Annotated in this window: 36 protein-coding genes and 1 tRNA gene (1 of these 37 cut by a window edge); 14 read left to right on the top strand and 23 right to left on the bottom strand. The window is 61.5% G+C overall.

From position 1 onward, the window contains the following. Together nrfB and nrfA are read right to left on the bottom strand one after the other, a co-directional pair. Window positions 1–269: the start of a cytochrome c nitrite reductase pentaheme subunit gene (gene nrfB / locus KW824_RS11880; protein WP_218409891.1), read on the bottom strand. The gene continues 385 nt to the left of window position 1, outside the view; only the first 269 of its 654 coding nucleotides appear in the window; its start codon is at window positions 267–269; its stop codon lies off the left edge, out of view. Between the two features lie 37 nt (window positions 270–306). Further along, window positions 307–1,749 carry an ammonia-forming nitrite reductase cytochrome c552 subunit gene (nrfA, locus tag KW824_RS11875; protein WP_218409890.1) on the bottom strand — a complete coding sequence of 481 codons (1,443 nt, stop codon included), beginning with the start codon at window positions 1,747–1,749 and terminating at the stop codon, window positions 307–309. Between the two features lie 739 nt (window positions 1,750–2,488). On the opposite strand from nrfA, the gene KW824_RS11870 reads away from it, so the two are divergent. Then, on the top strand, window positions 2,489–13,168 hold the full coding sequence (locus tag KW824_RS11870) for a retention module-containing protein (RefSeq protein ID WP_218409889.1): 10,680 nt from the start codon (window positions 2,489–2,491) through the stop codon (window positions 13,166–13,168). A 122-nt stretch (window positions 13,169–13,290) separates the two neighbouring features. On the opposite strand, the gene glpC is transcribed toward KW824_RS11870, so the two are convergent. The 4 genes from glpC to KW824_RS11850 form a co-directional block, all read right to left on the bottom strand. After that, the gene (gene glpC / locus KW824_RS11865; protein ID WP_218409888.1) at window positions 13,291–14,493 is read right to left on the bottom strand and encodes an anaerobic glycerol-3-phosphate dehydrogenase subunit GlpC; all 1,203 of its coding nucleotides are present in this window, start codon (window positions 14,491–14,493) and stop codon (window positions 13,291–13,293) included. 103 nt (window positions 14,494–14,596) lie between these two features. After that, window positions 14,597–15,874, bottom strand: a complete 1,278-nt coding sequence (glpB, locus tag KW824_RS11860) for a glycerol-3-phosphate dehydrogenase subunit GlpB (RefSeq protein WP_218409887.1) — start codon at window positions 15,872–15,874, stop codon at window positions 14,597–14,599. Further along, on the bottom strand, window positions 15,864–17,546 hold the full coding sequence (gene glpA / locus KW824_RS11855; RefSeq protein WP_218409886.1) for an anaerobic glycerol-3-phosphate dehydrogenase subunit A: 1,683 nt from the start codon (window positions 17,544–17,546) through the stop codon (window positions 15,864–15,866). Before glpA ends, glpB begins: the two co-directional genes overlap by 11 nt. A gap of 193 nt (window positions 17,547–17,739) precedes the next feature. Continuing rightward, on the bottom strand, window positions 17,740–18,195 hold the full coding sequence (locus KW824_RS11850) for a YchJ family protein (RefSeq protein WP_218409885.1): 456 nt from the start codon (window positions 18,193–18,195) through the stop codon (window positions 17,740–17,742). A gap of 129 nt (window positions 18,196–18,324) precedes the next feature. Here KW824_RS11850 and KW824_RS11845 point away from each other — a divergent pair, with 129 nt between their 5' ends. From KW824_RS11845 to KW824_RS11830, 4 genes are all read left to right on the top strand, one after another. Further along, window positions 18,325–19,992: a methyl-accepting chemotaxis protein gene (locus tag KW824_RS11845; RefSeq protein ID WP_218409884.1), complete on the top strand. Its 1,668-nt coding sequence runs from the start codon at window positions 18,325–18,327 to the stop codon at window positions 19,990–19,992. Window positions 19,993–20,096: 104 nt separating this feature from the next. Beyond that, window positions 20,097–21,308, top strand: coding sequence for an ROK family protein (locus KW824_RS11840; protein WP_218409883.1), 1,212 nt, complete (start codon window positions 20,097–20,099; stop codon window positions 21,306–21,308). After that, window positions 21,305–22,888, top strand: a complete 1,584-nt coding sequence (locus tag KW824_RS11835) for a sensor histidine kinase (protein WP_218409882.1) — start codon at window positions 21,305–21,307, stop codon at window positions 22,886–22,888. The genes KW824_RS11840 and KW824_RS11835 overlap by 4 nt, the downstream gene beginning before the upstream one ends. Beyond that, window positions 22,889–23,554, top strand: coding sequence for a response regulator (locus KW824_RS11830; protein ID WP_218409881.1), 666 nt, complete (start codon window positions 22,889–22,891; stop codon window positions 23,552–23,554). Window positions 23,555–23,614: 60 nt separating this feature from the next. Here KW824_RS11830 and KW824_RS11825 read toward each other — a convergent pair whose 3' ends face one another. The 6 genes from KW824_RS11825 to KW824_RS11800 all read right to left on the bottom strand — a co-directional run bounded on the left by KW824_RS11825 (window position 23,615) and on the right by KW824_RS11800 (window position 31,103). Continuing rightward, entirely contained in the window at window positions 23,615–25,147 is a 1,533-nt protein-coding gene (locus tag KW824_RS11825) for a tripartite tricarboxylate transporter permease (RefSeq protein ID WP_043129833.1), read from the bottom strand. A gap of 9 nt (window positions 25,148–25,156) precedes the next feature. Next, window positions 25,157–25,618, bottom strand: a complete 462-nt coding sequence (locus tag KW824_RS11820; protein ID WP_182788733.1) for a tripartite tricarboxylate transporter TctB family protein — start codon at window positions 25,616–25,618, stop codon at window positions 25,157–25,159. Between the two features lie 42 nt (window positions 25,619–25,660). Further along, window positions 25,661–26,626 carry a tripartite tricarboxylate transporter substrate binding protein gene (locus KW824_RS11815; protein WP_182788734.1) on the bottom strand — a complete coding sequence of 322 codons (966 nt, stop codon included), beginning with the start codon at window positions 26,624–26,626 and terminating at the stop codon, window positions 25,661–25,663. A 222-nt stretch (window positions 26,627–26,848) separates the two neighbouring features. Further along, window positions 26,849–28,366 (bottom strand): lytic transglycosylase F, encoded by a 1,518-nt coding sequence (locus KW824_RS11810; protein WP_218409880.1) that lies wholly within the window; start codon window positions 28,364–28,366, stop codon window positions 26,849–26,851. A gap of 203 nt (window positions 28,367–28,569) precedes the next feature. Further along, complete coding sequence (locus KW824_RS11805; RefSeq protein WP_218409879.1) at window positions 28,570–30,255, bottom strand: aspartate:alanine antiporter; 1,686 nt, start codon at window positions 30,253–30,255, stop codon at window positions 28,570–28,572. 772 nt (window positions 30,256–31,027) lie between these two features. Next, a tRNA-Asn gene (locus KW824_RS11800) sits at window positions 31,028–31,103 on the bottom strand. 132 nt (window positions 31,104–31,235) lie between these two features. Between KW824_RS11800 and uvrB the strand changes: the two genes are divergently transcribed. The 4 genes from uvrB to KW824_RS21115 all read left to right on the top strand — a co-directional run bounded on the left by uvrB (window position 31,236) and on the right by KW824_RS21115 (window position 34,735). Next, window positions 31,236–33,248, top strand: coding sequence for an excinuclease ABC subunit UvrB (gene uvrB, locus KW824_RS11795; protein ID WP_171273767.1), 2,013 nt, complete (start codon window positions 31,236–31,238; stop codon window positions 33,246–33,248). Further along, window positions 33,245–33,502, top strand: coding sequence for a YkvA family protein (locus KW824_RS11790; RefSeq protein ID WP_218409878.1), 258 nt, complete (start codon window positions 33,245–33,247; stop codon window positions 33,500–33,502). Before uvrB ends, KW824_RS11790 begins: the two co-directional genes overlap by 4 nt. 80 nt (window positions 33,503–33,582) lie before the next feature. Further along, a complete protein-coding gene (locus KW824_RS11785) occupies window positions 33,583–34,233 on the top strand; it encodes a DedA family protein (RefSeq protein ID WP_005327863.1) in 651 nt (216 codons plus the stop codon). Window positions 34,234–34,543: 310 nt separating this feature from the next. Further along, window positions 34,544–34,735 (top strand): hypothetical protein, encoded by a 192-nt coding sequence (locus tag KW824_RS21115; protein ID WP_305730018.1) that lies wholly within the window; start codon window positions 34,544–34,546, stop codon window positions 34,733–34,735. A gap of 6 nt (window positions 34,736–34,741) precedes the next feature. On the opposite strand, the gene dsbB is transcribed toward KW824_RS21115, so the two are convergent. Both dsbB and nhaB read right to left on the bottom strand, forming a co-directional pair. Continuing rightward, the gene (gene dsbB, locus KW824_RS11775; RefSeq protein ID WP_182788738.1) at window positions 34,742–35,263 is read right to left on the bottom strand and encodes a disulfide bond formation protein DsbB; all 522 of its coding nucleotides are present in this window, start codon (window positions 35,261–35,263) and stop codon (window positions 34,742–34,744) included. Between the two features lie 86 nt (window positions 35,264–35,349). After that, a complete protein-coding gene (gene nhaB, locus KW824_RS11770; RefSeq protein WP_041205664.1) occupies window positions 35,350–36,927 on the bottom strand; it encodes a Na(+)/H(+) antiporter NhaB in 1,578 nt (525 codons plus the stop codon). Window positions 36,928–37,260: 333 nt separating this feature from the next. Between nhaB and fadR the strand changes: the two genes are divergently transcribed. Continuing rightward, the gene (fadR, locus tag KW824_RS11765) at window positions 37,261–37,974 is read left to right on the top strand and encodes a fatty acid metabolism transcriptional regulator FadR (protein ID WP_041205666.1); all 714 of its coding nucleotides are present in this window, start codon (window positions 37,261–37,263) and stop codon (window positions 37,972–37,974) included. 60 nt (window positions 37,975–38,034) lie between these two features. Here the strand turns inward: fadR and KW824_RS11760 are convergent, their stop codons facing one another. The 4 genes from KW824_RS11760 to KW824_RS11745 form a co-directional block, all read right to left on the bottom strand. Then, window positions 38,035–39,555 (bottom strand): SpoVR family protein, encoded by a 1,521-nt coding sequence (locus KW824_RS11760; RefSeq protein WP_042649894.1) that lies wholly within the window; start codon window positions 39,553–39,555, stop codon window positions 38,035–38,037. Between the two features lie 10 nt (window positions 39,556–39,565). After that, the gene (locus KW824_RS11755) at window positions 39,566–40,837 is read right to left on the bottom strand and encodes a YeaH/YhbH family protein (RefSeq protein ID WP_218409877.1); all 1,272 of its coding nucleotides are present in this window, start codon (window positions 40,835–40,837) and stop codon (window positions 39,566–39,568) included. A gap of 24 nt (window positions 40,838–40,861) precedes the next feature. Further along, entirely contained in the window at window positions 40,862–42,784 is a 1,923-nt protein-coding gene (locus tag KW824_RS11750) for a PrkA family serine protein kinase (RefSeq protein ID WP_042649892.1), read from the bottom strand. 561 nt (window positions 42,785–43,345) lie between these two features. After that, a complete protein-coding gene (locus tag KW824_RS11745; RefSeq protein WP_218409876.1) occupies window positions 43,346–45,268 on the bottom strand; it encodes an ATP-dependent DNA helicase RecQ in 1,923 nt (640 codons plus the stop codon). A gap of 336 nt (window positions 45,269–45,604) precedes the next feature. Between KW824_RS11745 and sstT the strand changes: the two genes are divergently transcribed. Further along, window positions 45,605–46,855, top strand: a complete 1,251-nt coding sequence (gene sstT / locus KW824_RS11740) for a serine/threonine transporter SstT (RefSeq protein ID WP_041205671.1) — start codon at window positions 45,605–45,607, stop codon at window positions 46,853–46,855. 758 nt (window positions 46,856–47,613) lie between these two features. Here sstT and KW824_RS11735 read toward each other — a convergent pair. From KW824_RS11735 to pabB, 3 genes are all read right to left on the bottom strand, one after another. Next, window positions 47,614–48,912 (bottom strand): HAAAP family serine/threonine permease, encoded by a 1,299-nt coding sequence (locus KW824_RS11735; RefSeq protein ID WP_218409875.1) that lies wholly within the window; start codon window positions 48,910–48,912, stop codon window positions 47,614–47,616. 197 nt (window positions 48,913–49,109) lie between these two features. Further along, window positions 49,110–49,694 (bottom strand): CoA pyrophosphatase, encoded by a 585-nt coding sequence (locus KW824_RS11730; protein ID WP_218410000.1) that lies wholly within the window; start codon window positions 49,692–49,694, stop codon window positions 49,110–49,112. 55 nt (window positions 49,695–49,749) lie between these two features. After that, complete coding sequence (pabB, locus tag KW824_RS11725; protein ID WP_218409874.1) at window positions 49,750–51,126, bottom strand: aminodeoxychorismate synthase component I; 1,377 nt, start codon at window positions 51,124–51,126, stop codon at window positions 49,750–49,752. A gap of 209 nt (window positions 51,127–51,335) precedes the next feature. Here pabB and KW824_RS11720 point away from each other — a divergent pair, with 209 nt between their 5' ends. Further along, window positions 51,336–52,859: a fumarate hydratase gene (locus tag KW824_RS11720; protein WP_218409873.1), complete on the top strand. Its 1,524-nt coding sequence runs from the start codon at window positions 51,336–51,338 to the stop codon at window positions 52,857–52,859. Window positions 52,860–53,019: 160 nt separating this feature from the next. On the opposite strand, the gene KW824_RS11715 is transcribed toward KW824_RS11720, so the two are convergent. After that, window positions 53,020–53,499, bottom strand: a complete 480-nt coding sequence (locus KW824_RS11715) for a cell division inhibitor (protein ID WP_218409872.1) — start codon at window positions 53,497–53,499, stop codon at window positions 53,020–53,022. Between the two features lie 233 nt (window positions 53,500–53,732). Between KW824_RS11715 and KW824_RS11710 the strand changes: the two genes are divergently transcribed. After that, entirely contained in the window at window positions 53,733–53,930 is a 198-nt protein-coding gene (locus KW824_RS11710) for a DUF4250 domain-containing protein (protein ID WP_005323525.1), read from the top strand. Window positions 53,931–54,326: 396 nt separating this feature from the next. Continuing rightward, window positions 54,327–56,801: a glycogen/starch/alpha-glucan phosphorylase gene (locus KW824_RS11705; RefSeq protein ID WP_043129852.1), complete on the top strand. Its 2,475-nt coding sequence runs from the start codon at window positions 54,327–54,329 to the stop codon at window positions 56,799–56,801. A 64-nt stretch (window positions 56,802–56,865) separates the two neighbouring features. On the opposite strand, the gene KW824_RS11700 is transcribed toward KW824_RS11705, so the two are convergent. Next, window positions 56,866–57,420 (bottom strand): cytochrome b/b6 domain-containing protein, encoded by a 555-nt coding sequence (locus KW824_RS11700; protein WP_218409871.1) that lies wholly within the window; start codon window positions 57,418–57,420, stop codon window positions 56,866–56,868. Window positions 57,421–57,671: the final 251 nt, after the last annotated feature.

Below are 57,671 nucleotides of genomic sequence, written 5' to 3'. Positions count from 1 at the left end.
TGGCAATTGGTGCAGGTGACCGGCGCCAGGTTGTTGGGGTTGGTCGCCTGGCCGTGCTTGCCGTGCATCCCCTCGGTCTGCTCCTTGTGACAGTCGGTGCAGGCCTTGTCGGGGCTGCGCAAAAATTCCACCTCGTGTGTGGCAGAGACAGGTGTGGCGGGGAGGGCCGCAGGGGCATTCGCCGCATCGGCGGCCTGGCCCTGCAGGCTGGTCAGCAGCATGGCTGCCATCAGCATCAGTCGTAAGAAATCCATCGTTAAATCACCCATAGGAAGCCTCCATCCGATTGCGGGCCCGCAAATCTCGTCATTGTGCGAGCCGTCCGGCCGCTTTGGCCTCGGCATCCCAGGCGGGGACTGTGGACTTGAGGAACTGTGCCTTGTCGGCATTCATCTGTTTCATGTCCATGCCAAGGGCGGCCTGGGCCTTCTCCTTGCTGGAGATGTCAGGAATGGCGATCTCGTGGCTGATCCCCTTGGCGGCCAAGAGGCGTGCCAGCTTGGTACGGGCATCGGCGGCCTTGTCCAGGGCGGTGCCCAGCATGCGCAGCGCCACTTCCGGGGCGTGCATCTGTACCCCGTGGGAGGCGATGGAGAAGTCCCAGCGCCATTGAGCGTGACGGATGTCCTGCTGAATGTCCTTCATCTCGGCTTCGGTGGCACCGGCATCCCAGGCGGCCTTGGCTTCAAAGTGGGCGTGCACCAGCTGCTTCTCGACTTTGAGCTTGATCTCGGTCACCGCATCCTTGCGCTGCTGGACTATGCCTTGCAGCATCTCCTTGCTCTGGGTGTGGCAGTTGCGGCAGGTCTGATCGAAGCGATCGAAGGGGTTGCCCACCTTGTGATCGGTGTAGACCTTGCCCTGCTCGTTCTGCACCTTGGGCATATGGCAGTCGACGCAGGCGACGTTGTTCTGGCCGTGAATGCCGGCGCGCCAGGTCTCGTATTCGGGGTGCTGGGCTTTGAGCATGGGGGTCTTGGAGAGGGCATGGGTCCAGTCGGCAAAGCCTATTTCATCGTAATACTGTTCCATCTGCTCAACAGTCGTGCCCTTGTCCCAGGGGAATTTCACCGCCTTGGTGGGACCGCTGAAGTAGTACTCCACGTGGCACTGGCCGCACACCTGGGACTGCTGATCGAAGCGCCCCTGCTCCTTGAAGGGCTTGTCAATGGCGGTCATGGCGCGGTCGGCATAGGGACGGGAGAGGTGCAGGGCCGGTTTTCCCTCCTTGAACTCTTTCGAGGCGGTGTCGTGGCAGTCGGCGCAGCCGATGGTGTTGACGATCTCGGGGCCGCCCTTGGCCCACATCCCCTTGAAGTAGCCATCCTCACCCTTTTCGTCGATGACGCGGGCCACGTCCGGGCCTTTGCAGCTCCAGCAGGCCATGGGCAGCGGACCGTCTTCGGCGGTCTTGGGGGCGCCGGTACGCAGGGTTTCCCGCACATCGGTCAGGGCATAGAAGTGGCCGCGCGGCTTGTTGTAATCCTTGGAGAAGGGGTAGCCGGCCCAGAGCACCACCATCTGCGGATCGTCCGCCAGGGCGTCGGTACGCTCGCGGCTCTCGCTGGTGCCTTTCCAGCTGGTGAACTGATCGGCGTGATCCTTGGCGAACAGCTCGCTGCGTGCCTCGATCTTGCCTTCGGGGGCTGTCTCGTCTGCCTGCGCCAGCATGCTGGCGCCCAGCAGGGCAGTCAGCAGCAGGGCGGCCAGACCCGGCCGAAATGGCTTGTTGTGTGAACCCACGGTCATCACTCCCAGATAAATTGTCCATGCCGAGCCTGACCGTTCCATCTTGGTGCGTGGACATCTGTGCCCATGGTCGATGGGCATGGCAGGCTGATTAATTGTTATGACTGCATATAAAATGATTTTTATGCACTTGCTCGTGGAGATAATACCAAATGGGTAAAATGGATAATCATTTATCCCCCCGGGAGTTGCGCTAGATCAATTGGCATGGACGGCTAATGCAAAAAGTGAGATCCAGGTTGAATTATTGAGCCCAATCTAGCGGTTATCCCCATCCTTATCCTTTGATGACGCACTGCGACGAGCCAGCATCTCGGGGCGGAAGAGGCGTGTCTGGGTGAGGGCGAGTAGGGGGTCAGCCCCTATGGTGCGGAGAGGCTTCAAGTAGAAGTGAATATATATTCTTTTTTCGTGATGGGGATGGGGGTCTGACGTTCGCCTGGTGAAATAGTGGTAAACCCTGAACGGATGGATGCCTGTCAGAAGCTGTCGTATGAACGGGGAGAAGAAGAGCCATGTTTGTCATCTGAGGCGTGAAAAAAGCGTTATATCTTGGTTCCCTCCGTGGTTTGCAGCGTTTAATTGAATTAAATAGGATGTTTTGCGGCATTTACTTTCGATATTTTCGAAAATGGCGAAGGGTTGCATGGGCGGGGTGGCGGTAAAATGTCCGCCTGTCACGGTGGTTTTCCTTACGCTTCATCTCTGGGAAAGCCTGTGTTTACCCGTTGGAGGATATATGGCCGAGCTGCGAATCGAGAAACCGACTCTTGTTACTCAGGTGGAGGGCGCCGTGTTTGTGATGGATGCCGACGGCACCTTGCGCCGTGCCACCCCTGGCATGCAACTGGAGCCGGGGATGCGCCTGCTCACCGAATCCGACGGGCGATTCGAGCTGGCTGAACCTGCCGGTGAGGCCCCCGATGCCAGCCAACCCGAACAGGGGGGAGTGGGTCCTGCCGGGGCCATGAATCCCGAGCTGGCCACTCTGCAGGAGGCCATCCGTCAGGGTGCCGACCCGACCGAGTTGTTTGAGGAGACCGCGGCCGGTGACGCGGCCGCCGGTACTGCGGGTGGTGTGGTCGGCTCCAGCGCCGGCGGCTTCGTGGTGGTGGATCGCATCAATGATGCGACCCTGGCGAAGGCTGGCTTTGATACCGATCATCAGGGAGCCCTGCCAGGGGAAGAGCTGCTCTATTCGGAAGATCAGGATTTGCTGGCGGCCATCACCATCACCGAGCCCCAGACCGCCGACAACATCATCAACGGCGACGAGGCGACCGGCGTCATCATTCGCGGCGTCGTCGAGGACGTCGAGGTAGGCCAGACGGTGACCGTCACCCTGATTGATCAGGAGGGCAACCGCCTCACCACCACCACAGTGGTGCTGCCGGGCTTCGTCTGGGAGGCCAACTTCGGCGACGTCACCGGCAAGTTGGTGGATGGCCCGCTCAGTATCCAGGCCGATACCCAGGACGCGGCCGGCAACCGGGCCAGCGACACCGGCCAGACCCTGCTCGACACCATCACCACCATTACCCTCGATCTCAGCGACGAGAGCGACACCGGCGCCAGTCAGGTGGACGATCTCACCCGCGACACCAGGCCGCTGCTGCAGGGCAAGGGGGAGCCCGGCGCCACCGTCACCCTGAGCCTGGAGGGCAAGGCGCTGGCCGTGCTCACCGTGGATGGCAACGGCAACTGGCAATACCCCATCCCCGATACCCTGACCGACGGCGCCCATGATTTTCGGGTCGACTCGGTCGACATCGCCGGCAACCGGGCCAGCGACACCCTGACCGTCACCGTCGACACCCGGGCCGCCATCGATATCGATGATCTCGACACCGGCAGCATCCTGGGTCGTGACAACGTGACCCTGAGCGGCAGCACCAGCGAGGTGGAGGCGGGCCAGCGCGTCACCATCACCCTCATCGACCAGAGTGGCCAGACCCTCCATAGCGGCAGCGCCCTGGTGGGCAGCGACGGTCGCTGGCAACTCAGCGGCCTGGATCTCTCCGGCATCGAAGGCCCCTACGAGGTGCGCGCCGAGGTGACGGATCTCGCGGGCAACCGGGTGATCGACGGGGCTCCCCTCATCGGGCAGAGCGACGTGCTGACCCTGTCCGAGGCCGACTTGGCCAAGGGACCCGTCACTGCCAGCGGCTCTCTCCATACCGGCGCCGGCATGGACGGCAACCTGCAGGTGAGCTTCGGCGCCGATCAGAGCGCCATTGAGCAGATGAACCTCAGCAGTCAGGGTTCGCCTCTGAACTATCAGGTCAGCGGTCAGACCCTCAGTGCCAGCGCGGGGGGTATCACCGTCTTCACTTTGACCCTGGCCAATGACGGCAGCTATCGCATCGTCTGGCACCAGAGCCTGGATCACGGCCAGGATAGTCTGAGCCTGCCCTTTGCCCTGGAGTACCGCGACAGCGACGGGGATCTGGTACACGCCAACCTCAGCGTCGAGCTGGTGGACAGCACACCGCCGGACTTCACCATCGCCCCCGTCACCCTCACCGAGGATGGCTTTGACAACACAGATGCCGTGGTGGGGCAGAGCCCGTTCCTGATCGGGCACCAGTCCGATCCCCTGCTGGCGGACTCCGTCGTCTTCGCCGACCAGGCCGCGACCCTCACCCGTCTCAATGGCAGCGGCCTTGGCAGCGACGGCCATGTGCTCAGCTTCGAATTCAGCGGTGACCGTCTGCTCACCGGCTATTACCTCGATGGCAACGGCAACAGGGTCGAGGTATTGAAGGCCGAGCTGACGGCCAGTCAACATGGCAGCGACATCAAGGGCACCGTGACCGTATCTCTCAATGGGCCCCTCGACCATCAGGGCAGCGACCGGCTCTCCCTCGGCCTCTCCATCTCCGCCAGAGAGATAGACGGCGACGAGACCCGTGCCGACCTTCAGATCGCCATCAAGGATGGCGTGGATCCCAGCTTCGGCATCGACAGCGGTGTCACCTTGCAGGAAGGAGGTTCAAGCCAGTCCCTGGACGGCCAGCTGCCGGTCAATGTGGGCAGCGACCGCCTGGTGTCCCTCAACTTCGAGGCTAATCAGCCCGGCCTCAGCACCCTCACCAGCGGCGGCCAGCCGACCCACTACCAGGTCAGCGGCAACCAGATCACCCTGCTGGACGCGGGTAACAAACCCATCCTGACCGTCACCCTGGATCTGGACGGAAAGTACCATGTCCAGCTCGACGGCGTGCTGGATCAACCGGTGGGCACCAACAGCGTCAACCTGGGGCTGCAGGTGCAGGGCACCGATTTCGACGGTGACAAGAGCAAGCTCGGCACCCTCAATATCGCCATCACCGACGGCGCCTTGCCGCAGGTCGATCCCGTCTCCCTCACCCTGACGGAAGACAGCGACTGGAGTACGGCCCAGACCCTCAGCGGCGATCTCAATATCACCGCAGGCGCCGACCCCCTGGTCAACATCGCATTCGATGCCAGCCAGCCGGGCCTGCAGGGCCTCACCAGCGGTGGCGCACCCGTGATCATCAGCGTCAGCGGCAACAGCATCAGCGGCAGCGTCAACGGTCAGAACGTCTTCACGCTGGCGCTGGATCAAGCCGGCCACTACGTCTTCACCCTGAACCAGCCGCTGGATCAGGGCAGCGCAGACAGTCGGCTTTTGGCGGGCTTTACCCTGACCGATTCCGATGGAGACAAAGTCTCCTCCACCCTGAGCGTCGCCATCGGCGATGGCGCCAATCCGGTGATCAGCGCCGTGACCGGCACCAGCCTGACCGAGGGCGATCAAGGCGCAGGAACCGTGGTGGGCAATATGAGCTTCACCGTGAACCACGGGGCTGATGCCCTGGCCCCCGACAGCCTCAAGTTCGATATCGCAGCCATCCAGCAGAGCCTGGATGGCAAATACAGCAGCCACGGCAGCAAGGTCACCTTCACCCTGGATGCCAACGGGGATCTGGTGGGGACTAGCGCGGACGGCCGCGAGGTGCTGCGGGCCGAGCTGAGCCTGGTGGACAACAACGGCAACTGGAGTCTGGCAACCAAGGTCACCTTGATCGGCGAGCTGGATCACCAGGGGAGCGAGTCCCTCAATCTGCCGCTCGATGTGACGCTGACCGACAAGGACGGGGACAGGGTCTCCACCCAGCTGCCGCTGACCATCAAAGACGGCAATGCGCCCGTCTTCGTGGCGGGCAGCGGGGTGAGCCTGGATGAGGGCAACCTCGATGGCAGCAACCCCCTGACCGGCACCGGCCACTTCCAGATCGATGCGGGCTCGGATCGGGTGAGCGAGGTATCGTTTGCCGACATCAGCCAGCAGCCAACCCTGACCGCCCTGGGCCAGCCGGTGAAATACGAGCTGGTCGACGGCGACGCCAGCATCCCGGGCAACCAGATCCTCAAGGGTTACGTCGAGGTCAACGACCAGCGCATCGAGGTGCTGCAGGTGGAAATCACTGGCAAGCTCGACAATGCCGCCAGCAATGGTTTTGACTACAAGGTGACCCTGTTCGAGGGGGTTCACCAGCGCGGTGACAGTGCCACCGAGCTGCCGTTCAAGATCAATGTCGTCGACAGCGACAAGGGCAGCGGCAACAACGACAGCACCACGGGCACCCTCAACGTCAGCCTCGTCGAGGGCGATAACCCGACCCTCAGCCTCACCGGGGTGACGCTCAGTGAAGGTCGCTTCGACGGCGCCGCCACCAACCAGACCGCGGATGATCAGCAGGCCAGCGGCACCCTGACCATCAAGGCGGATTCCGATCCCGTGGTGGATGTGCGGCTGACCCTCTTTGGCCAAGTGGTGGATGGGAGCGGCAACCCCATCACCCACAACGGCGAGACGCTGACCTGGCAGGAGGTGCCGGGCAGCAACGGCCACGGCTTTCAGGCGGTCACGGCGAGCGGCACCCTGGTGCTGAGCATCACCCTGCCGAGCGTGCCGGGCCGTATCGAAGCCCATACCGACGCGACCCTCGACTACCAGGTGAAGGTGCACACCAACCTGGATCACGGGGCGAGCGACAGCCTCACCCTGACCCTGCCGGTCAAGGTGACCGACAGCGATGGCTCGGTGATCACCGGCAGCACCACGGCGGTGATTACCGATGCGGCTGACCCCGTGATCTCGGCCATAGAATCCGTGCGGGTCGAGGAGGCGGATCTGGATGCGAGCGGCAGCCAGCATCCGGGAACCACCCCCACTGAGAACGGGGAGACGGCAGGTGGCCAGGTGACCATAGGCGCCGGCTCGGACAGGGTGGCCTCCCTCGAGCTGGATGTGGCGGCCTTCAATCAGGCGAATCACCTCACCTCGGGTGGCAAAGAGGTGACCCTGGCGGCCCATAGCCCTGGCTGGTATCTGGCGAGTGCGGAGGGTGGCAAGCCGGTGTTCTGGGTCCATCTCGACGTCAATGGCAGCTACAGCGTCCACTTGGTGGGCCAGCTCGATCACGGCGCCCAGGGTAAGGATGAACTGGGTATCGAAATACCGCTGTTCGTGACCGACTCTGACGGGGATCGCAGCCCCAATGTGACGGTGGAAGTGAAGGTGCAGGATGACATGCCCATCGGCACGCATCTGACCCATCACCTGAACGAGACCGGCAGTGCCGTGAGCGGCGATCTGCTGCCCCCCGCCAACGAGGGGGCCGATGGCGCCAGAGTTGCCTCGGTCACCGTGAACGGCCAGCAGCATGCCATCAACGGCAGCCTGACCCTGGATGTGATGAGCCCGGACGGCAAGCAGGTGATGGGATCCCTGACCATCGATCAGGGGGGCAACTACAGCTTCACGCCGAGGCCCGGCTTCGATCACGATGCCGCCTCCCTTAGCCAGGTCATCAGCGCCCAGTTAGTCGACGGTGACGGCGATATCGCCGAGAGCACCCTGACCCTCAATCTGCAAGATGAGGCGGTGAGTTTCACCGTGAAGGCGGTCACCGGGCAGGAAGATCAGGGAGCCCAGGATCCGGGCCATGGCATTGCCATCGACATGCGCCTCGATATCGGCGATTTCGACCGGGGCGAACACGTGGATCAACTGCTGATCCAGGCGCCGGCCAACGCCCACGGTACCTTCTACTACCACGGGGTGGCACTCACCACCACGGCCGATGGCAAGTGGTTCATCGTGCCGCCGGCGGCCATGGTGAGCACGGACAACGTCAACTACCAGACCCAGGGTCTCACCTTCGTGCCGGCGGATGACTGGTCCAGCTGGAGCAACAACAAGCAGCCGCTGCACTTCCAGGTGCAACTGCAGGTCGGGGTGACCGAGGGAACGCCACCGCCCGCCGTGACCGGCGATCTCGCCATCACGGTGCAGGGCATTGCCGACAAGCCGTTGTGGGATGCGGGCAGCACCCATCAGCACTACAGCACGGACGAGGACAGCAACGGCATCGCCCTCAACGTGCAGGCCAACCTGACGGATACCGACGGCTCCGAGACCCTGAGCTACCAGATCAAGTGGGAGTCCGGCCTGGGCAGCCTGACGCTGAATGGCAAGGTGCTCCAGCCGGGCAGCAACGGCCTCTACACGGTGACGGCAGGGGATATCAACAAGATCACCGTGCTCCCCGGCAAGGACTACAGCGGCGACATCAGGCTCACCGTGACGCCGGTGAGCACGGAGAAGAGCCCTGTGGTCAGCGGCCAGAACAAGGCGCTCGGCGACAGCATAGAGCTGGTGATCAACGTCAACCCGCAGGCGGATGACGCCAAGCTCACCGTGCGCGAGATCCAGGGCAAGGAAGATACCCTGCTCGATCTGGGCAGCAAGATAGTCCTTAGCCATCTGGGCGACACCACGGACGGCTCGGAGCAGCTGTTCGTGCGCATCAGCGGCCTGCCCGCCGGGGCCACCCTGCTGCTGGGTGGCGTGGCGGTGACTCTGGATGCCAACGGCTACTACGAGGTGCCCTATGACCGCATCGGTGAGCTCAAGCTCGAGCCGCCTAAGAACAGCAACGTCGACTTCGATCTCACCATCAAGGGCGTCGTGAAGGACAGCGCCACCCTGACCGACGCCAATGGTCAGACCCACACAGTGGTGAATGAGAAGGAGACCGGCTCCCAGAGCCTGCACGTGGACCTGGTCGGGGTGGTGGATGAGCCCCGCTTCGATCTCAATACCAGCGACTGGATCCAGGATGGCAATGGCTACAGCATCACCATCGCCGAGGATGGCCGGGCACCGCTCGACTTCAAGCTCACCTCGGGGGAGTGGACGGATACCCCGCTCGATCACTCGGAAACCCTGAACCTGGTGCTGGAAGGCCTGCCCGAAGGGGCCAGGGTGTTCGATGGCAACGGCAAGGAGCTGACCCTGACCTTTGCCGGTCTCGATGGCAAGGGCAACCCCCTCTATCAGGTCGACGTGTCGAGCCTTGGCAACCTGCAGATCCAGCCACCCCTCAACAGCACCGCCGATCTTCACCTCATCGGCCACGTGGTGGTGACCGAGAATGACGGCGACCACAAGAGTTTCGACGTGCCCCTCACCATCAAGGTGGAGCCGGCCATCGACGCCACCGACTACGCCAAGACCAGCCATGGCCTGGAGGATCAGTTCACCGTGCTGGACTGGCAGCCTGACCTGACCGACGGCGCCGAGCAGGTGACGCACCTCGGCCTTTCCGGCATAGCGCCGGGTTACGAGATCTGGATCCGGGTCGGGGGAGTGGATACCCAGCTGACGGTCACCGGCGGCGCCGTGGATCTGACCCCGAGCCAGCTCGACAACCTGTTAAACGGCGGCCAGCTGCTGGTGAAGGGCCTGGAAGACAGCGATCGGGACACCACTCTCCAGAGCCATGTGACCGTAACCCAGCATGACATGGATTCGGGCGCCGTTGCCGAGAAGGTGATCGACGGCACCCTGCACCTGGATATCCAGGCCGTGGTGGAGCCCGATGGCAACCTGGTGCAGCAGGGGGGAGGTCTGATCAGCCCGGATGGGCACGACATCCCGCTGGACGGCGTCTTTGTGTTCCAGGATCTGGACCCCAGCAGCGTCGAGACCATCGACTACCTAGTCATCAGCGATCTGCCCCCCGGCTTCGTGGTGGTGGGCGGGATCCACGATGGCCAGGGCAACTGGACCGTTCCCCACGATGCCCTCGGCAGCTATGCCCTGCGCTCCCCGGACGGCTTCACCGGCACCGTCATCTTCAAGGTCAGCGCCAGGGTGATCGACCTTGGCGACAACAACGAGGGGGATGTGAGCGCGCCGGCCTATCGAGAGATGACCGCGAGTGCCGATTTCCAGGGGGCAACCCACTCGGGCCAGGTGGCCGCCGATGTCGATTTTGACAACAGCGCCCCCATCACCGGGGTGGAGGATCAGGGCGTCAACTTCGGCAGCCAGTTCAAGGACATGGTGACCCTGGGCACGGCGGATATCGGGGACGACGAGCTCAGCATTGTCATCACCGGCTTGCCCCCCGGCGTCAACGTGCAGGGGCTCACCTATGACTTCGTCAACGGCGAGTACCTGATCAAGCTGCCGGGCGGCCTCAATGATCTCGACAAACTGACCCTGACCCTGCCTGACGACTATGCCGGCGACGGCCTGGGCTTCAAGGTGCGCCTGGTCAATACCGACACCGTGAGTGGTGACACCAAGCAGGTGGAGAAGGATATCAGCCTCTCCATCACCCCCGAGGTGGACATCAACGGCGGGGCGGACGGCCAGCCCGAGCTGCAACTGAACGTGAAGGATGTGAACGGCGACGGCCAGCCGGACAATCTGGAAGACACCGAAATCCACCTCGATCTCTCGGTCAAGCTCGCGGACATCAGCCCCTCGGTGGCCAATGGCGGTCTCGAGACCGTGGAGCGGGTGGTCGTGACCGTGGATCCCCAATATGGTCACTTCCTCGACAAGAACGGCCAGCCTGTCTTCACCCTCACGGTAAACGACCCGGCGGCGCTCAAGGATCTGGTGTTCGTACCCAAGGAGCACTTCAGCGGCAAGGTGCCGCTGGCGGTGACGGTGGATATTCTCGACGCCGCCACCACGGGCACGGATCGGGGGAGCTGGAGCGGTCAGGTGGGCTTCGAGGTGCTGCCGGTCAACGACCCGGCCCAGCTCACGGTGCAGAACGTGAGCGGCGACGAGGATGGCAGCATCAGCCTTGGCGGGCTGGGGGCCAGCCTCATCGACACCGACGGCTCCGAGCAGATAGTGGGGCTGCAGATCCGGGGGGTACCGGACGGCTTCACCCTGTCCGCCCCTGCGGTCAACAACGGCGGTGGGGTGTGGCAGGTGCCGGTGGGCACCGATTTCACCAGGCTGGCCCTGATCCCGCCTGCCGATTTCAGCGGCACCGTGGATCTGACCCTGAGCGCGTTTACCCTGGACAAGGGACTGACCCTGCCCCTTGAAACCAGTGCGGGCTTCACCGTGACCGTCAATCCGGTGGGAGATGTCATCATCGCCGACATAGAAAGCAAGGTGAGCGGCGCCGAGGGCGATGTGATCACCCTGAACCTGGGGCTGGAGACGCGGGATACCCAGGCCACCGGCGGCAGTGCCGGCAACGTGCATGAAAATGGCCCCGAGCAGGTGCGCGTCACCCTGGAAGGGGTACCGGACGGGGCAGAAATCCGCCTGCCGAACGGGGTCAGCGGCACTGTGGTGGACTTGGGCGGCGGCCGCTGGCAAGTGACCACGGACGGTGGCAGGCTCGATGCGGTGGAGCTGGTGACCAACGACGCCAATGGCGCCCTGGAGATCAAGGTGACGGCCCAGAGTCTGGATCATGGTGCCCTTGGCCCCGAGGTGGGTGGCAGCATCCAGGTGGATGTGAGCCCGGTCAACGATGCCCCCGTCAACGTGCTGCCAGGGGAGCCCCAGGTGGCCCAGGAGGATCAACCCTTCGTCATTCACGGTCTGCAGGTGAGCGATGTGGATGCAGGCAGCAGCACCATGGAGGTGACCCTGTCCGTACTGCACGGCACCCTGAACCTGCCGGTCGGCAGCGGGGTGACAGTGACCGGCAATGGCACCGGCTCCCTGGTGTTGAGCGGCTCCCAGGATGCCATCAATGCGCTGCTCTCTGGCGGGGTGACCTATCAGGGCGAGCAGGACTTCAACGGTCAGGATGCCCTGACCATGGTGACCAACGACAGGGGCAACACCGGCAGTGGCGGCGCCCTGAGTGACACCGATGTGCTGTCCATCGAGGTGCAACCGGTCAACGACGCCCCGATCAACCAGGTGCCGGACGCCATGGCGATGAAGGAAGATGGTTCGCTGTCCCTCTCCGGGATCAGTGTCAAGGACGTGGATGCGGGCAGTGCGCCCATGTCCATGGTGTTGCGGGTCGAGCATGGCGTACTGACCCTGCTCGGGGCAGCGGGCGCCGTCTCGGTGCAGGGGGCGGGCAGCAACGAGATGACCCTAGTAGGGTCGCTCGATGATCTCAACAGCCTGCTCAACGGCAATCTGCACTACGAGCCGGCCAAGGACTTCTGGGGAGAGGACAACCTCACCATCACCACCTCGGATCGGGGCAATACCGGGGCGGGCGGTGCGCTCACCGATACCACCCAGGTCGGCATCACTGTCACCGCCGAGGCGGACGCTCCCCAGCTCGGTCTGGGCACCCACGACATCCACGCCCTGCAAGGGGCCTGGGTGCCGCTCAACCTGAGCGCCAGCGTGGTCAATCCGGCACCGGGCGAGCTGTCGGTGCGGATCCAGAATCTGGGCGGTGCTCAGGTGGTGGACGAGCACGGCCAGAGCGTGGGTCATGCCGACAACAACGGCGACTGGCTGCTGCCCATGGAACACTCGGTCCCACTCTATGTGAAAGATCTGGCGGCCGGGGATCACAGCCTGATCCTGACCGCCGAGTCGAGTGCGGGTGGCAGCACCCTGAGCTCGGCCGAGGAGACCCTCACCATCCACAGCCAGAGCGGCCACGACTTGGTTGGCTCGGATCGGGGAGACTGGCTGTTCGGCTCCACTGGCAGTGATCGGATCCTGGGTGGTCTGGGAGATGACGTGATCCAGGGCGGCCAGGGCAATGACATCCTGAGCGGCGGCGCCGGCAGCGATCGCTTCGTTTGGGGCTGCGGCGATGAGGGAACCGCGACGCAGCCTGCCATCGACACCGTCACCGACTTCCACCCGGAGGAGGGGGACAGGATAGATCTGGCGGACTTGCTCAAGGGGGTGACCGACAACAGCGTGGATGGCTTGCTGGGCCACCTCTCTGCGTCTGTGACCACGGGCCGCGCGGGCCTGAGCGATATCAACCTGTCGGTCTCCCCGGCGGGGGATGGTCAGGTGACTCAGCAGATCACCCTGAAAGGCGTGGATCTGAACGGCTGGAACCTGAGCGGCTCCTCTTCTCACGACATCCTGCAATCCATGCTGGATCAGCACAGCCTGATCATCCAGCACCCTTGATGGGACAGATGGCGGGACAAGCTGAATGAAAAGAGCCGGCAATTGCCGGCTCTTCCTTTATCTGGTTTTTGCCCATCGACCCCTTTGCCGAGCGGGCCATCCGGTCTGGCATTGCAAGGGGATCAGGCCAGGGCCTGGGCCAGCAGATGGATCGGGTGTTCACAGGGGAACGGCGTACTCATCTCGATCTGCCACTTGCAGGTTTCGCAGTCGGTGATGACCAGATCGGGCTTGAGCCGGTTTATCTGATCAAAGAGCCCCTCGCCGATGGCCTGGCTGGTCTGGTAGTTCTCCGACTTGAAGCCATAGGTGCCGGCGATGCCGCAGCACTGGGAGTCCAGCACCGTCACCTTGACGCCGGGAATGGCGCGCAGCAGCTCGAGGGTATAGATGACGCCCCCCATCTTCTCCATGTGGCAGGGGGTGTGGTAGGCGATGTGCAGATTGAGCGGTTTCATCGCCGGCTTGTTGCCCTGGTAAAACTCGTTCCACAGGAAGCGGGTCACCAGCGAGATGCGATCGCGCACCTTGTGGTTGTCCTGCTCCAGCAGGTGGGGGTATTCATCGCGCAGGGTGAAGCCGCAGGTGGAGGAGGTGGCCAGCAGTGGCATCTCGTTGCCGAGCAGGGTGTTCTCCAGCTGCTGGATGTTGAAGGCGGCCTGCTGCTTGGCCTTGTCCATGAAGCCGTTGGCAATCAGCGGCACGCCGCAGCACTTCTCCCGCTCCAGCAGTTGCATGCCGATGTTCATGGCGTTGAGCACCTGCATCAGCTCCTTGCCGAGCTGCGGGTGGTTGTAGTTCACATAACAGCCGTGGAAATAGGCTATCTGACGTTCGAAGCGGGCCTGACTCGCTTTCTGTTTCTTGTACCAGCCACGGAAGGTGCCTTGCGAATACTTGGGCAGATCGCGGTGGGAGGAGACCCCCAGCGCCTTGTCCAGCACCAGCTTCATCGGCTTGAGGCTTGTGGTGAAGTTGACCACAGGGGCCATCAGGGTAGACATGCTGCCCATCAGATCGGTGTGGGAGAGCACGAACTCGCGGATCCCCGGTTTGAAGCCGCTGTACTGGTGCTTGGCCTTGGCGATGATGTCGCCGATGCGCACCCCGCTCGGGCAGGCCACTTCGCAGCGCTTGCAGTTGGTGCAGTGCTTGAGGGCGCTGTCAAAGAGCTCGGGGCTTTTGATCCGCAGCCGTTCCCCATCCGGGCCCGCCTGCTTGGGGCCTGGGTAGGCGGGGTTGGCCTTGGCCACCGGGCAGTAAGCGGTGCAGACGGTGCATTTGATGCACTGATCGAAGGTTTGGTTGGCATGATCCAGTAGCATGATTTACTCCTCCCGGGCCGGATGAAAAGCGCAAGGGACGCGGCAATGGGATTGTCGAACGGGCAGTTGGCTGCCCGCAGTCAGGAAGTGAAGGGGAGGCATCTCAGCCCTCCGCCAGAATATGGCCGGCGGCCTGCCAGCCGGTGGCGACGGCGACCCCGGAGCCCGAGCCCTCTTTGACGGGATCGTAGTGGGCCAGCACGCTGCCGGCGCCATAGAGGTTGGCGAGGGGGTTGCCGCCGCGCAGCACCCGCAGCTGGTCGTCGGTCTTGACCCCGAAGCCCATGAAGGGGTGGTGATCGAACAGGCGGCGACCGGCCCAGGCGTCACGCTCGGGGAGGCTCAAGACGTCGGCGTCGAAGATGGGCTCGCGAATGCCCCCAAGGCGGGACTCCAGCCCGCGGCTGAAGAAGCTGCCGGAGGCGAGCACGAAGTGGTTCGCCTCGAACAGCTGATCGTCGCCATTCTGGCTGTGTACGCCTACCACCCTGTCGCCCTCGTAGCGGGCGCCCAGCACCCGTTCGCTGGTGAGGAAGGTGCCGCCGAGGGCCAGGAAGCGGCGCTTGAGGGCCTCCTGCATCCGCATCCCGATAAGGGACGGCGGCATGGTGGCCACCTCCTTGATGGTGCAGCCGGTGCGCTGCTCAAGCTCCGCCAGACGGGGGCTGACCAGCCCCAGCGACAGGCAGGCCGGCAGTACGATATGGCGGCAGCCCGGCTCGCCGCACTCCTGCACCATGCGACCTATTTCGCGGGCCAGATCCACCAGCAGGTCCTGTTTGTCGTGCTGTTGTTTGTCAAACAGGCGGGCGATGTCCGCAGAGCGAAACTCGTGGGGATTGCGGCTGAACGCGGCGAGCTGGGGCAGGCGAATTTCACCAGTCAGAATACGGCTGTGGGCGAAGCGCGAGTGGGTCGCCAGATTGGCTGCCGCCAGCGCGGGGTGAAAATCACGAAAACCCTCGAGGGTGGCCAGCAGCAGGACGTCCGGTGCGGGCGCCTCCGTGACGCAGGCGCAGGTCTCGGGGGAGAGCCAGGTGGATTTCAGGGTGCCTATGGGGGTCAGGCGCTGGTGGTTGCGCTCCTGGCGAAACAGGGGCAAGCCCTGCAGGGCGCAGTGGCGCTGCAGATCCGCGAGGCTCGCCTCTATGCTGGCAAGACCCACCTTGCTGTAGGGATGATCGGGGTACTCGGCCATAAAGGCGGGCAGGGCGGCGCGAGGGTCGCCTTCGCTCTCCAGCAGATCCACCGAGCCGGAGGAGAAGTGCAGGGCGCTCTGGCCCGAGGCCATCAGCAGCGCCTTCTGACCCGCCTCGGCCAGACGCAGCGCCGCCGAGAGGCCCGCCATGCCACCACCTATCACGATACTGTCAAATTTCATGGCTGCACTCCTTGGTGGGGTTGGCTGCGGTGCTGGCATCGAGCGGGAAGGGCGGCTCGGTCACCAGGTGGGGGGCCGTCCACTCGCCAAGGCCGAACAGCCCTTCGTAGATCCAGTAGGTAAACTCGGCTTCGCGCAGGGCATCGCCCCAGAGCACCGGACGGGTGCCCTTGTAGCGCTCCTCCAGGAACTGGCGCAGCATGACGCAGGCCTGACGACCGTCTGCCTTGCCGTACTCCTGCATCAGACCGGCGGCGCGATAGGCGCACAGCTCTCCCTGGCAGGGGCCCATGCCCAGACGGGTGCGGCGGCGCAGATCCACCAGGTTGTCCACATCCAGCTCCCGCAGGGCGTATTCAATCTCTCCGGCGGTGACCATCTCGCACTCGCAGATGAGGGCATTGGCCTTGGGATTGTCACGGAAGAAGGCGATGACCCGCTCGCCGTGGCGGTACTGGGCCGAGCCTTCGACCGGCACCGAGAGGCCGGGGGCGGAGACCTTTTCCGGATCCCGCGAGCCGGGCAGGCTCAGTTCGGCGGTGCGGCAGGGCCTGTTGTTGCCGAGTTTGTTGGCGACGAGATCCGTGGCCCACTCAGCCATCAGGCGGTAGGTCATCAGCTTGCCACCGGTGATGGTGTTGAAGCCCTTGAGGCCATCACGCTCGGCATGATCCAGCAGCACTATGCCGCGACTGATGTTGCGGCCCGACTCGTCCCCATCCACCGCCACCAGGGGGCGTACTCCGGCGTAGGCCCTCAGCAAGCGGGTGCGGGCCATGATGGGGGCCAGTTTTATCCCCTCGCGCAGCAACACCTCGACCTCTTCGGGGTCGACGGTGAGCTGGTCAATCTTGTGGTAGTCGATGCGACTGGAGGTGGTGCCGATGAGGGAGATGGTATCGCCCGGCACCAGGATGTCCGCATCCGCCGGCTTGCGGGCGCGGTTGAGCACCAGCTGGTTGATGCGGTAATCCATGATGAGCAATGAGCCCTTGGCGGGGAACATGCGGATGCCGAGATCGGCGTATTCGCAAATTTGCTGGCCCCAGATGCCGGCGGCGTTGATCACCTCCTGACACTCCACCTCGAACGCTTCGCCGGTGCGGGTATTGATGGCCTTGACCCCGTGCACCCTATCCTGAGTGCGGAGCAGCCCCAGCACCTTGCTGTGGGTGAAGATGCGGGCGCCGTGTTCCTTGGCGTCCAAGACGTTTGCGGCGGCGAGACGGAAGGGATCGACCGTGCCATCCGGCACATGAATGGCGCCTATCATCGCCGGGTTGGCGTTGGGTTCGAGGCGCAGCGCCTCGCGGGGATCCAGCTGGCGGGTGTCGATACCGGCCAGGGCGCAGGCCTCCATGAAGGTGCCTTGGAAGCTGATGTCATCTTCCGGCAGGGTGACGAAGAGGCCGCCGGTCGCTTCCACGCAGTGGCTGGCGATCCGCTTGAGAATGCGGTTCTCCTGAATGCACTCGCGGGCGGACTCCGGATCCGTCACCGCATAGCGGGCCCCCGAGTGCAGCAGGCCGTGGTTGCGCCCCGTGGTGCCTGCGGCGATGTCGTCCCGCTCCAGCAGGATGCAGTCGATGCCGCGCAGCGCACAATCGCGCATGATGCCGGCCCCGGTGGCGCCACCCCCTATGATGACGACTTCTGTGGTTATTCTTTTCATTCTTGCCCGTCTCATCTCTTCCAGATGGTGCCAGTGTGGCCTGTCTCTGGGCGAAAATGTTTGATATGGGCCAAGTTAATGTTCGCAAACGCTCATAAAAAGGGGCGTTAATGAGCAAATCGTGATTGTTGTCACACTCCAGCAACAGCAGAGGGGGCCGCTGGGCCCCCTCTGTCGACATGAGTCACGGCATTCAGCCGCAACACTTCTTGAACTTCTTGCCGCTGCCGCAGGGGCAGGGGTCGTTGCGCCCCACCCGTAGCGGCGCCGGATCCTGTTCCCCATCGGTGTAGACCCAGCGCCCCTGGTGGCGCATGAAGCGGGAGCGCTCATGCAGGCAGTGACGCTCTTCGCCCTCCAGAAACCAGGCCTTGAATTCCACCATGCCGGTCTCATCCGTAGGGCCGCCCTGGCTGGCGATGATCTCGAGTCCGTCCCATTGGGTGTCGGTCTGGGAGAGCGCCTCTGCGGTCAGAGGGCCCAGATAGTCCGGGTGCCAGCTGTGGACCAGGTACTCCCCCAAGCCCAGCACGAAGGCGCTGTAGCGGGAGCGCATCAGTTGCTCTGTGATGGTGGCGGCCTGGCCGGCGTGAAGCGCGCCGCAGCATTGGGTGAGAGAAAGAGAGGAACCGCAAGGACATTGGCTCATGGGTCAGTTCATCGGGTCGATAATAGAAGGTGGCGGGATTGTAGCGAAAGCGGCCCCCCCTCGGCCAGCATCCCATGCCGATGCAGCAGGAACGGAACATCAAGAATAAACAGCAGAAAGGATTACACAATGACACTAAAGCAGAAGATCCTGTTACTGGGGGCTATCCCCGTGCTGCTGATGGCCCTGGTGGTCAACCTCAGCAACTACCTGGTGGCCAGGAGCGATCTGGAGTCCGAGCTGGTGGTGGCGAGGGACAAGGCGGTCAAGGAGCGCAAGGCCCTGCTCAGCAGCTACCTGATGCTTGCCAAGACGGCCATTGAGAAAGAGTATGCTGCGCCGGACAGCCCGGAGGCGCGTGCCCGGGTGAAGGAGCTGCTGCGCCCCTTGCGTTATGGCAGTGACGGTTACTTCTTCGTCTACGACTTCCAGGGCAATACCCTGCTGCTGCCCACCCGCCCCGAGGTGGAGGGCAAGAACCGCTGGCAGGACAAGGATACCAAGGGCACCTTCCTCATTCAGGAGATCGTCAAGGCAGCCCGCGAGGGGGATGGCTACTCGGAATACTGGACCAACAAGCCTTCCATCGGGCGGGATGCGCCCAAGCTCTCCTTCAACCTGGTGCTCGACAAGTATCAGTGGGTGGTGGGCACCGGCTTCTACATCGATGATATCGACACCGAGCTTGCGGCCCTGCGCAGCGAGCGCGAGGAGAACATGCACGGCTCCTTGCAGAGCAGCGTGCTGGTGATCCTGGTGATCCTGGGGGTGACCCTGGCAGTGACAGTGGTGCTCGGCAACCGGGTCACCCGACCGCTGGCGGATGCGGTCGCGGCCCTCAATGACATCGCCGACGGGGAGGGAGATCTGACCCGACGCCTCAAGGTGCAGAGCGAGGACGAGGTGGGCCAGCTGGCCAGCGCCTTCAACCGCTTCGTGGAGCGGATCCAGTCGGTGGTGAGCCAGGTCGGGGAGACCAGCCATCAGCTGCTGGGGGCCGTGGATCGCCTGCACAGCTTAAGCGAGCACGCCGACCGGCAGATGCAGGGCCATGGCCGGGAGACGGATCAGGTGGTCACCGCCGTGACCGAGATGAGCTCCACCGCCCAGGAGGTGGCAGCCAGCGCCTCCAACGCGGCCACCGCCACCAGCGACGCGGCGCGGGAATCCGATGCCGCTCGCGAGGTGGTGGGCAGCGCCATCGGCAGCATCAACCGCCTGGTGGAGGAGGTGCACACCGCCTCCGGTGTCATCGAGCAGCTGGCTCAGGAGACCGGCAAGATAGGGTCCGTGGTGGAGGTGATCCGCGGCATCGCCGATCAGACCAACCTGCTGGCGCTCAATGCGGCGATTGAAGCGGCCCGGGCCGGTGAGCAGGGACGCGGCTTTGCGGTGGTGGCGGACGAGGTCCGCTCGCTGGCCGGTCGCACCCAGCAGAGCACCAAGGAGATCAATGAGATGCTGCAACGGCTGCAGGGTGGCGTGCGTCAGGCGGTGGAGGTGATGCAGGCGAGCGAATCGCGCAGCCAGGAGACGGTGCAGGAGGCGAGCCACATCGCCAGCTCCCTCGACAGCATGGTGACGGCGGTCAGCACCATCAACGACATGAACATCCAGATAGCGACCGCCGCCGAGGAGCAGCACGCGGTCTCCGAGGAGATCAACAAGAACCTGGTGGCCATACAGCAGATCGTCAGCGAGCTGACCGAGGCCGCCGGGGAGTCCAACACCACCACCCGGGCCCTGGCCGGCACGGGTGACAAATTGCGCCAACTCGTCTCCCGCTTCCGTTACTAGTCACATTTTTGCCGTCTGGACGTCATTTCCAGACGGCAAATTTGGGGATCGGCGCAGAATGTGGGAAAATCGCGCCATTCGTTCCTTTCGTTAGCCCCAACCCTATGAATGAGATCGTGAAAGGCAGTATCGATTTGATCCGTCAGCTCAACTACGGCCTGGTCTATGCCGGCCTGGAAGAGCACAAGGAACTGTCCCGTACCGATCTGTCCCGTTTGACCGGCCTCTCACCAGCCAGCATCACCAAGATCACCCGCGAACTGCTCGATGGCGGTCTGGTGGTCACCTGTGGTGAGAGCTCGGTGGGCCGTGGCCGTCGTCAGACCTTGCTGCGCATCAACGAGCGTCGCTTCCAGTTTCTCTCCATGCGTCTCGGCCGCGGCTATGTAGACATGGCCCTGTTCGATCTCGCGGGTCACTCCCTGGCGCGTCATCGCCATCTGTTCAGCGAGACCGAGCGCGGCGACCTGCTGGCCAGCCTGGTGCGGGCCATCGAGGTGTTTTTGCCAAAGAAGGCTCTGCGGCTGGCCTGTATCGCCCTCTGTCTGCCCGGGCAGGTGGAGCGCCACTCCGGCATGGTCAAGCACTTCCCCTTCTATGATCTGCGCAACTGGCCGCTCGGGCCCACCCTGCAGCAGGCCTTCGCGGTGCCCGTGCTGGTGAGCGGTGATGTGCGCACCTGGATCCAGGCCGAGCGGGAGTGGGGCGCCGCCAGGAACTGCGCCGATGCGGTGCTGGTGTTTGTCCACAACGACATTGGTGTGGGCATGGTGGTCAACGGCCAGCTCATCGAGAGCGAGTCGGCCCTGCTCGGGGATCTCAGCCACCTGCAGCTGGAGCCCTATGGCCAGCGCTGTTACTGCGGTGGCTTCGGTTGCGCCTGCACCCTGGTGACCAACCAGGCGCTGGAGGCCCAGTACCGGGACCTGCGCGAGCGGATGCAGGAGCACGATCTGCCGGCGAGCGTCAACATCCGCGAGCTGTGCGAGCTGGCGCTGGCGGGCAACAGCCTGTGCCAGGACATACTGCATCAGGCGGCGGGCCGGCTCTCCCGGGTGCTGGCCAACCTCATCTGCCTGCTCAACCCGGGCAAGCTGCTGCTGGGGGGGGAGATCACCCGTGCCGATCGGCTGCTGTTCCCCATGCTGCACCAGTCCCTGGCGAGCCAGTTGCCGGCGGAATACCTGGTACGCCTGCAGATAGAGTCCACCCATTTTTACGAAGATCCCACCAAGCCCACCTCGGTGCAGGTGCACAAGGCCCTGCGGGATGGCAGCCTGCTGCTCGATCTGTTGCGAGGTGACAGGGAGGCATGAAGCTGGGGTTGCAAGGACGCATCCTGCTCATGCTCTGCCTGGTCAGCCTGCTGCAACTGGTGCTGCTGAGCGGGGCCAGCTACTACTACGTCTCCGAGCAGCGCTACCGGGAGGTGGGGGATCAGGCCCTCGACGTGGCCCGGTTGGTGGCCCGAGAACCCGGCGTCATCGCCGGGGTGAAGCGGGCCGATACCGCGCGGCTCAACGTGCTGGTGGAGCGGATCCGCGCCGAGGTCGGCGCCAGCTACATCGTCATCGGTGATGGCGAGGCGCGCCGCCTGGTGCACCCCAATGCGGACAGGATAGGCAAACCCATGATGGGGGATGATCCCGGGCGCGCTCTGCAAGGGGAGTTCTACATCTCTCGCGCCCAGGGCTCCCTCGGGGTCTCGGTGCGCGGCAAGGGGCCCATCCGGGATGAGATGGGCAGGGTCATAGGTGTGGTCTCGGTCGGTTATCTGGTGCGGGACATAGAGGCAGACCTGCAGGGCTTCCTGCGTTTCGGCCTCGCCATGACCCTGCTCATAGTGCTGCTCAACAGCGCCGCCGCAGCCTGGCTGGCCAAGCGCTACAAGCGGGCCCTGCTGGGGTTTGAGCCCGAGCAGATAGGGCGCCTCTATGCGGAACTCGACTGCACCCTGCGCACCGTGCGCGAGGGGATCCTTACCATAGACGAGCAGGGCAGGCTCACCTCCCTCAATCCCAACGGCATCCGGCTGCTGCGCCTCGATGAGCGGGCCGCGCAGGCCGCCATCGGCCAGCCCGTCGGTCAACTGCTGCCGGGCAGCCGGATGCTCTCCATCTTGCAAGAGCAGAGCCCCCAGTTTGACGAGGAGATAGTGCTCAACGGCCAGTCTCTCATCGTCAACCGGTTGCCGCTGGTGCGCGAGGGCAAGCTGATCGGCGCCGTGTCGAGCTTTCGGCGCAAGGACGAGCTGGCCGAGCTCAGCGCCCAGCTCTCCCAGGTACAGGCCTACAGCGATCTGCTGCGGGTGCAGACTCACGAGCACAACAACCAGCTCGGCACCATCGCCGGTCTCATCGAACTGGGTGCCACCCGGGAGGCGCTCGCCTTCATCGGCCGGGAGGCGGCCACCGAGCAGACCCTGCTGAGCTTTTTGATGGGGGCCATTGCCAAGCCCAAGGTGGCGGGCCTGCTGCTTGGCAAGTACCACAGGGCCCACGAGCTGGGGCTGGTGCTGGAGGTGGATCCGGATTCCCGCCTGCACGACATCCCCGCCCGGGTCAGCGGCTCCCAGCTGGTGACCCTGCTTGGCAACCTCATCGACAACGCCTTCGAGGCGACCCGCCGCCATGGCGCCCCCTATCAGCCGATCCGTGTCTCTTTGAGCGACCTCGGCCAGGATCTCATCCTGGAGGTGGAGGATGGGGCCGGTGGGGTGGATCCCGCTTTGGCGGACACCTTGTTCGAGCGCGGGGTGAGCAGCAAGGCCGAACCCGGCCACGGCATAGGCCTCGCCCTGGTGCGCAGGACTCTGGATGCCCTGCAGGGGACCATCACCATCGAAGCCACGGCGCAGGGAAGTTGCGTCGTCTGTTACATTCCCAAGGAGGTGTGAGTGATCAAGATCCTGATCGTCGAGGATGATCCGGCCATTGCCGAGATCCACCGTCGCTTCGTGCAGCGGCTGGCGGGGTTCGAGGTGCTGGGGGTGGCGCTCACCCTGTTCGATGCAAGAGAGCAGATAGCCATCCTCAAGCCGGATCTGGTGCTGCTGGATGTGTGGCTGCCGGACGGGGAGGGTTTCTCCCTGCTGCGGGAGTTGCGCCAGTGCGGGGCCCATCTCGACGTCATCATGCTCACCGCCGCCCGTGAGGCCGCAGCCCTGCAGGAGGCGATGCGGCTCGGGGTGGTGGATTTCATCCTCAAACCCGTGGTGTTCGAGCGACTGCGCGACACCCTCGACAAATACTGCCAGAGCCGTGCCGCCCTGGCGGCTCTGGCGGACATCGATCAGCAGGCGGTGGATGCGCTCTTTGGCACCCCGCTGCAACAGGTGGCGGCGGGCGGCCTGCCCAAGGGAATAGACGCCCTCACCCTGCAAAGGGTGCTGGCGGCCCTGAACCTGCAGGGGGCCAGCGCCGAGGAGATAGGCAGCCGAGTCGGGGTGAGTCGCACCACGGCGCGCCGCTACCTGGAGTTTCTGGTGGGCCAGCAGCTTGCGAGCCCCGAGCTCGAATACGGCACCGTCGGGCGGCCGGAGCGGCGCTACCGCCAGCGTTGAGTGGCCGGTTCCAACCCAAAAAAAGAGCGCCTTTTGGCGCTCTTTTTGTGATGTCTCGGTTCAGGTCGGGTCGGATTGCAGGGTTGCCACCGGCGTACGACGGGCCTGCCACCACTGCCAGAGCGGCAGCAACAGCATCACCAGAGTGACCAGGGTGAAGCCCAGTGTGATGGGGCGCTCCCACAGGAAGCTCAGGGAGCCGTCGTTGATCACCAGGGCCCGGCGCAGGTTGTCCTCCAGCATTCCCCCCAGGATGAAGCCGAGCAGCATGGGGGCCATGGGGAAGTCCAGCAGGCGCAGCCCGATGGCCACCAGGGCCACCAGCACCATCACATAGATGTCCATGGTGTTGAAGGAGACCAGATAGACCCCGATGAGCGAGAACAGCAGCACCATGGGGATGAGCACGGGGCGAGGCACCTGCAGTACCTTGGCCAGGTAGGGAATGAGCGGCAGGTTGAGGATCAAGAGCACTACGTTGCCCAGATACATGGAGATGATCACCGACCAGAATACATCCGGGTGCTCCATGAAGAGGCGCGGGCCGGGCTGGATGCCATAGGCGATGAGGGCCCCCAGCATCAGGGCCGTGGTACCTGAGCCCGGGATCCCCAGGGTCAGCAACGGCACGAAGGCCCCGCTGGAGGCGGCGTTGTTGGCCGCTTCCGGCGCGGCGATGCCGGTCAGACTGCCCTTGCCAAACTCGTCCCGTTTACCCTTGCGGGCGAAGTTGCGCTCGGCCCCATAGGCCATGAAGGAGGCGATGGTGGCACCGGCCCCCGGCAGTACGCCGATGAGGAAACCCAGCACAGAGGAGCGGGCGATGGGGGGCGCTATTTCCTTCACCTCGTCCCGGCTCAGCTTGAGGGAGCCGAGCTGTTGCATCTTGCTCGCCTCCTCCTTGCTGGTGTCCTTGCCAGGGCGCAGCACCGTCATCAGGATCTCCGCGAGGGCGAAGGTGGCCATGGCCAGCAGCAGGAAGGAGAAGCCATCGCGCAAGTCCGGCAGACCGAAGGTGAATCTGTCCACCCCGACGCTGCGATCGATGCCGACGGTGGAGATCATGATGCCAAACAGCGCCATGATCAGTGCCTTGAGCACCTGCCCCTTGCCGGCGAAGGCCGCCACCGCGGAGAGCCCGAGCACCATGAGGGCGAAGTAGTCCGCCGACTGGAAGGCGAGGGAGACTTTGGCGAGCAGCGGCGCCGCCACCATCAGGAAGATGGCCGACAGGGTGCCACCGACGAAGGAGGCGTAGGCGGCGATGGCCAGTGCCTTGCCTGCATACCCCTTGCAGGCCAGCGGATAGCCGTCGATGGCGGTGATCATGCTGGCGGAGCAGCCCGGGGTGTTGATCAGGATGGAGGCGGTGGAGCCGCCGAACATGGAGCCGTAATAGACCCCGGCCATCAGGATGATGCCGGAGGCCGGATCCAGCCCGTAGGTGATGGGGATCATCAGGGCGATGGCGGTGACCGGCCCCAGCCCTGGCAGCATGCCGATGAAGGTGCCGACGAAGCAGCCGACCACCACCATGAAGAGGTTGATGGGCATCATGGCGGTGCCGAGCCCTTGCAGGATTCCGTCTAACATGGGTTCTCCTTATCCCAGCAACTGGGTGAACAGCCGACCCGGCTCGAGGTAGACATTGAGCCCCTTGGTGAGCAGGGCCCAGAAAATGAGGGTGAAGGGGATGCTCACCTTGCAGGCAAAGGCGAGGCTCTGCTCGCCCATCAGCAGGATGCCCCCGATCAGGAACAAGATGGTGGCGACGAGGAAGCCGAGCCAGCCGAGGGCCAGGCCGTAGACCAGCATCAGCCCCAGCAGGGCGAATACCAGCCGCCAGTTGCCGGACTCCTTGCCCAGTGGTTCTCCCCCCGGTGAGCAGATCAGCAACAGGGAGAGCAGGACCCCGGCTCCGGCCAGGGCATAGGGCAGGGTGCTGGCGGTAAAGGGTTCATATTCGTCCCCCGGGTAGCCGGGGATCTGGGTGGCGTGATAGCCGTAGGCGAGGGAGAGCAGCAAAAACAGCAGCCCCCCGAACCGTTCCTTGGTCAGTCGCATGATGACTCCGATGGGCGGGCCTGGCCCGCCACAGGCTGAGGGTTACTTGATGAAGCCGAGCTCGCGCATCAGGCCGCCAATTTGTTGCTCCTGGCTGTTGAGAAAAGCCGTGAACTCGGGGCCGGATTGATACTGGTTGATCCAGCTATTGCGCGCGCGCACCGCTTCCCACTCCGGTTTGTCGTACATCTGCTTGAGCAGGGCGGCGAACTCGGCGGATTTCTCCGGGCTGATGCCGGGGGAGGCGAAGTAGCCGCGCCAGTTGGCAAACACGGTGGGGTTGCCCTGCTCGGAGAAGGTGGGTACCTGGCTGGCATCCGGCATGCGCTCGGGGGCGGTGACGCCGAGGATCCGCATCTGACCGGACTTGACCGCCTCCATCGCCTCGCCAAAGCCGGTGGAGAGCACCTGGGTTTCCCCCGCCAGTACCGCCGCCATGGCGCTGCCACCGGCGTCATAGGCCACGTAGCGCAGCTTGCCGGCATCGGCCCCCGCATTCTTGAAGGTCATGGCGGCCACCAGGTGATCCAGGCTGCCACGGGCGGAGCCGCCGGCAATCTTCACCTTGGCGGGGTTCGCCTCATAGGCGGCCAGCAACTGGGCCCAGTTCTGATAGGGGGAGTCCAGCGGTACCGCCAGCGCCTGATAGTCGGCGATGATGGCGGCCACCGGGGTGAGATCCCGGAAGGATTGCGGCAGTTCCTTGGAGAGGGACTTGACGATGATGGGGGTGGAGTTGACCATCAGGGTCTCGTCGGACTGGGCCGAGGTTTCGATCAGATGGGCGATGGCCTTGGCACCGCCACCGGCCGAGATGTTCTGGTAGGAGGCGGTGGTGATGAGGCCGGACTTGGTCAGTGCCTCGCCGGTGCCACGGGCCGTGTTGTCCCAGCCGCCGCCGGCGCCACCCGGGATCAGGAAGTGGACTTCGTCTATCTTGGCCTGGACGCCGAGGCTGGCGCCCAGCAGGCAGCAGAGCAGAGTGTGCTTGAAGGTTCCTTGCAACATGATGTTCTCCTTGTGATTGTTGCAAAGAGGTTAATGAATGGTGTGTGGTTGGAAAACAATCTGGCCGTAATGGCTATTAAGGCTGTTGTGCCCATTCTGTTCATTGTGGTCATGGGGAGAGAGGGAGCCCGCCGTCAAGAGGGAGGGGGGCTGAACTAGAAGCGGGGCTCGCCTCTGGTGAAGAGAGGGGCCCCGCCCGTGGTTGGTGCTGGCCTGAGTCGCTTATGATTTCTTTGCCGCCGAGACCTTCTCTTGCTGCTGGAGGGCCTCGCTGGCCTTCTGCCTCAGTTGCATCTGTTCCATCACCAGCTTGTAGGCGATGTAGTACTTGTAGATATTGCCCACATAGGTGACTGTCTCGGGGCCAATTTTCTCCGCCGCCACGTATTCGACATTGTGGAACCAGACGTTGGGATCCATGCCCCGTTTCTTGGTCTCGGCTCTCAGTCTGGCGACCCGGGCGGGGCCGGCGTTGTAGGACGCGAAGGAGAAGAGGGCCTTGTCGAGGGCGGTCATGGGCTCGTCGGCATAATAATGATCGATCATCCAGCGCATGTATTTGGCGCCCCCGTGGATGTTGGGCTCTAGTTGGCGAATGTCGCCCACCTTCAGCCCCTTGCCGGTGGCGGGCATGATCTGCATGATGCCGATGGCGCCGACATGACTGCGCGCCTTCTGGTTCAGGGCCGACTCCTGATAACCCTGAGCCGCCATCAACAGCCAGTCCACGTCATAGCGGTCGCCATACTCGCGAAACAGCTCCACTACCTGCAGGAATTTCTTGCGTTCGGCGGCGGCGGCAGCGCTCTTGACGAACTTGTTCTGCTTGAGATAGCGGGCCAGGATCTCTTCCCCCGTTGCCTTGCCCCGTATCGCCTTGATCTGCTGATTGAGCATGGCGAGCAGCTTGGGACTCTCCTTGCGCACCGCCCAGGCGATGACGCCCCCTTCCCGGAACACCGGGGTCTCATGGATGGTTATCTTGGGGAAGATCTTCTGCCAGAAGCGGGCCTTGTGTTCATCCATGACGATGAAGGGCAGCAGACCGGCATTGACCATCTCTACCAGATCTTCATCTTCCAGCACCTCGGAGGCAGGCTGGATGTCGATGAGGGGCTCTCCCGCCTCCTTGCGAGCCTGGTTATAGGCCATCAGGCTCTCGAAATAGCTGGAAGAGGGTCGTACGAAGATGGTTTTGCCCCCCAGATCGGCGGCGCTCTCCACCTTGGGAGAGTGGGGGCCGGAGATCAGCAGTTCGCGCACGTTTTCAAGCAAAGGATCGGTGAACTCCACCCCCTGTTGCTTGCGTTTGTCCGTGATGGTGAGGTTGGCGGCTGCGATATCGCCCTTGCCTTCGATGAGGGAGGCCAGCAGGGCTTCACGGGCCACGGGAATGAAGACGATATGAACCTTGAGGTGGCGCTTGATGGCCTTGTCCTTGCGCAACTGCTCGTTGAGGCGTTTCTCCACCTGGATGAAGGCATCATAGGTGACGCCCCGCTGCACCCCCTTGTGGATGAAGTAACCGGTCTTGTTGTAGGTGGTCAGCACCCGAATGGTGCGCCTCTCCAGCATGGCGTCGAAATCCCCCAGCATGGGTTTGGCGAGCTCCGCGCTGTCAAAAGCCAGGGCGCTGCGCTCCTCTTCTTCCTCGACGGCGGCCTTTTTCTCTTGCTCGGCACTCCAGACCGGTGCCAGAGAACAAAGCACCCAGACCATGACAATCCATAAGCGTTTCATGATGTTCACCTCATTCGTTTTACTGAGTGTAAGTGGGGCGCAAGGGACGCTTTAGCTCTTTGAGTTTCAACGGAGCCAGCCGATAGCACGATTGTTACTATCCAGAGGCACGTGTCATTTGAGGGTGAAAGGACGGTCAGTCCTGTAATGGAAGAGGGAGCCCTCGGGCTCCCTCTGTGAGGATTGCATCGGTTTATGAGTGGCTAGAACCAGAAGCCGATGATGAAGGAGCCTGCCAGAGTCAGCATCACGTTGGCCACCGCATAGGTGCCGGCGTAGCCGAGCGCCGGAATCGAGCTGTTGGCGGCCTCGTTGACCACATCCATCGCCGGGGCGCAGGTACGGGCACCTGTGATGGCACCGAGCAGCAGGGCGGGGTTCATTTTGAGCACCCAGACCCCGAACAGATAGCCCACCAGCACCGGCAAGGTAGTCACCAGCATGCCGGAGAAGAGCACCACCACCCCCACCTCGCTGAGGTGGTCGAGGATGCCGCCACCGGCTTTGAGGCCCGTGCTCACCATGAAGACGGCGAGGCCGAGATCCTTGGCCAGGCGCAGCGCGCCCGGCGGCACATAGCCGACGGTGGGGTGGTTGGCCCTCAGGTAACCCATCAGTATCCCTGCCAGCAAGAGGCCGACGGCGTTGCCGAGGCCGAACTCTATCTGGCCGAACACCAGGGAGACGGAGCCGATGAGCAGACCCAGCACGAAGAAGGTGGTGAAGGCCACCAAATCTGTGGTCTGACTGTGGATGCTGATGAAGCCGATCTTGTTGGCCAGCAGCTTGACTCTCTGCTTCTCGCCGCTGATCTGCAGCACGTCGCCTTTTTGCAGCATGATGTTGCGATCGAACGGCATCTCGATCTGGGAGCGCACCACCCGGTTGAGGAAGCAGCCTTTCTCGGTCAGGTTGAGCTCCACCAGATGGCGGCCCACCACGGCGTCGTTCTTCACCACTATCTCTTCGGTGACGATCTGCAGGTCGAGCAGGTTGCGGTCAAATACCTCCTTGCCGTTGCGGTAGTTGACGTCGAGCTTCTCGTGGCTCTCCGGATAGCCGACCAGGGCGATCTCGTCCCCCTCCTGGATGACGGCGTCGCCGTCCGGGCTCGCCAGAATGCCGTTGCGGCGGATCCGCTCCACGTAACAACCGGTGTGGGGGTAGATGCCGGTTTCGCGCAGGGTGCGACCGCCGATCCAGGCGGCGAGTTCCGGGCCGACGCGATAGGCGCGAATGATGGGCAGATAGGTCTTGCGGCTCTCGCTGTCGGAGAGCCCCCGCTCGCGGGCTATCTTTTGCGCCTCTGTATTGAGATCGAGCCGCGCCATTGAGGGGAGATAGCGCACCACCAGCATCAACCCCACCAGGCCCACCAGGTAGGTCAGGGCGTAGCCTATCCCCATGTTGTCGAGCACGGGTTGCATGTCGGTGCCGTGGGGCAGATTGAGCAGGCCGCTACGCAGGGCATCCTGGGCCCCCACCAGTGCCGGGGTCGAGGTCAGCGACCCCGCCAGTATCCCCGCCGCCATGCCGGGTCCCAGGTTGAAGAACTTGGCCAGTCCCACTGTCAGCAGCAAGGCGGTCAGCAGGATCACCAGGGTCAGGGTGATGTAGTGGATGCCGTCGCGCAGGAAGACGCTGAAGAAGTGAGGGCCCGCCTCGATCCCTACACAGAAAATGAACAGCATGAAGCCGACGTTCTCGGTGGAGGTGGAGAACTGGAACCCCATCTGGCCAAACAGCAGGGCGGTGAACAGCACCCCTATGGTGTTGCCAATCTGGAAGTTGCCGATGCGCACCTTGCCCAGCAGCAGGCCGAAGGCCAGCACCACGAACAGCAGCAGGGAGTCGCTTTGATGTAGCAGTGTCACGAAATCTATGGTCATGCCCGGAAAAACCGAGGAAAAAAGTGGGGCCGATATTGTGCCGGATCCCTCACCAAGAAAGAAGCGCGAAAGCGGATTAACAGCCAGTTAAGTGCTGGTCTCTCCGGGGCGGGGAGCGATGCGCGGGCGACTTGGGGAAAATACCTCTATTTTGCACTGCTGTTCCCGCTGTCAATGAGTGATTTCTGCTGTCGGCGGGGGAGGGCGTGACAGCCCTGTGGACAATTTATTACCTGCTGCGCAGGAGGCGATTGAGCATGATTTTCAGCATTTTTGACTGGGGTGGTTGGCGGGATGCAAAGGAACCCTTTTTTCCGTTCGGTGGAGGCTGACCCATGGCACGGGGCATGGCGAAAAAAAAGCGGGAGAAATAGGATGTCTCGCCCCCGCCCGACCCATTTAGGGGGGAGGGCAAAAACAGGAGAAAATGGGGGGTGAGGAGTTTTACCTTGCCAAAGCGGAGACAATCGCTGCCAACCTAGGCCTGCATTGGGTTTGGCACACTTACCCACAGAAACTGTGGATAACCCTGTTCATGAAACTTGGTGATCAGCCTGCAAGCCGCGCCAATACTGGGGTGCAAGCGCTGTTCAAAAAATACCGGAAAAAAAATGTTTCTATAAAAATCAAATAGTTATACGCAGCAGAACAAAACGCTGCTGGTCAGGAACCGGGGATCAAAGGGGGAGTGCGCCGCGAGGGACGGCTTGTGCATTAAAATTGGCAGAGGAAAGCACTAAAGTGGATAACTTGCACCGAGATGGTGAGGAATTGGCTCCCCCGACTGGACTTGAACCAGTGACATACGGATTAACAGTCCGCCGTTCTACCGACTGAACTACGGGGGAACATCAGGCAAGGAGGAGCATCATACAGAGGTCGCATTTCGGGGTCAATAGCCGTCAGGGCAGGAGAGCGGATACCCAGGCCTGCCAACTCGGGGTACACTGCTCTCTTGCCGTTTTTTGTCGGGAGTCGTCATGAATAAGCCTTTCAAGCTGGCCAGCCAGTTTCAACCCGCGGGGGATCAGCCTGCGGCCATCGCCCGCCTGCTCGATGGCATCGAGTCCGGCCTCGCTCACCAGACGCTGCTCGGGGTGACCGGGTCGGGCAAGACCTTCACCATGGCCAACGTCATCGCCACCCTGAATCGCCCGACCATGATACTGGCTCCCAACAAGACCCTGGCCGCCCAGCTCTATGGGGAGATGAAGGAGTTCTTCCCCGAGAACTCGGTGGAGTACTTCGTCTCCTATTACGACTACTACCAGCCGGAAGCCTATGTGCCGACCACCGACACCTTCATCGAGAAGGATGCCTCCATCAACGATCACATCGAGCAGATGCGGTTGTCAGCCACCAAGGCGCTGCTGGAGCGGCGCGACGTGGTGATCGTCGCCTCGGTATCTGCCATCTATGGTCTGGGGGACCCCCAGGCCTACCTCAGCATGATGCTGCACCTGAAGGTGGGGGATGTGATCAACCAGCGGGATATCCTGCGCCGCCTCGCCGAGCTGCAATACACCCGCAACGACATGGCCTTCCAGCGCGGCACCTTCCGGGTGCGGGGGGAGGTGATCGACATCTACCCTGCCGAATCGGACAAGCTGGCACTGCGGGTGGAGCTGTTCGACGAGGAGGTGGAGCGCCTCTCCCAGTTCGATCCCCTGACCGGTGCCATCGAGCAGACCGTGGTGCGCTACACCATCTACCCCAAGACTCACTACGCCACGCCGCGCGAGACCATTCTGGGTGCCATCGATCACATCAAGGAAGAGCTCAAGGGGCGCCGCGAGCAGTTGCTCTCCCTCAACAAGCTGGTGGAAGAGCAGCGCATCAGCCAGCGTACCCAGTTCGACATCGAGATGATGCAGGAGCTGGGGTACTGCTCCGGTATCGAGAACTACAGCCGCTATCTGTCGGGGCGTGCCCCCGGCGAGCCGCCGCCCACCCTGTTTGACTACCTGCCGGGGGATGGCCTGCTCATCATCGACGAGTCCCACGTGACGGTGCCGCAGATAGGCGCCATGTTCAAAGGGGACAGATCCCGCAAGGAGACCCTGGTGGAGTACGGCTTCCGGCTCCCCTCGGCGCTGGACAACAGACCATTGAAGTTTGACGAGTTCGAGGCCCTGATGCCTCAGACGGTGTTCGTCTCGGCGACCCCCGGCCCCTACGAGCTGGAGAAGTCCGGCGGCGACGTGGTGCAGCAGGTGGTGCGTCCCACCGGCCTGCTGGATCCCGAAATCGAGGTGCGGCCCGTTACCACCCAGGTGGACGATCTGCTCTCCGAGATCCGGCTGCGGGTGGCGGTGGAGGAGCGGGTGCTGGTCACCACCCTCACCAAGCGGATGGCGGAAGACTTGACCGAATACCTGGCGGACCACGACGTGCGGGTGCGTTACCTGCATTCGGACATCGACACAGTGGAGCGGGTGGAGATCATCCGTGATCTGCGCCTCGGCAAATTCGACGTGCTGGTGGGCATCAACCTGCTGCGAGAAGGGCTCGACATGCCGGAGGTCTCCCTGGTGGCCATTCTGGATGCGGACAAGGAGGGCTTCCTGCGCTCCACCCGTTCCCTCATCCAGACCATTGGCCGCGCCGCCCGCAACCTCAACGGCAAGGTCATCCTCTACGGCGATACCATCACCAACTCCATGAAGGTGGCCATCGAGGAGACCGAGCGGCGCCGTGCCCTGCAGCATGCCCACAACCTTGAACACGGCATCACGCCTATGGGCCTCAACAAGTCGGTGGGGGACATGATGGACATGGGGGGCAGCCGCACCGCTGGCAAACCCGGCAGAGGCAGTCGCAAGGCGGCCGAGCCGCAAGGGGAGTACCATGCCCGCTCCGCCAGCGAGATCGCCAAAGAGATCAAGCGGATGGAAGAGCAGATGTTCCAGCATGCCCGGGATCTGGAGTTCGAGCAGGCCGCGGCCATGCGGGATCAGATCCAGCGGTTGCGCGGCGAGTTGATCGAGTCATGAGTGGCAAGCGTTGGTTGATCTGGCGGCGCCTGCGCCGCCTCTATGCCGGTTTTCGCCATCCGGACACCCCCTGGTGGGCCAGGGGGCTGGTGATCCTCATCCTCCTCTATGGCATCAGCCCGGTGGATCTCATTCCGGATCTGGTGCCCTTCGTGGGCTGGCTCGACGACGTCAGCCTGCTGCTGTTGCTGCTCTGGGGGTGGGAGTCCTGCCTGCCTGCAACGGTCAGGCAGGGGCTGGATACCCTGGAATGAAGGGCGAAGCGATACCGCAGATTGTCGGTTGCAAGGCATTGGCGTAGACTCCACGCCGTTCACTTCATGGGTATGAGAAAATGGATCTGATCCTGTTTGCAATCGACTTTATTCTGCACGTTGACGTGCACCTGAAAGAGCTGTTCGAGCACTATGGTGTCTGGGTTTACGCCATCCTGTTCCTCATCATCTTCTGTGAGACCGGCCTGGTGGTGACCCCCTTCCTGCCCGGTGACTCCCTGCTGTTTGCCGCTGGCGCCCTCACCGTGGGCAGCGTGCTGGACGTACATACCCTGGCGGGGGTGCTGATCATTGCCGCCGTGCTCGGCAACGTGGTGAACTACACCATAGGCCACTTCTTCGGGGATCAACTGTTCCGCAATCCCGATTCGAAGATCTTCCGTCGCGACTATCTGGTCAAGACCCACGCCTTCTATGCCAAGCATGGCGGCAAGACCATCATCATCACCCGTTTCCTGCCCATAGTGCGCACCTTTGCCCCCTTCGTGGCCGGCATGGGGGCCATGACCTACCCGCGCTTCCTGGCGTTCAACCTGATTGGCGGCTTGCTGTGGGTGTTGTCGTTCGTCTATGCGGGCCACTTCTTCGGCAACCTGCCGGTGGTGCGTCACAACTTCACTCTGCTCATCTTCGGCATCATTGCCATCTCGCTGCTGCCCATGGTCGTTGGCATGGTGAAGGCCAGGATGAGCACTGCCAAGGCAGGATGAAGGTGTGTTAAAGAAGGCCGCGTGCTGCAGAGTCTGCGATCACAAGAAAGGGGAGCCATTATGGCTCCCCTTTTCGTTATCCGACTTTGTCTCTGTCTGAACCCGGCATCGCTGGTTTGGCTGCGACAACGGTACTTAAACCGCGACCACTACAAACATCAGCAGGCGGCGACGCTGGTCACCAACCCGATGAAGAGAGCATGGAGGCGCGGGAGCAGGGGTTGGGCAAGGACTGGGTGCAGATGATCGGGCATCAGATGAAAAGGGAGCCGATGGCTCCCTTTTTGATGCGTCTTATATGGCATCGTCAGTGTCAGTTGCAGCAGCGGCCCTTGACCAGGTTGCCGATGGCGACCACGACGAACACCAGCAGGTAGGCGGCGAAGATGGCAACCAGCCAGATGACAGGGGCATGGAGAAACGGGAGCGGCTTGGGTGGCTGACACCGCTGATGGAAAAGGGAGCCGATGGCTCCCTTTTGTATGCGATCTATATCGAATGACCAGCTTCAGTTGCAGCAGCGGCCCTTGATCAGGTTGCCGATGGCGACCACGACGAACACCAGCAGGTAGGCGGCGAAGATGGCGATCAACCACTGCGGCATGGAGAAACTCAGGAACTGCCAGCTGATCTCGCTGCAATCGCCGTCCGGGAAGAAGAGCCAGGGCACCCACTGATCGAGGGGCGCCCAGCTTGGGAAGTCGACAAAGCCTTCGCACACATTGAAGGGGGAGGGGTTCACCTGGTAATCCACATGCTTGAGCGCCAGTTTTAGGCCCCAGAAGGCACTGTAGCCCCACAGCAGCATGGCGCTCCAACGGAGATACCACTTCTCTGGCGCCACCATGCCGAGCAGGCCGGCAGCGAACACCCCGAGGATGGCGATCCGCTCATAGATGCACATCACACAAGGGTGCAGACCCAGCACATGCTGGAAGAAGAGGGCGCACAGCTCGAAGGCGAGGGCGGAAACGGCCAGCAGCCCCCAGGCCAGACGATGACTGGCAATTCGGCGAAGAAACTCGATCATCTGATTGATCTCACAGAGAAAAATAATGGCTGAATTAGAGCAGAGCCCCGCCTGAAAAGAAAGGGGCCAGAGGGCCCCTCGCTTCATCAGTGTGCCGCAGGTGCTAGGGTCTGCATGGCGGCGCTGCCCTGTGTCAGCCAGCCGGCCTGGTAGAACCATTCGGTGGCAGGGGCGAGCAGTTGCTCCACCGCAAAGAAACCCACCAGACCCAGTACCAGGGTGTAGGGCAGAGCCATCCACACCATGCGGCCATAGGAGAGGCGCAGCAGTGGGGCCAGTGCCGAGGTCAGCATGAACAGGAAGGCGGCCTGACCATTGGGAGTGGCCACGGACGGCAGGTTGGTCCCCGTGTTGATGGCTACCGCCAACAGATCGAAATGTTCACGGCTGATGGCGCCATTGAGCAGGGCGGTTTTCACCTCGTTGATGTAGACGGTACCGACGAAGACGTTGTCGCTCACCATGGAGAGCAAGCCGTTGGCCAGATAAAAGAGCGCGAGCTGATCCTCGGGTTTGGCAGCCAGCACCCACTGGATCACCGGCTTGAACAACTGTTGATCGATGATCACCGCTACCACGCTGAAGAAGACGGTGAGCAGGGCGGTGAAGGGCAGCGCCTCATGGAAAGCCTTGCCGAGCGCATGCTCTTCGGTGACGCCGGTGAAGGACGTCGCGAGGACTATGACGGTAAGGCCGATCAGGCCCACCGCCGCCAGATGCAGAGCCAGACCAGTGATCAGCCAGATGGCGATAGCCGCCTGAACCAGCAGCTTGGCCTTCTCTTGCGGGCTGCGCTCGGCATCTTCATCGCGCTCATAGGCTTCCATGATATGGCGCACGGGCTCTGGCAACTTGGTGCCATAACCGAACCAGCGGAATTTCTCCACCAGGATGCAGGTGAGCAGACCGCAGAAGAAGACGGGGATGGTGACCGGGGCCATGCGAATGGCAAATTCACCGAAATGCCAGCCCGCCTGCTCACCGATGATGAGGTTCTGGGGCTCGCCGACCAGGGTGCAGACGCCCCCCAGGGCCGTGCCGATGGCCGCGTGCATCATCAGGCTGCGCAAAAAGGCGCGAAACTCGTTCAGGTGCTGGCGAGACAGCTCATCAATCCCTTCGTCATCCTGATGCAGATTTCCGGACTCATCGCTCGAGGCCACCTTGTGGTAGATGGCGTAGAAACCGGTGGCGACGCTGATCACCACGGCGATCACGGTCAGGGCGTCGAGGAAGGCGGACAAGAAGGCCGAGACCAGGCAGAAGGCGAGGGAGAGCAACGTCTTGGAATGGATGCGGACCAGCATCTTGGTGAAAACGTAGAGCAGCAGTTGTTTCATGAAATAGATGCCAGCCACCATGAACACCAGCAACAACAGCACTTCGATGTTGGCAACCAGCTCATGCTTGATCTGGTTCGCCGAGGTCATGCCGATGAGAACGGCCTCTATGGCCAGCAGGCCACCGGGTTGCAGCGGGTAACACTTGAGCGCCATGGCCAGGGTGAAGATGAACTCGACGACCAGCAACCAGCCAGCCAGGAAGGGATCCACATGGAAGACGATCGGATTGATCAGCAGAAATATGACGATGGCAATCTTGTACCACCGTGGAGCATTGCCCAAAAAATTCTTTGCAAAAGCGCGCCCTAGGCTGATTGGCATAATGATGGTTCTCTGTTTTGTTGTTGGTATCTGCGTCTATGCAGTCGAGCCCGACTCGACCCGAACATCCGGATATTCACCTTTATCAAATTGATTGCACATGATTTTAATCAAGGGAGCGCTAACTATAAATAACGCCACGATGCTTGCCCAGTGGCGAGGCGCCGATATCACCATCATTTGGTCTTGGTTGGCTCCAGTCATGTTGTCGCATACATATTTTTAACAAAAAGATCCGGTTAATGTGAGCAGAGGACTGACCTTCTGCTTGCCAGCATGACCGGCTTTGCTATTATTCGTGAGCCTTTTTACGTACTACAACAGAGTCACTACATGGTCATAAAAGCGCAAAGCCCTGCCGGGTTTGCCGAGGAATACATCATCGAGTCCATCTGGAACAATCGCTTTCCTCCAGGATCCATTCTACCGGCGGAACGCGAACTGTCCGAGCTGATTGGCGTGACTCGCACTACCTTGCGCGAAGTGCTGCAGCGCCTTGCCCGCGATGGCTGGCTCACCATCCAGCATGGCAAACCGACCAAGGTCAACAATTTCTGGGAAACCTCGGGTCTCAACATCCTGGAGACACTGGCCAGGCTCGATCAGGACAAGGTGCCGGATCTGGTGGCCCAATTGCTGTCGGCTCGCACCAACATCTGCACCATCTTCATCCGTGGCGCCATTCGCAACAACCCGGAGCAAGCCGCCGAGATCCTGCGCGGGGCCGATGAGGTCGACAATTCGGCTGAGGCCTATGCCGAGTTCGATTACCGTCTGCACCATCAACTCTCGTTTGCTTCCGGTAATCCGATCTATGCCTTGATCCTCAACGGGTTCAAGGGGTTGTATAGCAGGGTCGGACGTTATTACTTCTCCGACAAGCAGGCGCGCGAGACGGCGGATGCCTATTACAAGACTCTGTTGGGGTTGGCCGAGACCAAGAATCACGAGGCCGTGTTCATGACGGTGCGTCAGTACGGTATCGAATCGGGCAAGTTGTGGACCCGTCTGCGCCAGGACATGCCGAGCAATCTGTGCGATAACTGATGAAGGTCACCAGAAAAAACGCGCCGAATGGCGCGTTTTTTTATGCTTCTTGTCTGCCTATCAGGTCAGACTCTTGCGATCCGGGCAGCGCCCTATGATGTCTGCGGTGAGCTCGCCGTTATCCTGCTCCAGCACCACATCGAATCCCCACAGCTGGTGCAGATGCTTGAGTACCTCGTGCCGCGACTCGCCAAGGGGGATCCTGTTGTGGGGGACATAACGCAGGGTGAGGGAGCGATCTCCCTTCACCGCCACGTTGTAGACCTGAATGTTGGGCTCCAGATTGCTCAGGTTGTATTGGGCTGACAGGGTGTTGCGCACCAGCCGGTAACCCTCCTCGTTGTGGATGGCGGAGACCTTGAGGTAGTTCTTCAGATCGTCGTCATCAATGGCAAACAGCTTCATGTCGCGCATCACCTTGGGACTGAGGAACTGGCTGATGAAGCTCTCGTCCTTGAAGTTCTGCATGGCGAAGTGCAAGGTGTCGACCCAGTTGGTGCCGGCGTAATCGGGGAACCAGTATCTGTCCTCCTCGGTCGGGTGTTCGCAGATGCGGCGCAGGTCGGTGAACATGGCAAAGCCGAGGGCATAGGGGTTGATCCCCGAGTAGTAGCGGCTGTTGTAGGGGGGTTGGTACACCACGTTGGTGTGGCTGTGCAGCACCTCTATCATGAAGCGATCGCTGATCTTCCCCTCATCATAGAGGTGGTTAAGGATGGTGTAGTGCCAGAAGGTGGCCCACCCCTCGTTCATCACCTGGGTCTGCTTCTGCGGGTAGAAGTACTGGCTGATCTTGCGCACGATGCGCACCACTTCTCGCTGCCAGGGTTCCAGCAGGGGGGCATTCTTCTCGATGAAGTAGAGGATGTTTTCCTGAGGTTCGGCTGGATAGCGTCTGTCCTCGATACCGGTTGCCTTGTGCTGCTTGGGCAGGGTGCGCCACAGTTCGTTGACCTGGGTTTGCAGGTAATCTTCCCGTGCCTTCTGGCGACGTTTCTCCTCTGCTAGGGAGATCTTCTGGGGCCGCTTGTAGCGATCCACCCCGAAGTTCATCAGGGCATGGCAGGAGTCAAGCAGGCGCTCGACGGCATCGATACCGTGTTTTTCCTCGCATTCGGTGATGTAGTTCTTGGCAAACAGCAGGTAGTCGATGATGGAGGAGGCATCGGTCCAGGCCTTGAACAGGTAGTTGTTCTTGAAAAAAGAGTTGTGGCCATAACAGGCGTGAGCCATCACCAGGGCCTGCATCGGCATGGTGTTCTCTTCCATCAGGTAGGCGATGCAGGGATCTGAGTTGATGACAATTTCATAAGCCAACCCCATCTGGCCGCGCTTGTAGTTGCGCTCGGTATGGATGAAGCGTTTGCCGAATGACCAGTGCTGGTAGCCGATGGGCATACCGACGCTGGAGTAGGCATCCATCATCTGCTCGGCGGTGATCACCTCGATCTGGTTGGGATAGGTATCCAGCCGATAAAACTTGGCAACCCGGGCAATCTCCTGGTGATAGATCTCCAGCAGATCGAAGTTCCAGTCAGGCCCATCGTCCAGCGGCGCTATTTTTCTCGCGGTTTCTACCATATGTGATCCCTCAAGCCGCTTGCTTCTTGAACAACTCCCGGAACACCGGATAGATGTCCTCAACCTTGCGAATATGTTCCATCGCGAAGTGGGGGTATTGGTCGGCCACCGACTCATACTCGTGCCACAGAGTCTGGTGAGCGCGGGTGGTGATCTCGATGTAGGAGTAGTAGCGCACCCGCGGCATGATGTCGCGCATCAGGATCCCCCTGCATTGCGGTGAGTCATCCGCCCAGTTGTCACCATCTGATGCCTGCGCCGCATAGATATTCCACTGGTTGGCCGGATAACGCTCGTTGATGATGTCGTTCATCATCTTGAGCGCGCTGGAGACGATGGTGCCACCGGTCTCCTGGGAGTAGAAGAACTCGTGTTCATCCACTTCCTTGGCCTGGGTGTGGTGGCGAATGTAGACTACCTCGACGTTCTTGTAGGTCCGGCTCAGGAACAGATAGAGCAGGATGTAGAAACGCTTGGCCATCTCCTTGGTGGCTTGATCCATGGAGCCGGAGACATCCATCAGGCAGAACATCACCGCCTGGCTGGAGGGCACGGGCCGCTTGACGAAGTTGTTGAACTTGAGATCGAAGGTGTCGATGAAAGGTACTGCCTCGATCCGCCGTTTCAGCTCTCTGATCTCTTTTTCGAGCTGTGCCATCTCGGCAAAATGTTCGTTGGGATCGACGGCCAACAGGGCCAGCCGCTCCTCCAGCTCACGCAGCTGGCGCTTCTTGCCCGCCTGCAGCGCCATGCGACGCGCCAGCGAATTTTGAAGCGAGCGCACCACGTTGATGTTGGCGGGCACCCCGTTGGAGGTGTAGCCCGCGCGGTAGGTCTTCATCTCCATCAGCTGGTTGAGCTGGGTCTTCTGCAGCCGTGGCAGCTCCAGATCCTCAAACAGCAGATCAAGATACTCATCCTTGGAGATCTGGAACACGAAATCATCGGCCCCTTCACCCTGATTGGATGCCTGTCCCTCGCCGGAACCCTGTCCACCGCCCCCTCCCTTGGGGCGGTCAATCTTGTCACCGGAGACGAACTGATCGTTGCCCGGGTGCACCATCTCCCGTTTGCCGCCTTGGCCTTGATGGAAATGGGGTTCACCGATGTCCTTGGTCGGGATGCTGATGCTCTCGCCCTTGTCCACGTCCTGAATGCTGCGCTTGGAGACAGCATCCGAGACCGCTTGTTTGATCTGCTTCTTGTAGCGGCGGATGAAGCGCTGCCGATTGACAGCGCTTTTGTTTTTGCCGTTGAGCCTGCGGTCGATAAAATGCGCCATAACTCCCCCTTGAACACGGCAGGGTCAGGATGACTTGCGTACCCTGAGATACCATTCGGAGAGCAGACGCACCTGTTTGCGGGTGTAGCCTTTCTCCATCATCCGTTCGACAAAGTTATCGTGCTTCTTCTGCTCCTCGGCCGAGGTTTTGCTGTTGAAGGAGATAACCGGCAGCAGCTCTTCCGTGTTGGAGAACATCTTCTTCTCGATCACGGTGCGCAGCTTCTCGTAACTGGTCCAGTTGGGGTTACGGCCTGCATTGTTGGCCCGGGCACGCAGCACGAAGTTGACGATCTCGTTGCGAAAATCCTTCGGGTTGCTGATCCCGGCGGGTTTCTCAATTTTCTCCAGCTCACTGTTGAGCGACGACCGATCAAAGAGCTGGCCGGTCTCGGGATCACGGTACTCCTGATCCTGGATCCAGAAGTCGGCGTAGGTGACGTAGCGATCGAAGATGTTCTGCCCGTACTCTGAATACGACTCGAGATAGGCGGTCTGGATCTCCTTGCCGATAAATTCCACGTAGCGCGGGGTCAGATAGCCCTTGATGAACTCAAGGTAGCGATCGTGCAGCTCCTGCGGGAACTGCTCGCGCTCTATCTGCTGCTCCAGCACATAGAAGAGGTGGACAGGGTTGGCCGCCACTTCCGCATGGTCGAAGTTGAAGACGCGGGAGAGGATCTTGAACGCAAAACGGGTGGAGAGGCCGTTCATGCCCTCGTCGACACCGGCGTAGTCGCGGTACTCCTGATAGCTCTTCGCCTTGGGATCTGTATCTTTGAGGCTCTCGCCGTCATAGACCCGCATCTTGGAGTAGAGACTGGAGTTTTCCGGCTCTTTCAGCCGTGACAGTACCGAGAATTGACCCAGCAGCTCCAGGGTGCCCGGCGCGCACTTGGCCTCGGTCAGCTCGCTGTTGAACAGCAGTTTCTCGTAGATCTTCACCTCTTCCGAGACTCGCAGGCAGTAGGGCACCTTGACGATGTAGACCCGGTCGAGGAAGGCCTCGTTGTTCTTGTTATTGCGGAACTGCTGCCACTCGGATTCGTTGGAGTGGGCAAGCAGGATGCCGTCGAAGGGGAGTGCGGAGAGCCCCTCGGTGCCGTTGTAGTTTCCTTCCTGGGTCGCGGTCAGCAAGGGGTGCAGTACCTTGATGGGGGCCTTGAACATCTCCACGAATTCCATCATCCCCTGGTTCGCCTTGCACAGCGCCCCTGAGTAGGAGTAAGCATCGGCATCATCCTGGGCATAGTGCTCCAGCATGCGGATGTCGACCTTGCCCACCAGGGAGGAGATGTCCTGGTTGTTGTCATCGCCAGGCTCGGTTTTCGCGATGGCAATTTGATCCAGGATGGAGGGGTTGACCTTCTCCACTTTGAATTTGGTGATGTCGCCGCCAAACTCATGCAGCCGCTTGGCCGCCCAGGGGGACATGATGGGCCTCAGGTAGCGGCGAGGAATGCCGTACTCTTTTTCCAGGATCTCGCCGTCCTCTTCTATGTCGAACAGGCAGAAGGGGTGGTCATTGACCGGCGAGCCCTTGATGCGATAGATGGGCACTTTTTGCATCAGGGACTTGAGTTTCTCGGCCAGCGAAGATTTGCCGCCGCCAACGGGGCCGAGCAGATAGAGGATCTGCTTCTTCTCTTCCAGTCCCTGGGCGGAGTGCTTGAGGTAGGAGACGATCTGCTCGATGGCCTCTTCCATGCCATAGAAGTCTTTGAAAGCGGGATAGCGTGCGACGACGCGGTTGGAAAAGAGGCGGCTGAGGCGCGGATTGACGGAGGTATCGATCATTTCCGGTTCGCCGATGGCAACCAGCAGTCGTTCAGCTGCGGAGGCGTAGCAGGATTTGTCCTGTTTGCACATATCCAGAAACTCCTGGATGCTGTACTCCTCCTCTCTGGCCTTCTCATACCGCTGTTGATAGTGCTCGAAGATGCCCATAACTTAGCCCTCGTTATAGTCGCTTACCCTGAAAAAGAGTGGATCACTACTTTTGTTCTGTTTACCTCTTAAGCCTAGTCAACAGCCCCCAGTAATCCATCGCATCATTGGTTTAAGTTTGTACGGGAGCTTCCCGATCCTCATGCGGGAAGAGGCAGCCAATGACATCTCTATGTTACTGACTGTTAAATTATTTTTGCCACGACAGTGATGCAAATGTCAAAGACATAAAAAATAAATGTTTGTGTGGCAGGCGCAGGAAATGATGGTTTCCCGGTTTGTGGAATCGAAGTGCAGGCAGGGCAAGGGTAGCAGGGGAGAAGGGCTGAATTTTCATTACGCTTACGTTAACGTAATGCTTGTCGTTTGGTGTTTAAGCTCTAATTTTTACATTGACGCTACATTCTGGCTGCTCTAGATTGGCCCTGTGTCGAGCAGTCATCGCTTTAGCAAGAGAGTGGGTGATTGTGCAGATACTAAGCTCTGTTTAAGCACGTTTCCGTTGGCTTGACCCTCGCATCCGCGAGGGTCTTATTTTTTCAGCGTCCGGCAAGCGGGTGATCAAGCGTCGGCAGGATAGATCGCCGACACCGCCGCCAGCACCTCGGCGAAGGGATGGGCCGCCAGCTGGCCAAAACCGGCCAGGTTTCTCGCCTTGATCCGGGTGGTCAGTGGGGTGGCGATACCGCACAGGAAGCGGGTCAGGATCCTGGGATGGCGCTGGTGACACAGGGCAATCAGAGGATCGCACCAGGCGCGCAAGCCGTGCTCGTTGGGCAAGCCCGGAGATGGCAGCGGCGGCAGCACGGCTATCTCCCCCCGGCAGACGGAGCAGTGACCACAGCGCTCGGGCGCCTCTTCATCGGCAAAATAGCGGGCCAGCTCATGGCTCAGGCAACGGGTCGAGGTAAAGAACCCCAGCAGGGCCTGCAAGCGTGCCAGCTCGCTCTGCTCTTTCTTTTCAAACAGTCCATGCAGCTCTTCGGCCAGTGCCGCCGGGTCGATATGCTGGCGCACGACTCGATACACCTCCGTCATCTGTTTGCTCTCCAGCTCGATCCAGCCCTGCTGCTGCAGATAGTCCAGTGCCGCCGCGGCGCGCTGGCGTTCCCCCTGATAACCCTGCCACAGTGCATCGAAGTCCATGGTACACCAGCTGCGCGCCTGGGGCGCACACGCAAACAGCTGCTCCAGGAACTGACGGCGATCGGAATTGAAGCGGGCCAGGATCTCCCTTTTTTCCAGCACGAACTTGAAACGGTACTCGGCAAAGTAGCTGTAGGCCGGGGCAATGATCCCCGCCATCTCCAGATAGACCAGCAGGGTCTTGAGGGGCAGTTGGCGAATGTTGGTCTCGTTGGAGAGGCGCAGCAGGCTGAATTCCCACTCGGCACCGCTCTGTTGCAGGATCTGGAGCAAGCTAAGGATGGCCTCCCTGTCCGGGGTGTCCCCATAGACGAAGTTTTCCAGCACAGGCAACTGGGCGCGGCTCGCCAGCACCATACAGCGGGAGGGGAGTCCGTCACGTCCGGCGCGGCCTATCTCCTGGCTGTAGTTCTCGATGGATTTGGGCAGATCGTAGTGAATGACCCGGCGGATATCGGCCTTGTCGATGCCCATGCCAAAGGCGATGGTGGCGACGATGCAGTCGAGTCGGCCGGCCATGAAGTCGTGCTGGATCTGGCTGCGCAGGGCGGGATCCAGCCCCGCATGATAGGCACAGGCGCGGATGCCGATGGCCTGCAACTGATCGGCGCACTGCTGCGCACTCTGTTGCAGGGTGACGTAGACGATGGTGGGGGCTGCGGGATCGCGGCGCAATTCGTCACGCAGCCAACCATCGCGGGCATTGCCGGCCAGCGGAATGACGGTGAGATCCAGATTGGGGCGATAGAAACCCGTCACCACCAGATCCTCGGCCTCGATGGCGAATTTGGCCTGCATGTCTGCCATGACCGCCGGGGTGGCGGTGGCGGTGAGCAGCAGTACTTGGGGAATGGCGAGATCGCGGCGATGGTCCGGCAGCTTCAGGTAGTCGGGACGAAAGTTGTGGCCCCATTCCGAGATGCAGTGCGCCTCGTCCACCACCAGCAGGGAGAGCGGCACCTGGGCGATGAAGCGGCGAAAGCGCTCGTTCTTGAGGCGCTCCACCGAGATCATCAGGATCTTGAGCTGGCCGTCACTGGCCTGCTGCATCACCCGCCGACTCTCCTCGGGGGTCTGGCTGGAGTCCAGGGTGGCGGCGGCGATCCCCTTGCGTTGCAAGAAGGCGAGCTGATCGTGCATCAGCGCCAGCAGGGGGGAGATGACCAGGGTCAGATGGGGCAGTGCCAGCGCGGGCAACTGGTAGCAGAGGGACTTGCCTGCGCCGGTCGGGAAGATGGCCGCCGCACTCTTGCCGGCCAGCAGGCGGCTGATCACCGCTTCCTGGCCGGGTCGCAGCTGATCGAAGCCGAAGTGTCGGGTCAATAAAGAGGTGATCATGGCAACAGGCTCCAGTGCAAAGTGAGCGGCATGATACCACTCTCGCCCCACATCGGCCGATGATAGGACTGGTTTGGTGACAATTTGACCGTGGTTGATATTGTGTTATCACATTGTTGTAGATTTTTTGTGAGGTAACCCTGATATTTTTCAGTGATTATGTGGAAAAAAACGGTGGCAGATGGGATATTCCTTGTCCGCAGCCCCACGCGTACTGGACAAACCCAGAAGAAGGTTTGCCAACGGCACCACCGTCCACAGGCCGGTGTCAATGCGCGCGGCAGGTTGCCAACAGGACTAATGATTCACGCACCATGAGTGCACAGGGACTATTTGATGACACAACAACACCCCCTCATAAAACTGGTCAACAGCACCAGTCTGGTTAGCCAGATCCTGGTCGGTCTGGTATTCGGTATCCTCCTTGCCATGTTCATGCCTGAATGGGCCAAGGCGGCGGGTCTGCTTGGCAGCCTGTTCGTCGGTGCCCTGAAGGCGGTCGCTCCGCTGCTGGTCTTCGTGCTGGTGATGTCGGCGATCATTGGTCACAAGCAGGGTCAGAAGACCAACATGAAGCCAATCTTGCTGCTCTATGTGCTGGGTACCTTCCTGGCCGCTGTGGTGGCCGTGATGGCGAGCTTCCTGTTCCCCTCCAACCTGCACCTGGTTGCCAGCACTGCCGAGATCACCCCGCCGGGCGGCATTACCGAGGTATTGCAGACCCTGCTGTTCAACGTGGTGACCAACCCGGTGAAGGCGCTGCTGGATGCCAACTACATTGGTATCCTGGCCTGGGCCATCGGCCTCGGCATCGCTATGCGTCACGCCAATGAGAGCACCAAGGCGCTGATTTCCGATGTGTCCCACGGGGTCTCTGCCATCGTCAAGGCCGTGATCCGCTGCGCCCCGCTCGGTATCCTGGGTCTGGTTGCCTCCACCCTGGCCGAGACAGGTTTCGATGCCCTGTTTGGCTATGCCCAACTGCTGGTGGTGCTGATCGGTTGCATGCTGTTCATCGCCTTCGTGGTCAACCCGCTCATCGTGTTCTGGAAGATCAAGCGCAATCCCTATCCGCTGGTGCTGACCTGCCTGAAAGAGAGTGGCGTGACCGCCTTCTTCACCCGCAGCTCTGCCGCCAACATCCCGGTCAACATGGCGCTGGCCGAGAAACTGCGTCTGCCGGAAGACACCTACGCGGTCTCCATTCCGCTGGGCGCCACCATCAACATGGCCGGCGCCGCCATCACCATCACTGTGCTCTCCATGGCGGCGGTGCACACTTTGGGGATGGAAGTGGATATGGCCACCGCCATTCTGCTCTCCGTGGTCGCCACCGTCAGTGCCTGTGGCGCCTCCGGCGTGGCTGGCGGCTCCCTGCTGCTGATCCCGCTGGCGTGCAGCCTGTTTGGCATCAGCAACGATATTGCCATGCAGGTCGTTGCCGTGGGCTTCATCATTGGGGTGCTGCAGGACTCCGCCGAAACGGCCCTCAACAGCTCCACCGACGTGCTGTTCACCGCGGCCGCCTGCATGGCCGAGGATGAGAGCCTGCTGGAAGCGGCCCCGCTGCCCAGCCGCGAAGCCTGATCCTCTTAGCTTTTCCCTAAATACTGGCGCCCTCTTCGGAGGGCGCTTTTTATTGCCTGCGATTTCATGCCAGCAACACTGGCTCCTTCCTGCTTCCCATCTGCCCGTTGCCGCCGTGGTGTCTCTCGTTCATGGGAGTATCGGCGCCTGCCTGCTAGGGCGGTCGCGCTATCCCTCTGGAAAGGAAGGGCAGCAGGGGCGGCGGGGTCCCTAGGCTCAGGCGCTGATGGGCAGCCAGCCGCCGTGCCGCTATCGCGGCAAGGCCTCAAGGCTCGTCAGCGGGCATATGGGCGCCTACCTGGAGCATCAGAGATTCTGCTCGGCGCCGTTGCATCTGAGAGCGGAGCTGGCGAGCGACGGTATCCCGCGTATCGGATGCAAACCCAGACCCCTGCGGGGAGGCCCGAGGTGCCCGATGTAGGCGCGGTATAGCGCCCATCCTCTTGCACGGGAACCCGGCAAAGGGCTGGGGAAGGTCAGAAGGGAGCATGGGCGGGGGCTCACTCGGCAGCATGGGGCAGCCAGGCTGCCATCCCTTTTACCCAAGGGTGGGATGTGAGGAAAGGAGCAGATTGTACGGGTGGCAACGTAGCGGGAGGAAGGTAAGCGGTTGGGGAGAGCGCTTGATACGGGAGATAGCCTTTGCCGGTGCCCCGGTGCATCGTAATGAAAACAGCCCGGCAAGCTGAGCCTGCCGGGCTGTGGGTCTCTGACAGGGTCAACCGGCGATCCGGTTGACCCTGGCTATCGCAGGCGGGTTAGCCGACCAGTTGATAGAGGATGGCAGATATGGCGATGAGGCCCATGGTTGCCACGAACACGTTGCTGATCTGGCCCTGGTATTTCGCCATGGCCGGGACGCGCTTGATGGCGTACATCGGCATCAGGAACAGTATGGTGGCGATGATGGGGCCACCCAGGGATTCGATCATGCCGAGGATGGAGGGGTTGATCACGGCCACGCCCCACAGGGTCAGGATGAAGAAGGCGATGATGAACAGTTCGATCTTCTTGTGGTTCGGTTCCTTGCCGGAGGAGCGCATCTGCTGCATTACCATGCCCTTCAGACCTTCACGGGCACCCAGATAGTGGCCGAAGAAGGAGGAGACGATGGCCACGAAGGCAACCAGCGGACCGAAGTAGGAGATGATGGGGCTCGCATGCTGGTTGGCCAGGTAGGAGAGCACGGCAATGTTCTGGGACTTGGCTTCTGCCAGTTGAGCCGGTGTCAGGCTCATCACGCAGGAGAAGACGAAGAACATCACGAAGCCGAGCAGGATGAGCGCGGTGCGCTTCAAGATGGCATCGGACTTGGCGACGGCGTTGTCACCGTGATCACGGCGCTGGGCCAGGGCGAAGCTGGAGATGGCCGGGCTGTGGTTGAAGGAGAACACCAGCACCGGGATGGTCAGCCACAGGGTGGTGGCGAAATCCTTGGCAGAAGGTACCTGGGCCAGGGCGGCACCGGTCCAGTCCGGGATCAGGTAGAGGGAGATGCCCGCCAGGATGGCGATGAGGGGGTACACCAGGAATTCGGTGACCTTCAGCATCAGCTTCTCACCGGCCAGCATGACCGACATCATGGCCATGATCAGCACGATGGAGAGGATCCAGCGCGGTGGCGCCGTCATCTGCAGCTGGTTGACGAGGAAGCTCTCGACGGTATTGGTGATGCCCACGCCGTAGATCAGCACTATGGGGTAGATGGCAAAGAAGTAGAGCAGGGTGATTAATTTGCCGGCGCCCACGCCGAAATGCTCTTCCACCACTTCGGTGATGTCCGCATTTGGCTTCTTGGAGGAGAGCACGAAGCGCGCCAGGCCGCGGTGGGCCAGGTAGGTCATGGGGCCGACCAGCAGCGCCATCACCACCAGTGGCCAGAAGCCACCCATGCCGGCGTTGATGGGCAGGAACAGGATGCCGGCGCCGACGGCGGTGCCGAACAGGCTGATAACCCAGGTGGTGTCTTGTTTGCTCCAACCGCGTGATTGGACCGAGCGGATCCCTTGCTCCTGTGCGGCTGCAACGTCCTGTGCGCCAGTGACAGTATTGGACATGTGTCTCACCCCGAATGTGTGGTTTTAATTAGTCGGCGCAAGAATACTTTCTTTTTACCCAAAAATGTTGATCAGATTCACCTTTATGAGGCTGAAACCCGCACTTTCTTATGGAAATGTGATCAAAAGAATAAAAAATCAAAATTTATTTATCATATGCAGTGTTAGTTGAATGTTAACTGGATAATTTCTCACCTCTAAAGGTTATCAATATGTTGTTCTGACAGGTGCTGGGCCAGTTGGCGGATCATGCTGGCGGTGGCCCCCCAGATGAAGGAGTGTTGCCAGGGGATCCAGTAGATGGTGTGGCGCTTGCCCGCCCTTGGCAGGGTCAGGGCTATGTGGTGGGCCGGATCCAGCACATGGCTGAGGGGCACCTCGAAGGCCTGCTCCACTTCGTCGGGGCTGAGGGCAAGGCGGTAGTCGGGGTCTATCATGGCCAGCACAGGCAGGACGTCATACAGGGAGATGGTGTTGAGCGGGGTGAGGCTGCCGATGACCCGGATCTGGGAGGCGGGGATCCCGAGCTCTTCATGGGTCTCTCGCAGGGCCGTGTGGATCAGGCTCTCATCTGCCGGATCCTGGCGCCCGCCGGGGAAGCTTATCTGCCCCGGGTGGTGGCGCAGGGTGGTGCTGCGACGGGTCAGCAACAGGCGTAACCCCTGGGGGCGCTCCACCAGGGGGATCAGCACAGCCGCCGGCTTGAGCCCTGCCAGCATCAAACGGTGGGCGGGGGCGGGGCGCTGCAACAGGAAGCGGGTCAGCAGCTCGGCGCGGTTCATCTCGATATCCATCTCGGTCCTGGTCTCCTTGGGGCGGGCGAGGGCAGTCACAGGCTCATTGGCGCAAGGCAGCCAGCAGCGGCAGGATGCGGGCCACCTTGTCGTAGGTCTCCTGATATTCGGCGTCCGGATCTGAGTCGGCGATGATGCCCCCTCCCGCCCAGCAATGGAGCCGGCCGGCTTCGGCGATCAGGGTGCGGATGCAGATGCTGGTGTCCATCCGACCGTGCTGGCTCAGATAGCCGATGCTGCCGCAATAGGCGTTTCGGCGCACCGGCTCCAGCTCCTCGATGATCTCCATCGCCCGGATCTTGGGGGCCCCCGTGATGGAGCCGCCTGGGAAACAGGCCCGCAGCAGATCCACCCCCTGCCAGCGCGCATCCAGTTCCCCGTGAATGGTGGAGACCAGGTGATGCACGGCGGGGAAGGACTCCACCGCAAACAGGCTCGGCACGCTGACGGAGCCCGGGCGACTGACCCGGCCTATGTCGTTGCGCAGCAGATCCACGATCATCAGGTTCTCCGATCTGTCCTTGTCGGCACTGGCGAGCGACTCGGCCACCTGTTTGTCGATAGCGGGATCCGGATGACGGGGCCGGGTGCCCTTGATGGGCTTGGTCTCGATGTGGCGGCCATCGAGCAGCAGGAAGCGCTCGGGGGAGAGGCTCAACATGGCGCTCTGGGGCAGCCGGACAAAGGCCGAGAAGGGGGCCTTGTTGGCGGCGCTGAGGGCGAGATAGGCGGACCACTCGTCCCCTCCATAGGGGGCGCTGAAGCGCTGGGTCAGGTTGATTTGATAGCAATCCCCCGCCGCCAGATAGGCCTGGATGCGGGCGAACTTTTCGCCGTACTCGGCCCGGCTCATGTTGCTCTGCCACTCGCCCTGCAAGGCGAAGGGGGCGCAGGGTTGAGGAGCTTGCGCCGCCAGCCACTGCAATCGTCTGACGAGCCCGGCCTCCTCTCCCCAGTGCACCAGCTGCCAGCGACCGGTCGCGACCTCCCGCAGCAGTGCCCAGTCGTAGATCCCCACCGCCATGTCGGGGACCAGGATGTCTGCGCTGGCCTGGACGGGCAGACGCTCGAATCGCCGGCCCAGATCGTAGCCAAAGAGCCCCAGGGCGCCCCCGATGAAGGGCTGGTCATGCTCATCCTGCACCAGCTTCCCCAGCAGGGCTCGTTGGGTCTCGGCGAGCAGGGCGAGGGGATCGCCGTCATGATGGCTCTGGTGGCCAGCCTGGGTGAGGCAGGTGCTGGCACCCCGGGTCTCCAGGGTGGCAAGCGGATCGGCGCTGATGATGTCAAAGCGGTTGTCGGCGCCCGTTGGGCCTGCCGATTCCAGCAGGATGGCCCAGGCCTGGTGTTGCAAGCGGGCAAACAGGGCGTGAAGCGATGCTTGCGGATCGAAATGGTGGATATGCAGTCTTGGTTTCATTTTTTGTTACACAGGCAACAGTTTGCACCCAGCTCCCTAGCCGGTTCGGGTGCTCAAGCGTATCATGGCCGCCGGCATTTTTAAGAAAAACACCGTTATAAAAACACGCCGTAGTCGCCGGCTCTGTGCGCATTCGCCGCCTGCCGAAGGCCCGGCTCATATGGAAGCCCTTGCTCGCGCAAGCGACGACAAGGACCAGTGAGGATGATATGAGCATCATTAGAAAACAGGACTTTATCGATTCCATTGCTGACGCCCTGCAGTACATCTCTTTCTACCACCCCCTCGATTTTGTCCACGCCGCCAAGGCTGCCTATGACCGCGAGATCAACCCGGCCGCCAAGGATGCCCTGGCCCAGATCCTGATCAACTCCCGCATGTCTGCCGAAGGGCATCGCCCCCTGTGCCAGGACACCGGCATCGTCACCTGCTTCGTCAAGATCGGCATGCAGGTGCAGTGGGACAGCGACATGACGGTGCAGGAGATGGTGGACGAGGGCACCCGCCGCGCCTACACCAATCCAGACAACCCGCTGCGCGCCTCCGTGCTCGCCGATCCGGCCGGCAGTCGCAAGAACACCAAGGACAACGCCCCTGCCGTGGTGCACATCGACATGATCCCCGGCGACAAGGTGGAAGTGAGCATTGCGGCCAAAGGCGGCGGCTCCGAGAACAAATCCAAGATGGTGATGCTCAACCCCTCCGACGACGTGGTCGAATGGGTGCTCAAAACCGTGCCGACCATGGGCGCCGGCTGGTGCCCGCCCGGCATGCTGGGGATCGGCATCGGCGGTACCGCCGAGAAGGCGGCCGTGCTCGCCAAGGAAGCCCTGATGGAGCACATCGACATTCAGGAGCTGATCGCCCGGGGTCCCGAGACCACAGAAGAGAAGCTGCGGATCGAGCTCTATGACAAGGTCAACCGGCTGGGGATTGGTGCCCAGGGGCTGGGGGGCCTCACCACAGTGCTGGATGTGAAGGTCAAGTCCGCCCCGACCCATGCGGCCTCCAAACCGGTGGTGATGATCCCCAACTGCGCCGCCACCCGCCACGTTCACTTCGAGCTCGATGGCTCTGGCCCCGCCGAATTGACTCCGCCGAGGCTGAGTGACTGGCCGGAAATCACCCGTGAAGCGGGCGGCAACGTGCGCCGGGTCAATGTCGACGGCATCACCAAGGCCGAACTCGCCAGCTGGAAGAGCGGCGATACAGTGCTGCTCTCCGGCAAGATCCTCACAGGCCGTGACGCCGCCCACAAGCGCATTGCCGACATGCTGAAAAATGGCGAAGGCTTGCCGGAAGGGGTGGACTTCACCAACCGTTTCATCTACTACGTCGGCCCGGTCGATGCGGTACGTGACGAAGTGGTCGGCCCGGCCGGCCCCACCACCTCCACCCGGATGGACAAATTCACCGACATGATGCTGGGCGAAACCGGCCTCATCGGCATGATAGGCAAGTCCGAGCGCGGTCCGAAAACCGTCGAGAGCATCAAACAGCACCAGGCAGTTTATCTGATGGCCGTTGGCGGCGCCGCCTATCTGGTGGCCAAGGCCATCAAGAAGGCGCGCGTGGTAGCCTTCGCCGATCTGGGGATGGAAGCCATCTATGAGTTCGAGGTGGAAGACATGCCGGTAACAGTGGCGGTCGACTCCCAGGGCAACAACATCCATGAAACCGGCCCGGCCTACTGGTCTGCCAAAATCGCCGAGCTGGATACCAAGCTCGCCTGATCCGGTGCAAGCCCTCGCGGGGCGCCGGGCAGATGGCAGCTCATCACAGCCCATATGACAGAAGGCGACCTCAGGGTCGCCTTTCTCGTCTTGGTTGCCGCCCTGCCAGACTGACGCGCGGGGCGGGGAGCCCTGCTAGCCCGGGTCGGCACGATATTACTCAATGGTTCAGGTAGACGTCCTGCCCACCGTAACAGAGGGGGCCGCCCTGGGCAGAGGTGGGCTCGAAGAAGCGAGTCAGGACACCGGCACGCTGCCCCAGGGTGCTGAGGCGGCTGCAATCCAGGGCAACCCGTTCGGGCAACCAGGTCAAGACGGCGGCACAATGACCGTTGGCCAGGCTCTGCTCCAGCAGACGTTGCCAGTTCTTGATCTTGGGGCCGTGAACCACCAGTACCCGAGCGGGGTTGATCCCCTGTGCTTGTAGTTGCTTGGCCACGGGCAGCCCTGGCGGAGCTATGAGCAAAATCCAGCCGCTGTCGCTTTGGCTCAATCTTCCCAGCGCATCCAGCAACGGGGCTTCATGGAGATCCATGGCCAGTCGATGCTCATGCTCCGCCTTGCTCTGATGGCGGGTGGGCCAGGTGGTGATCACACCGGCAGAGGAGGAGAGTGGGCGGTGACTCAGGGGCTGGCTCATATGTGTGTCCTGTATGAATAACCATGCTGTATGCGCATACAGTAGTTCTATCTCACGCCAGTGACAAGGCGTTTGTGATTAAAAATGTGAGCCGACTAGCAAGATTTTTTATTAACTATTTGAATTTAAATACTATTTACATTGATGACGGGGTGGGTGTTTTTTAACCTGTAGACAAAGCGCGGGCCGGCGCTCATGGTTATACAGTATGTATGGCAAGAGGAGGGACCAAGATGGATGTGAGCACCTTGCAACGGCTGGACGCCAATATTCTGCTCGGGATCATCAACGAGAAGCTGCGGCTGGAGTGCGATGGTCTGGAAGAGTTGCTGGCTTACTACGACATGACAGAGGATCAGCTGGCCACCCGTCTGCAGCAGATTGGTTATCACTACGACCCCATGAGTAACCAGTTCAAGGCCCATGGTTAATTCAGCTCGGGAAGCTGCCCCAATTGGGGCAGCTTCCTTTTATTGCCGCGCTGAGACACCAAACATTGAAAGCGATTTCATCGCCGGCCTAGTTGGCGCTTATTTTCACGTATTTTCAGCCGCTGGCAATCATTGAAAACCTATTCATGAATCCATCTTTTTTAATTTCACTCAATGCTTTGATTTTTAAGGTTATTTTTATTTTGTTCAGGCGGGATATAGGAAAGGGTTTTCATGGTGAAACTGTCATTTTTATGCGTTAAAGTGTGACTCACGTTAACTTTTAAACCCCCGGCTTTAGCTAGTATGCCCACGCCGGAACATATTCTGAGATAACAACAGCGCCGGTCCCTCAAGGGGATAACATTTTTTATTTGTAACGAAGGAAAATGGTTTATGGCTACCAAGAAGAAGACAGACCAGGATCTCCAACTGGATAAAGATCAGCTCAAGGCGAGTATCGTGCGTCACCTGCGTTCTACCTTGGGTACAAGCGAACAGAAAGCCTCTCCCGAAGCATGGTGGAAAGCGACCGCTGCCGCCGTCAACGAACAGGTGTACGAGCGCCTGACCCGCACTCAGCAGACTCACTTCAAGAAAGATACTCGTGCGATTCACTATCTCTCTGCTGAATTCCTGATGGGGCGTTTGACCTCCAACAACCTGCACAACCTCTCTCTCTACAAGATCTGCGAAGAGGCCCTGGGCGAACTCGGTCTGGAATTGACCGATCTGTGCGAACAAGAGCCGGACATGGCCCTTGGCAACGGCGGCCTGGGTCGTCTGGCCGCCTGCTTCATCGACTCCCTGGCCACCCTGAATTACCCGGCGGTGGGCTACGGCATCCACTACGAGCACGGCCTGTTCCGTCAGGAGATCCAGGATGGTCGCCAGATCGAGCGCCCGGACTCCTGGCGTGAATATGGCAACCCCTGGGAGATCTGCCGCCCCGAGTCGGTGCAGGAGATCCCGCTCTACGGCTACGTGGAGACCGTGTTCGGTGACAAGGGCGGCCTGAAGAAGGTGTGGCACGCCGGTCGCAAGATCAAAGGGGTGCCTTGGGACATCCCTGTGGTGGGCTTTGGCGGTCACACCGTCAACATCCTGCGCCTGTGGGAATCCCGCGCCTCCGAGTTCTTTGACTGGGACGTGTTCAACGCCGGTGGTTACATCGACTCCCAGGCCGAGAAGGCCCAGGCCGAGACCATCTCCAAGGTGCTCTACCCGAATGATGAGACCGATGCAGGCAAAGAGCTGCGCCTGATCCAGCAGTACTTCTTCTGTGCCTGCTCCATCAAGGACATCATGCGCCGCTACAAGCGGGTCCATGGTTCGGACTTCCGCAACTTTGCCGCGCAAATTGCCATCCAGCTCAACGATACCCACCCGACCGTGGCCATCCCCGAGTTGATGCGGGTGCTGGTGGACGAGGAAGACTTGAACTGGGATGCCGCCTGGGCCATCTGCTACCAGGTCTTCTCCTACACCAACCACACCCTGCTGCCGGAAGCGCTGGAGAAGTGGTCCGTCAGCCTGTTCGAGAAGGTGCTGCCCCGTCATCTCGAGATCATCTACGAGATCAACGCCCGCTTCCTGAACGAGCTGGTGGAGCCCAAGTGGCCGGGCAACGACGCCATCAAGGCCAAGCTCTCCATCATCGAAGAAGGGGACGTGCGCAAGGTGCGCATGGGCAACCTGTGCGTCATCGGCTCCTGCAAGGTTAACGGCGTGGCCGAGATCCACTCCAAGCTGGTGAAAGAGGATCTCTTCCCCGAGTATGCCGAGCTGTGGCCCGAGAAGATGTGCAACGTCACCAACGGCGTGACCCCCCGTCGCTGGCTGCTGGCCTGCAACCCCGAGCTCGCCGCTCTCTACAACGAGGTGGTGGGCAAGGAGTGGCCGCTGCAGCTGGACAAGCTGCGCAGCGTGACCAAGTTTGCCGACGACAAGGCATTCCAGCAGCAGTTCATGACCATCAAGCGTCACAACAAGGAGAAGCTGGTCAAGGTCATCAAGGCGGAAACCGGCATCGATGTCTCGGCCGAGGCGATCTTCGACGTCCAGATCAAGCGTCTGCACGAGTACAAGCGCCAGCAGCTGAACCTCATCCACATCATGGCACTCTACCGTCGTCTGCTGGCGAACCCCGACTATGACATGCACCCGCGGGTGTTCATCTTCGGCTCCAAGGCGGCGCCCGGTTACAAGCTGGCCAAGGACATCATCTACGCCATCAACAAGCTGGCGGAGCGGGTCAACAACGATGCCCGCATCCAGGGCAAGCTGAAAGTGGTGTTCATGCCGAACTACCGCGTCAGCCTGGCCGAGAAGCTGATCCCGGCGGCGGATGTCTCCGAGCAGATCTCCACCGCAGGTTATGAAGCCTCAGGTACCGGCAACATGAAGATGGCACTGAACGGCGCCATCACCATAGGCACCCTGGACGGCGCCAACATCGAGATCGCCGAAGAGGCGGGGGCCGAGAACTGCGCCATCTTCGGCCTGAACGTGGACGAGGTGAAGTCCCTGAAGGCGCGCGGTTACAACCCGTACGACTTCTACTACGCCAACTCCGAGCTCAAGGCGGTGCTGGACTGGTTCGACACCGACTACTTCACGCCGGGTCGTCCGGGCGAACTCGCCTCCATCAAGCGCTCCTTGCTGGAAGGGGGGGATCCCTACCTGACCCTGGCCGATTTCGCCTCCTACTCGGAAGCGCACAAGCTGATCGATACCTGGTATCGGGATCCGGCGCTGTGGGCGAAGAAGGCCATCATCAACTCGGCCACCATGGGCAAGTTCAACTCCGACCGCTCCATCCAGGACTACGTGGACCGGATCTGGAAATTGAAGAGCTGCAACGTCGGCTGAGCACACCCAATATGAAAGAACCCCGCATTGCGGGGTTTTTTTATGTCATCGGGTCGAGGAGGCCTCAGCGCTTGTCGACGATCTCGGTGCCGGCCGGCACGCGCTTCCTGCCGGTGATCATGGCCCTGATGAGATCGCCCCGGGTCAGACGATCGAGGACGATGACCGCCAGCACATGGATGAAGATGGCTATCTGCAGCGCCTTGGCAAAGAACTCGTGGAGCTCTTCCATGAGGTCTTCATCAAACAGCTGCTCGTACCCCGTCATGATCCCGGTGACGGCTGTCCCCACCAGGCAGGTCAACATCAGCAGTATCATCAAGGCGCCCAGCGGAGTGTGGCCGGCATGATAGGGGTGTTTGCCCTGCCAGCTGGCCTGCAGGTAGCGGCCCAGGCGGGCCGGAGTCGGAAACCACTGGGCAAACCTGGCGTAGTCGGAGCCGACCAATCCCCACAGGATGCGCAGCACCAGCAATCCGGCCAAGGCGTACCCGACATAGCGGTGATTGCGTCTGCCTTCCTCCAGGATGAACAGGTTGAGCACGCACAGCAGGACGGTGGCCCAGTGAAACACCCTGATCAGGGGATCCCAGACCCTGATGGCCTTGCTGCTTCCCATCGCTTTCTCCATGATGTTTTCCTCTCGTTGTGATCCATCCCGGCTTTCCATGCGCCGATTGCCGGAGTGCCATTGTCCGCATCATGGAGGTACTTTCTTAAGGCCGTGTTAATGACCTGAGGTGCGCCACAGGGGCAGGGCCAGTTGCAAGGAGAGAGCGAGAGGCTGGGGGAATCACCAGAGGGAGGAATAAACAGAGCCCCGACGGTGCGGGGCTCTGGTGTGTCAACTGACTTGGGGTGTTCGACGGC

The sequence above is a fragment of the Aeromonas sp. sif0611 genome, assembly GCF_019218845.1.
GTDB classification, from domain to species: Bacteria; Pseudomonadota; Gammaproteobacteria; order Enterobacterales; family Aeromonadaceae; genus Aeromonas; species Aeromonas media.
Note: the sequence above shows the minus strand (reverse complement) of the source record. Positions and strands in the feature narration are given on the sequence as shown.

What these genes read in the sequence shown, in the direction of transcription:
- nrfA (WP_218409890.1), bottom strand. Translation starts at nt 1,749, where the DNA reads ATGACCGTGGGTTCACACAACAAGCCATTTCGGCCGGGTCTGGCCGCC.
- KW824_RS11870 (WP_218409889.1), top strand. Translation starts at nt 2,489, where the DNA reads ATGGCCGAGCTGCGAATCGAGAAACCGACTCTTGTTACTCAGGTGGAG.
- glpC (WP_218409888.1), bottom strand. Translation starts at nt 14,493, where the DNA reads ATGCTACTGGATCATGCCAACCAAACCTTCGATCAGTGCATCAAATGC.
- glpB (WP_218409887.1), bottom strand. Translation starts at nt 15,874, where the DNA reads ATGAAATTTGACAGTATCGTGATAGGTGGTGGCATGGCGGGCCTCTCG.
- glpA (WP_218409886.1), bottom strand. Translation starts at nt 17,546, where the DNA reads ATGAAAAGAATAACCACAGAAGTCGTCATCATAGGGGGTGGCGCCACC.
- KW824_RS11850 (WP_218409885.1), bottom strand. Translation starts at nt 18,195, where the DNA reads ATGAGCCAATGTCCTTGCGGTTCCTCTCTTTCTCTCACCCAATGCTGC.
- KW824_RS11845 (WP_218409884.1), top strand. Translation starts at nt 18,325, where the DNA reads ATGACACTAAAGCAGAAGATCCTGTTACTGGGGGCTATCCCCGTGCTG.
- KW824_RS11840 (WP_218409883.1), top strand. Translation starts at nt 20,097, where the DNA reads ATGAATGAGATCGTGAAAGGCAGTATCGATTTGATCCGTCAGCTCAAC.
- KW824_RS11835 (WP_218409882.1), top strand. Translation starts at nt 21,305, where the DNA reads ATGAAGCTGGGGTTGCAAGGACGCATCCTGCTCATGCTCTGCCTGGTC.
- KW824_RS11825 (WP_043129833.1), bottom strand. Translation starts at nt 25,147, where the DNA reads ATGTTAGACGGAATCCTGCAAGGGCTCGGCACCGCCATGATGCCCATC.
- KW824_RS11820 (WP_182788733.1), bottom strand. Translation starts at nt 25,618, where the DNA reads ATGCGACTGACCAAGGAACGGTTCGGGGGGCTGCTGTTTTTGCTGCTC.
- KW824_RS11815 (WP_182788734.1), bottom strand. Translation starts at nt 26,626, where the DNA reads ATGTTGCAAGGAACCTTCAAGCACACTCTGCTCTGCTGCCTGCTGGGC.
- KW824_RS11810 (WP_218409880.1), bottom strand. Translation starts at nt 28,366, where the DNA reads ATGAAACGCTTATGGATTGTCATGGTCTGGGTGCTTTGTTCTCTGGCA.
- KW824_RS11805 (WP_218409879.1), bottom strand. Translation starts at nt 30,255, where the DNA reads ATGACCATAGATTTCGTGACACTGCTACATCAAAGCGACTCCCTGCTG.
- uvrB (WP_171273767.1), top strand. Translation starts at nt 31,236, where the DNA reads ATGAATAAGCCTTTCAAGCTGGCCAGCCAGTTTCAACCCGCGGGGGAT.
- KW824_RS11790 (WP_218409878.1), top strand. Translation starts at nt 33,245, where the DNA reads ATGAGTGGCAAGCGTTGGTTGATCTGGCGGCGCCTGCGCCGCCTCTAT.
- KW824_RS11785 (WP_005327863.1), top strand. Translation starts at nt 33,583, where the DNA reads ATGGATCTGATCCTGTTTGCAATCGACTTTATTCTGCACGTTGACGTG.
- dsbB (WP_182788738.1), bottom strand. Translation starts at nt 35,263, where the DNA reads ATGATCGAGTTTCTTCGCCGAATTGCCAGTCATCGTCTGGCCTGGGGG.
- nhaB (WP_041205664.1), bottom strand. Translation starts at nt 36,927, where the DNA reads ATGCCAATCAGCCTAGGGCGCGCTTTTGCAAAGAATTTTTTGGGCAAT.
- fadR (WP_041205666.1), top strand. Translation starts at nt 37,261, where the DNA reads ATGGTCATAAAAGCGCAAAGCCCTGCCGGGTTTGCCGAGGAATACATC.
- KW824_RS11760 (WP_042649894.1), bottom strand. Translation starts at nt 39,555, where the DNA reads ATGGTAGAAACCGCGAGAAAAATAGCGCCGCTGGACGATGGGCCTGAC.
- KW824_RS11755 (WP_218409877.1), bottom strand. Translation starts at nt 40,837, where the DNA reads ATGGCGCATTTTATCGACCGCAGGCTCAACGGCAAAAACAAAAGCGCT.
- KW824_RS11750 (WP_042649892.1), bottom strand. Translation starts at nt 42,784, where the DNA reads ATGGGCATCTTCGAGCACTATCAACAGCGGTATGAGAAGGCCAGAGAG.
- KW824_RS11745 (WP_218409876.1), bottom strand. Translation starts at nt 45,268, where the DNA reads ATGATCACCTCTTTATTGACCCGACACTTCGGCTTCGATCAGCTGCGA.
- sstT (WP_041205671.1), top strand. Translation starts at nt 45,605, where the DNA reads ATGACACAACAACACCCCCTCATAAAACTGGTCAACAGCACCAGTCTG.
- KW824_RS11735 (WP_218409875.1), bottom strand. Translation starts at nt 48,912, where the DNA reads ATGTCCAATACTGTCACTGGCGCACAGGACGTTGCAGCCGCACAGGAG.
- KW824_RS11730 (WP_218410000.1), bottom strand. Translation starts at nt 49,694, where the DNA reads ATGAACCGCGCCGAGCTGCTGACCCGCTTCCTGTTGCAGCGCCCCGCC.
- pabB (WP_218409874.1), bottom strand. Translation starts at nt 51,126, where the DNA reads ATGAAACCAAGACTGCATATCCACCATTTCGATCCGCAAGCATCGCTT.
- KW824_RS11720 (WP_218409873.1), top strand. Translation starts at nt 51,336, where the DNA reads ATGAGCATCATTAGAAAACAGGACTTTATCGATTCCATTGCTGACGCC.
- KW824_RS11715 (WP_218409872.1), bottom strand. Translation starts at nt 53,499, where the DNA reads ATGAGCCAGCCCCTGAGTCACCGCCCACTCTCCTCCTCTGCCGGTGTG.
- KW824_RS11710 (WP_005323525.1), top strand. Translation starts at nt 53,733, where the DNA reads ATGGATGTGAGCACCTTGCAACGGCTGGACGCCAATATTCTGCTCGGG.
- KW824_RS11705 (WP_043129852.1), top strand. Translation starts at nt 54,327, where the DNA reads ATGGCTACCAAGAAGAAGACAGACCAGGATCTCCAACTGGATAAAGAT.
- KW824_RS11700 (WP_218409871.1), bottom strand. Translation starts at nt 57,420, where the DNA reads ATGGGAAGCAGCAAGGCCATCAGGGTCTGGGATCCCCTGATCAGGGTG.